Below are 55,962 nucleotides of genomic sequence, written 5' to 3'. Positions count from 1 at the left end.
CGACCGCCACCAGCGGCGCCACGACGGGCTCGTCGTTGAGCTTGCGGATCGGACTGGGGATCTCGTCCGACAGCAGGGTCCGCGACATGTGCCGCCGCGTGGGATCGGCGATCGGCACGGCCGCCATCAGCTTCCTGGTATAGGGATGCTGAGGGTTCTCGAAAATCGCGCGGCGCGGGCCGATCTCGACGATCTGGCCGAGGTACATCACGGCCACCCGGTGGCTGACGCGCTCGACCACCGCCATATCGTGCGAAATGAACAGGAACGCGATGCCCAGGTCGCGCTGCAGGTCGATCAGGAGATTGACGATTTGCGCCTGGATCGACACGTCGAGCGCCGACACGGACTCGTCGGCGATCACCACCTTGGGATTGAGGGCGAGCGCGCGCGCGATGCAGATGCGCTGGCGCTGGCCGCCCGAGAACTCGTGCGGGTAGCGCTGCGCCATCTCGGGCGGCATGCCCACGCGCTCGAGCAGTTCGGCCACGCGGCGCTCGGCCTGCTTGCCGCTGGCCACGCCGTGTACGAGCAGGGGCTCCATGATGGAGAACCCCACCGTGACGCGCGGGTCGAGCGAAGCAAAGGGATCCTGGAACACGAACTGGATATCGCGGCGCAACGTCTGCAGCTCGGCGGTCTTCAGCCTGGTGATGTCGCGTCCGCCGAAATGGATCTGGCCGCCCTGGCTGTCGACCAGCCGCAGCAGCGAACGCCCGGTGGTGGACTTGCCGCAGCCGGACTCGCCCACCAGCGACAGGGTTTCGCCCGGGTAGAGGTCGAAGCTGACTTTCTCGACCGCGTGCACGCGCCGCTGCACACGGCTGAAAATGCCGCCACGCAGGTCGAACCGGGTGACCAGATCGCGCACGCTGAGGATGGGCTGGCGTGCGCCGGCGGCCCCGCTTTCGGCAGGCGCCGGCGCGGCAGGCTCGGCCGGCGTGGCCGGCTGCGCGGGTTCGGCGGCCGCGGCCCCGTCGACGCGCAGCAGCGGAAAACGCGCCGGCTGGTCGGTGCCCTGCATGGCGCCCAGCTTGGGCACCGCCGACAGCAAGGCCTGGGTGTAGCTATGCCGGGGGTGGGCGAAGATGCGCTCGGAAGGCCCCTCCTCCACCTTGTCGCCGCGGTACATCACCAGCACGCGGTCGGCCACTTCGGCGACCACGCCCATGTCGTGGGTGATGAACACCACGCCCATATGCATTTCCTCCTGCAACTGGCGGATCAGCTGCAGGATTTGCGCCTGGATCGTGACGTCCAGCGCCGTGGTCGGTTCGTCGGCAATCAGCAACGCGGGCTTGCAGGCCAGCGCCATGGCGATCATCACGCGCTGGCGCATGCCTCCGGAAAGCTGGTGCGGGTGGCGGTCCATGACGGAGCGCGCCTCCGGGATGCGCACCTGCTCGAGCATGCGCAGCGCCTCGGCGCGCGCGGCCGCGGCGTCCTTGCCCTGGTGCAGCCGGATGGTTTCGGCAATCTGCTCGCCGGCGGTGAACACCGGGTTCAGCGAGGTCATCGGCTCCTGGAAGATCATGGCCATGTCGGCGCCGCGTACGCCGCGCATGGCACGCTGCGACGACGCGCCCAGGTCGACGATGCTGCCGTTGCGGCGGCGCAGCGCAATGCGCCCCTGGGCGATGCGTCCGCCGCCATGCTCGACCAGGCGCATCAGCGCCAGCGAGGTGACCGATTTGCCCGAACCGGACTCGCCCACGATGGCCAGGGTCTCGCCCCGGTCGACGTGAAAGGACAGGTTGCGCACCGCTTCCACGGTGCGTTCGGCGCCGACGAAACGCACCGTCAGGTCCTCGACCTGGACCACGCGGTTATCCGGCATCGCCAGGCTGTTTGCGCGATCAACCATATTTCAATTCCTGTACTGTATTTGCCCAGGCCGCTTGCGCGCGCCTTATCGGTAGATGGCGACCACAGGCGGCTCGCCCACGCGGCCATGGCCGCGGTACATGCCCTCGGTATTGAACGGCAGGGCGACGTTGCCATGGGCGTCGACGGCAACCAGGCCGCCCTTGCCATCGATGACGGGCAGCTTGTCGTGCACCACCCGGTCGGCCGCCTGCTCCAGCGTGGCGCCGCAATACTCCATCTGCGCCGCCACGTCGTACGCGGCGACCATGCGGATGAACATTTCACCGGTTCCCGTGGTGGAGACGGCGCAGGTCCGGTTGCTGGCGTACGTGCCCGCGCCGATCAGCGGGGCGTCGCCCACGCGCCCGACCTGCTTGTTGGTGATGCCCCCGGTGGAGGTCGCCGCGGCCAGGTTGCCGTGCGCGTCCAGCGCCACCGCGCCCACCGTGCCGAATTTCCTGTCGGCATCCAGCGGATCGGCGGGGGCCGGCTGGCCGTGCGTCACCAGGGCCTGGCCGTCGTGGTCCAGCACGGCCGCCCCAGGCGTTTCGCGCTGTACCCGCAACAGTTGCTCGCGCCGCGCCTCGGTGGAGAAGTAGTCCGGATCGACCAGCTCCAGTCCGTGCTCGCGCGCGAAGGCGACCGCCCCCTCGCCGACGAAGAACACATGCTTGCTCTGTTCCATGACCGCGCGCGCGGCCCGCACGGGATTGCGCACGCAGTCCACGTTGGCGATGGCGCCCGAACGCAGCGTGGCCCCGTCCATGATGGCCGCGTCCAGCTCATGGGTGCCGGCGCTGGTGAACACCGCGCCGTGGCCGGCGTTGAACAGCGGGCAGTCCTCCAGCAGGCGCACGGCCTCGGTGACTGCATCGATGGCGCTGCCGCCGCCGGCCAGCACCGCCTGGCCGGCGGCGACGATGCGCGCCAGGGCATCCAGATATTCCTTTTCCTTGTCGGCCGACATTGCCGCGCGCGATATCGCGCCGGCCCCGCCATGAATGGCGATTACGGGCTGCCTCATCGTTTTCCTGCTCCTGCTTCACCATGGATCAGCCAGGGCATGACGGACTGCGCCACGCCGGCAGCGGCTGCTATCGAATTCTTCGAGCGATGCGCCACCGCGGCGGACAGCGCTTCGATCAGGCCCAGCGCGGCGGTTTCCGCGTTGGACGACAACTGGCGCGACACATGGGCATACAAGGCCACGGTGGCGCACGGCGCCAGCGGCGAAGTCGGCTTGTCCGTCAGCACCAGCACCGGCACCCCCGCCTGCTTGGCGGCATTGGCCAGCGTGACCGTATCGGCCAGATAGCGGGGAAAGGCCAGCGCGATCACGAGGTCGCGCGAAGTCATGCGCGACATCTGGCGCGCCGCATGCGACACGCCGCCGGGGCCGGCCAGCGATTCGACCGCGTGCAGATGCATGCACAGGCCGCGCTGCAGCAGGCCGGCCAGGAAACCGCTGGCGCCAAAACCGATGATGAACACCCGCTCGGCGTCGAGGATCGCCTCGACCGCCCGCTCGCAGGCGCCCGCATCCAGCGACTGCAAAGTCATCTGCGCGTTGTGGATGTCTTCCTGCAGCGTCGCGGCGAAGACCTGCGCCGCGCTGGCGGAATGCGCCAGCTCGACGCGCAGCTTCTCGACCGGCTCCAGCGCCGCCTCGAAGCCGCGCGCCAGTTCGGCGCGAAATTGCGGATAGCCGGGCAATTCCAGCACGCGGGCAAAACGGTTCGCCGTAGCCACCGACACCCCGACCGCGACCGCGAACTCGTCGATGGTCATGGTGGCGACCCGGAACTGGTGCGCCAGCACGTACTCGGCCATGCGGTGCTGGGTCCGGCTGAAGGCGGGTTGCGCACGCGCGATGCGTTCTGCGATGGAAGTGGGGGGAAGGGACATGGAGACGGCGGAACCGGAGAAAACGGGACGGATTGCGGCGGGCGGGCGAGCGAATATGTAAATCTGTTTACGCAAGTATTTTATGGAAGAAAAAATCTTTTCAAACCCAGGGAATACCCTTTCCCAGCGCGCCGGACGCCAGCCGCCCCGGCGCGAGCCGGAGCCACAGGCAAAAAAAAGCGCCGGCTTACGCCGGCGCCTTACATACAAGGAAGAATCCGCCTCACTTCACCGCGGACACATCCAGTTTGGCAAGGGTCTTTGCCTTGATTTCATCGGCCGTCACACCCGGCGCCAATTCCAGCAGCTTCAGGCCGTCTTCGGTCACTTTCATGACGCCCAGGTCGGTGATGATCAGGTCGACGACCCCGACGCCGGTCAGCGGCAGCTTGCATTCGGGCAGCAGCTTGATGTCTTCGGTGCCGTCCTTCTTCTTGGCCACGTGCTCCATCAGCACCACGACCTTGCCGACGCCGGCCACCAGGTCCATGGCGCCGCCCATGCCCTTGACCATCTTGCCCGGAATCATCCAGTTGGCCAGGTCGCCCTTCTCGGACACCTGCATGGCCCCCAGGATGGCCAGGTTGATCTTGCCGCCACGGATCATGGCGAACGAATCGGCCGAGGAGAAGATCGACGAGCCGGGCAAGGTGGTAACGGTCTGCTTGCCGGCATTGATCAGGTCGGCGTCGACCTCGTCGTCGGTGGGAAACGGGCCGATGCCAAGCAGGCCGTTCTCGGATTGCAGCCATACTTCCACGCCCTTGGGAACGTGGTTGGCGACCAGGGTCGGCAAGCCGATGCCCAGGTTCACATAAAAGCCGTCTTGCAGTTCGCGCGCCGCGCGCGCCGCCATTTCATCGCGGGACCATGCCATGTCGTATTCTCCTTAGGCCGGGCGAGTGGTGCGTTGCTCGATGCGCTTTTCCGGGGTGGCGTTGACCACGATCCGGTGCACGTAGATGCCGGGCAGATGGACCTGATCGGGATCCAGGGCGCCGGTCTCGACGATCTCCTCGACCTCCACCACCGTCATCTTGCCGGCCATCGCCACGTTCGGATTGAAGTTGCGGGCCGTCTTGCGGAAAACCAGGTTGCCGCTGCGGTCGGCGATATGCGCCTTGACCAGCGAGACATCGGGCACCAGCGCGCGCTCCATCACATACTGATGGCCGTCGAATTCGCGGATTTCCTTGCCGTCGGCCACCACGGTACCCACGCCGGTACGCGTGAAGAAGGCCGGGATGCCGGCGCCGCCGGCGCGCAGCTTCTCGGCCAGCGTGCCCTGCGGGGTGAACTCCAGCTCGAGCTCGCCCGACAGGAACTGGCGTTCGAACTCCTTGTTCTCGCCGACGTACGAGGCGATCATCTTGCTGATCTGCCGCGTGTTGAGCAACTGGCCCAATCCGAAGCCATCGACCCCGGCGTTGTTGCTGATGCAGGTCAGCCCCTTGACGCCGGAATCGCGCAGCGCGGCGATCAGCGCCTCGGGAATCCCGCACAGGCCGAAACCGCCCACGGCAATCATCTGGCCGTCCTTGACGATGCCTGCCAGCGCCTCGGCGGCGCTTGCATAAACCTTGTCCATCGCTCCAGCTCCTAATTGAAATGATCTGGTACAGGCCCGGCCCTGGCGGACCGCGCCTGCGCTGTTTTTTGCTCTGCCGCAAATTGTACCGGCATAGCGCGCGCTTCAGGCCGCCGGCCGCATTTGCGCAGCCATCCGCTCCAGCAGCCGGGGCGGCCAGGGTTCGGCGCGGTTGGTCTGGTAGTTGACCCACACCAGCACATTGCGGCTGCGCGCGTAGGGCTCGCCCTCCTCGCCCACCTTCTCCAGCGTCAGGTCCAGGTCCATGCTGGAGCGACCGATGCGCACCACCGTATGGGTCACCCGCACGTCGCCGGGATAGGTAAGCGGGCGCAGGAAATCGCACGAGGCGTGGGCCAGGATGACGCCGAACTGGCCCGGCAGCTCGTAACCGGCCTCATACAGGATGCGCACCCGCGCTTCCTCCATCATGCGGAAGTAAATCGTGTTGTTGACATGATTGAGGCAATCCGAATCGCCCCAGCGCAGGGGAATATCCACCTGGTGGGCGTCCCCCACCTGCAGCGTGCGCACAGCGTGCTCGTCGCGGTTCACTTACCGTACTCCTGATAATCGACCATGCGCAGCCGGCGCGGCGCCGGCTGCAATACAATCGCCGATAATACTTCCAGCCATATCAGGGTCAACAGAGGGGAACTGTGTAATGTCCGAACGTGAGTCAATGGAATATGACGTGGTCGTGGTCGGCGGCGGGCCGGCAGGGCTGGCCGCGGCCATCCGCCTCAAGCAGCTTGCCGCGGAAAGGAACCACGAAGTCAGCGTCTGTGTCCTGGAGAAAGGCTCGGAGCTGGGCGCGCATATTCTGTCGGGCGCCGTCATGGACCCGCAGGCCCTGACCGAGCTGATCCCCGACTGGAAGGAAAAGGGCGCGCCGCTGAACGTGCCCGTGACGCAGGACAAGTTCCTCTTTCTCAGCGCCACCGGCGCGCGCTCCACGCCCAACTGGCTGCTGCCGGCCTGTTTCCACAACGAAGGCAACTACATCGTGCGCCTGGGCGACGTGGTGAAGTGGCTGGGCGAACAGGCCGAGGCGCTGGGCGTGGACATTTTCCCCGGCTTCGCGGCTGCCGAAGTGCTGTATGACGAGAACGGCGCGGTGCGCGGCGTGGCCACCGGCGACATGGGCGTGGCGCGCGATGGCACGCACACCGACCACTACCAGCCCGGCATGGAACTGCTGGCGCGCTACACGCTGTTTGCCGAAGGATCGCGCGGCCAGCTGGGCCGCCAGCTGATCGGCCGCTACAAGCTGGACGAGGGCCGCAACCCGCAATCGTACGGCATCGGCATCAAGGAAATGTGGGAGGTCGACCCGGCCCAGTCGCGTCCGGGCCTGGTGGTGCACACCGCCGGCTGGCCGCTGGACTCCGACACCTACGGCGGCTCGTTCCTCTATCACCTGGACAACAACGTGGTGGTGGTCGGCCTGATCGTGGGCCTGGACTACGCCAATCCGTGGCTGTCGCCGTTCGAGGAATTCCAGCGCTACAAGACCCATCCCGCCATCCGCGGCACGTTCGAAGGCGGCAAGCGCATCGCCTACGGCGCGCGCGCCATCACCGCGGGCGGACTGCTGTCGCTGCCCAAGCTGGCCTTCCCAGGCGGCGCGCTGATCGGCTGTGAAGCCGGGTTCCTGAATGCGTCGCGCATCAAGGGCAGCCACGCCGCGATCAAGAGCGGCAAGATGGCGGCCGAGGCGGCCTTCGACGCGCTGGCGAGCGATCGCAGCCACGACGAGCTGGCCAGCTACGCCAGCGCCTTCGAGTCTTCGTGGCTGCACGCCGAGCTGAACAAGGCGCGCAACTTCAAGCAATGGTTCAAGAAGGGCCGCACCGTCGGCACCTTCATGACCGGTATCGAACAATGGCTGCTCAAGGGCAAGTTCCCCTGGACCCTGCGCCACAACAAGCCGGACCATGCCTGCCTGCAGCCGGCGTCGCAATGCGCCCGCATCGACTACCCCAAGCCCGACGGCAAGCTGACCTTCGACAAGCTGAGCTCGGTGTTCATCTCCAACACCAATCACGAAGAGAACCAGCCGGTGCACCTGACGCTGAAGGACGACAGCGTGCCGGTGGCGGTCAACCTGGCCAAGTATGGCGGCCCCGAGTCGCGCTACTGCCCGGCCGGCGTGTACGAGTTCATCAAGGACGACCACGGCGCCGACCGCTTGCAGATCAACGCGCAGAACTGCGTGCACTGCAAGACCTGCGACATCAAGGATCCCACCCAGAACATCGTCTGGGTAGCGCCGCAAGGCGGCGAGGGACCGGTCTACAGCGGCATGTAAGCGCGGGCGCGCACGTGGGCGCCGGCAGGATACCAGGCGCCCTCGCGGCGCCTTTTTTCCAGACCGTGAACCCGTCAAACACGGAGGGGAGGCCTCGCATGAGCGAACGAGTGCTGCTGGCCGGCTGCGGCGACCTGGGCGCGCGGGTGGCGCGGCGCCTGCTGGCGCGCGGCGACCAAGTCTGGGCGTTGCGGCGCCAGCCGCCGCCTGCCGAGGAAGGCGGGCCACGCTGGATCGCCGCCGACCTCACCCAACCCGCGACGCTGGCCGGCCTGCCGGGCGGCCTAACGCAGGTCGTGTACCTGCCGGCCCCCGGCGCGCGCGACCCGGCCCGCTACCGCGAGGTTTTCGTCGACGGCCTGCGCCACCTGCGCGGCGCGCTGGACACGACGGCCCTGCGCCGCACGCTGTTCGTCTCGTCCTCGGCCGTCTACGGCGAGCACGACGGGCAGTGGGTGGACGAACATACGCCTGCCGGCCCGCTGGGCTTCAATGGCCGCACCCTGCTCGACGCCGAGCGATCGCTGGACGCCTGGCCCGGCCAGACCGTGGTGCTGCGCCTGGCGGGCCTGTATGGGCCGGGCCGCCTGCAGCTGTTGGAGCGGCTGCGCGCGGGGCAGGCCCGCGCGCCCGTCGACCCGCCCCACTGGGCCAACCGCATCCATATCGACGACGCGGCGGCCGCGATCGCGCACCTGCTGCGCCTGCCCGCCCCGGATCCGCTCTACCTGGGCTGCGACGATACCCCGCTGCCCCTGCACGAACTGTACGCCGCGCTGGCGGCGCTGGCCGGCGCGCCTCCACCGGGCGACGGGCCGGCGCCCCCGCAGGTCGGCAGCAAGCGGCTGTGCAACGCGCGCCTGCGCGCCAGCGGCCTGCGACTGCAATGGCCGGACTCGCGCACGGGCTACGCCGCGCTGCTGGACGGCGCGGCGGCCCCGCACACCACGATTCATACAACAACGAAACGTTCGATCCCGTGATCGCCGATACTGCAAGACAGCATCGAGGAGACAGCATGCAACCCGCCGACCCGCTGGAGGCCGTCGCGCACCCCGACCCCTACCCCTACTACGCCGCCCTGGCGCGCGAACAGCCGTTCTACCACGACGAGCGCCTGGGCCTGTGGGTAGCCGCGGGGCCGCACGCCATCCGCGCGGTACTGACCTGTCCGGCCGCGCGCGTACGCCCGCCCGGGGAACCCGTGCCCGCGGCGCTGGGCGCGGGGCCTGCCGCACAGATGTTCGGCCGCTTCATCCGCATGAACGACGGCGCCGTCCACGAGCGCCTCAAGCCCATGCTGACGGCCTACCTGACCCAGCGCACCGCGGCGGACCTGGCCGAACCCGCCTGGCCGGCGATCGGCAATGATCCGGCCCAGGTGGACCGCTATCTCTACCAGGCGCCTGTCCACGCGCAGGCCTGCCTGATGGGCTTGCCGGACGACGTCGCGGCGTCCTGTGCGCAGGAAATCGAGGCATTCATGGCAGCCTGCCGTCCCGGCGCCGACGCCGCGGCCGTCATCCGCGCCGACCAGGCCGCGCAAGCCCTGCAGGCGCGCATGCTGGCGCATTTGCGCGCCGCCCGCGACGATGCCGCGCTGGGCGTGCTGCGCCGCCTGGCCCTGGCCGGCGGCATCGAGGCGGATGTGCTGGCGGCCAACCTGGCTGGCCTGCTGCTGCAATCGTGCGAGGCCGGCGCCGGGTTGCTGGGCAATGCGCTGGTGCACGCCGGCCGCCTGTCGCCGGCTGCGGCCGCACCGGACCTGCTGCACACCTGCGTGGAAATCGTCACTCACGTGGCGCGCCACGACCCGCCGCTGCACAACACCCGGCGCTTCCTCGCCGCCCCCGCCACCCTGCTGGGCCAGTCCCTGCCCGAAGGCGCCAGCATCCTGGTGGTGCTGGCCGCCGCGCACGCGCTGGCCGAAGGGGCCTGGCCATGGACCTTCGGCGCCGAGCGCCACGCCTGTCCGGGACGCACGCCAGCCCTGCTGCACGCGGCCCAGGCGCTGGCGCATGCATTGCGCCACGGCGTGGACGCGCCGGCGCTGGCGCGGCGCGTGCGCTACCGCCCGCTGCCCAACGCCCGCGTACCGCAGTTCCACTTCCCGTCCGGAGACGCCCCATGATCGCCGTCATTTTCGAAGTGCAGCCTGCCGCCGAAGGCGGGCGCGCCGCTTACCTGGATATCGCCGCCGGCCTGCTGCCCCACCTGCGGGCCATCGACGGCTTCATTTCGGTCGAGCGTTTCGAAAGCCTCAGCACGCCGGGCAAGCTGCTGTCGCTATCGTTCTGGCGCGACGAGGAAGCGGTGCGCAACTGGCGCGCGCTGGCCGAACACCGGCAGGCCCAGTCGGCCGGCCGCAACGGCGTATTCCAGGATTATCGGCTACGGGTCGCGCATGTCCTGCGCGACTACGGCATGCAGGCGCGCGACCAGGCGCCGCCCGACAGCCGCCAGGCCCACGACGGGCCGGCGGGCGGCTGAAACGCGCCGCGCTCAGCGCGCGGCCGCGCAATGCCCGCGTACCGCGTCGATGACGCGATCGATGCCGTCGGCGTCCACGTCCAGATGCGTCACCAGGCGGGTCGGCCCGCCATAGACGGCGCGCATCAGCATGCCCTGCTCGCGCAGCGCCGCGGCCAGCGATTCGCACCGGGCCGGGTCGAACTCGGCAAATACCATGTTGGTGTGCTGCCCCAGCACGCGCACGCCGTCGATGCCGTCCAGGCCCGCGGCCAGCCGCGCCGCGTTGTCGTGGTCCTGCGCCAGGCGCTCGACGTGATGGTGCAGCGCGTGCAGGCAGGCGGCGGCCATTATGCCGGCCTGCCGCATCCCGCCGCCCAGCATCTTGCGCCAACGGTGCGCCTGTTCGATCAGGACGCGGCTGCCGACCAGCACCGATCCGACCGGCGCGCCCAGCCCCTTGGAAAAACAGATCGAGACCGTGTCGAACGGCGCGCACAGCTGGCGCACCGGCACGCCGCTGGCCACGGCCGCATTGAAAACGCGCGCACCGTCCAGATGGGTGGACAGGCCATGCTCGCGGGCCCACGCCGTGGCCTGCGCGACATAGCCGGCGGGAATCACCCGGCCCTGGAAGGTGTTTTCCAGCGCCAGCAGCCGGGTACGGGCGAAATGCGGATCGCCGCCGGGCTTGAGCGCGGCCGCCAGCCTGTCCAGCGGCAGGCTGCCGTCGGCGGCATGGTCGACGGGCTGCGGCTGGATGCTGCCCAGCACCGCGGCGCCGCCGCCCTCGAATTTGTACGTATGGGCCTGCTGCCCCACCAGGTACTCGTCGCCGCGAGCGCAATGCGCCATCAGCGCGGCCAGGTTGCTCTGCGTGCCCGACGGGAAGAACAGCCCGGCTTCCTTGCCCGCCCGCGCGGCGACCTCCTCCTGCAAGCGCCGTACGCTGGGGTCATCGCCCATCACGTCATCGCCGACCGGGGCGGCCGCCATCGCTTGCCGCATGGCGGCGGTGGGACGGGTCACGGTATCGCTGCGCAGATCGATCATGGTTGCTCCACGTAAGGAATTTCAGGACACGGCGCGCGAGGCGGGCCGCGCGGCCCGGCTGACCACCCACAGGCCGAACAGGATCAGGGCCATGCCGGCCATCTCGGTCAGGGTGGGCCGTTCGCCCAGGACCGCCCAGGCCAGCAGCACAGCCACCACCGGCACGCCCAGGCTGGACAGCCCGGCGATCGAGGCCGGCACCCGACGCACCACCAGCAGCCACAGGATCCAGCCCAGCGCCGTGGCCACCAGCACGATGTAGCTCATGCCCAGCCACAGCCGCCATCCATCCCACTGGGCGGGAATCTGCGGCACCAGCCAGGCGAACGGCAGGATGACCACCCCGCCCAGCAGCATCTGCCAGGCGGTGAAGGTCATGATATCCGGCGCATGGCGCTCGAACATGCGCTTGGACAATACCGTGCCCAGGCCCCAGCACAAGCCGCTGCACAGGCCCAGCGCGACCGGCGCGAGATCGCCCAGCCCGGCCCAGGGTTCGAGAAAGCACACCAGGCCGATCGCGGCCAGCGCAATGCCGCCCCAATGGCGCGCGGTCGGCCGCTCGCCCTGCAACGCCCACGCGAACAGCACCACCCAGAAAGGCATGGTGTAGGCCATCAGCGACACCTTGCCCACGCCGCCGCTGATCAGCGCCGTCTGCACGAAACCCTGGAATCCGGTGATCTGCGTCGCGGCGGCAAGCAAGGTCAGCTTCCAGGGCGGCATGCCCAGCGGCCGACCGGTCGCCACCAGTATGCTGAACAGCACCACTGCCCCCGACAGGTAGCGCACCGCGATGAAATCGAACGGCCCGATGTACGGCACGACCAGCTTCATCGCGATCCAGCTGCCCGCCCACACGAAGATGGTGAGCAGCATCAGGCCCAGGCCCACCCGATCGAACGCGGCGCGATTCACTTCCAGTACTCCCGAGAAAACCCATGCGCAGCCGAAAAACGCGCGGGCCGGTCGTGCGACCGGCCCGGCTGGCTACAGACTGACGGCATTATGCGCCTGGCGGCGCATCGTCCGGTGCGGCGTCCGGCGGGCGGACGCCGCACGATCACAACGGCTTGGCCAGTTGCTCGAGGATGGCCGGGTTCTCCAGGGTGGACACGTCCTGGGTGATTTCCTCGCCCTTGGCGACCACGCGCAGCAGGCGGCGCATGATCTTGCCGGAACGGGTCTTGGGCAGGTTGTCGCCGAAGCGGATGTCCTTGGGCTTGGCGATCGGGCCGATTTCCTTGCCCACCCAGTCGCGCAACTGCTTGGCGATGGCCTGGGCCTCCTCGCCCTCGGGCCGGTTGCGCTTGAGCACCACGAAGGCCACCACGGCTTCGCCGGTGGTGTCGTCGGGACGGCCCACCACGGCGGCCTCGGCGACCATTTCATGCGCCACCAGCGCCGATTCCACCTCCATGGTGCCCAGCCGGTGGCCCGACACGTTGAGCACGTCGTCGATGCGCCCCATGATCCAGAAATAGCCATCGGCGTCGCGCTGGGCGCCGTCGCCGGCCAGGTAGTAGCCGTGCAGTTCGGGCGGGAAGTAGCTCTTCTTGAAACGCTCCGGGTCGCCCCAGATGTTGCGGATCATGGCCGGCCAGGGACGCTTGATGACCAGGAAGCCGCCCTTGCCCTGCTCGACATCGCCGCCGGTCTCGTCGACGATGGCCGCGACAATGCCCGGCAGCGGCAGCGTGCACGAACCCGGCTTGAGCGGCGTGGCTCCCGGCAGCGGCGTGAGCATGTGCCCGCCGGTCTCGGTCTGCCACCAGGTGTCGACGATCGGGCAGCGCTCGCGGCCGACGTTCTTGTGGTACCAGATCCAGGCCTCGGGGTTGATGGGCTCGCCCACCGAACCGATGATGCGCAGGCTGTCCAGGTCGTACTGGCGCGGGTGCACGTCCTGGTTGGCCTCGGCGGCCTTGATGAGCGAACGGATCGCGGTCGGCGCGGTATAGAACACCGACACCTTGTGGCGCGCGATCATGTCCCAGAAACGCCCGGCGTTGGGGAACGTGGGCACGCCCTCGAACACCACCTGCGTCACGCCGGCGGCCAGCGGGCCGTAGGTGATGTAGGTGTGGCCGGTCACCCAGCCCACGTCGGCCGTGCACCAGTACACGTCGTCGGCGCGGGCGTCGAAGGTCCACTTCATGGTCAGCAGCGCCCACAGCAGATAGCCCGCGGAAGCATGCTGCACGCCCTTGGGCTTGCCGGTGGAACCCGACGTGTACAGGATGAACAACGGATGCTCGGCATTGACCGCCTGCGGTTCGCAGGTGTCGGCCTGGCCGGCCTCCACGTCGTGCATCCAGACGTCGCGCCCTTCCTGCCAGGCGATCTTGCCGCCGGTGCGGCGATACACCACCACCTTGGAAACGGCCTCGCAGCCGCCCATGGCGAACGCTTCCTCGACCGCGGGCTTGAGCGGGATGGTCTTGCCGCCGCGCACCTGCTCGTCGGCGGTGATCACCAGCGTGGCGCCTACGTCGACGATACGCTCCTGCAGGCTCTTGGCCGAGAAGCCGCCAAACACCACCGAGTGGGTCACGCCAAGGCGGGCGCAGGCCTGCATGGCCACCACCGCCTCGATCGACATGGGCATGTAGATGATGGCGCGATCGCCCTTCTTGTACCCCATGGCCTTCAGGCCATTGGCGAAGCGGCATACGCGCGCCAGCAGGTCGCGGTAGCTGATCTTGTCGACCTTGCCGTCGTCGGCTTCGAAGATGATGGCGGTCTTGTCGGCGTTGCCATTGTGCAGGTGCACGTCCAGGCAGTTGGCCGATACGTTGAGCTCGCCGTCGCCGAACCACCGATAGAACGGCGCCTCGGATTCGTCCAGGACCTGGGTGAAGGGCTTGCTCCACTGCAGGTTCTCGCGCGCCAGGCGCGACCAGAACCCGTTGAAGTCCTTGTCCGCTTCCTCGCACAGGGCCCAATAGGCGTCCATGCCCGAAATCGCGGCGCCTTGCGCGGCGCTCGCCGGCGGCGGGAATACGCGATTCTCGACCAGGACGGATTGAATGGCATTCGACATGGTGTGTCTCCGGTGAATGATTCTGGTGCTGCCGTTTTTCTTGCCGACACGCAACCGTATCGCCACGCTCTTACGGGCACCTTACGGTGACGGAGCGCCGCCGCCAGGCGCGGCAGGCAATCCGCGATCATGGCAGGCGCGCGGCCATCGTGGCCGGACCATAAGCTGCGTGGTGGTCAGACCATAAGGATAGCAGCCGGCATGGGGTCTAGGCAGCGCGGCGCGCGATGCCGCGCGCCATGTCCACGCGAGTAAGCAGGATGAGTCCGCCCACGAAGAACACCCCGGTGACCAGGATGGCCAGCCGATGATTGCCGGCGGTCAGCCAGGTCACCAGTCCGTAGGTCAGCGGCCCCACCACGGCCGCGAGCTGGATGGCGAAGGTCCACAGCGCGAAGAATTCCGCCAGCCGCCCGGCCGGCGCGAGGGCGCCCGTCATGGCGCGTCCGGCGCTCTGGCTGGTGCCCATGCACAGCCCGGCCAGCACTGCCGCCACCCAGAACACCGGGGCCGTCACCGCGGCGTAGGCCACCAGCACCATGGCGATCCAGCCTGCCAGCGTGAGCGCCAGCGCCCGCTTGTGGCCGATGCGGTCCTGCAGGTAGCCGAATCCGAAGGCGCCGGCCGCCGCCGCGATGTTCACGGTGAACACGAGCAGCATGATCTGGGGCATGGTGAAGCCCATGGCCTGCTCCGCATACACCGCGGCCAAGGTGATGACCACCGCGATGCCCGCCTGGTAGCAGGCGCCGCACATCAGCAGCCGGCGGAACTCCGGATAATGGGCGCCGGTGTCCTGCCAGGCGCGCCGCAGCCGGCCCAGCATGTTGGGCGCCTGCAGCGTCACCGCATGCGGCACGGCGCGCTCGCGCAGCAGGAAGAACGACGGCAGCGCGGAAATGGCGAAAATGGCGCTGGTCACCACAATCACCCAGGGCACGTATTGGGACGCGTCCAGGCCGCGCGCCTCGCCCAGCGTCACCACCGCCAGCGACAACCCCAGCGCCAGCATGCCGCCGCAATAGCCGAAGCTCCAGCCCCAGCCCGACACGCGGCCCAGCGCATGCGGACGGGCCAGCTCGGGCAGGAACGCCGCCACCACCGACTCGCCGATGCAATAGCAATAGTTTGACAAGGCCACGGCGGCCAGCGCCAGCCAGACGTCGCCCGGACCGGCCTGTGTCAGCACCAGCGTTGCCGCCACGCAGCCCGCGGTGCTGGTGTAGAGCAGCCGGCGCTTGCCGGCGCGCGCATCGGCGCGCGCGCCCAGCGTCGGCATGGTCAGCATGATGGCCAGGTACGACAGCGACAACGCGGCCGTCCAGGCCAGCGTGGCCCAGTGCGCGCGCCCGCCGACCACACTGACGAAATAAGTGCTGAACACCGTCGTCAGGATGACGGTGGTGTAGCCCGAGTTGGCGAAGTCGTACATCGCCCAGGCCCAGACTTCCCGGCGCGTCACGCCCGGGTTCAGCGCCGCGAGCGCGCCGGCGTCAGCCGCCGCGCCGCCCCCGGGCGGATCGCCGGCGGGCGGCAGCGGATACGTCACAGGCCCAGCGCGGCGATGCCGGCGCGGGCGATCTCGGCGTCCTCGCTGGACTTCACGCCGGACACGCCCACCGCGCCCACGACCTCGCCGTCCACCGTCACGGGCACGCCGCCTTCGAGCATGCCCTCGAGCAGCGGCGCCGACAGGAATGCCTGGCGGCCGTTGTTGATGATTTCCTCGTAGACGCGCGATTCACGGCGGCCCAGCGCGGCCGTGCTGGCCTTGGCCGGCGCGATGCGCGCGGAAATCGGCGCCGCGCCGTCGAGCCGCAATTGACCCAGCAGGTGGCCGCCATCGTCGACGACGGCGATGGTGACAGCCCACTTGTTGGCCAGCGCATGCGCTTCGGCCGCCGCCAGGATTTTCTTCACGTCTTCGGCGACCAGCACGGGTTTGGTTTTCATTGCAGGGATTCCTTGATCTGTTCTAGGGCGGAAGGATCTTCGATGGTGGTCAGATCACCCGGGTCGCGGCCCTCGCACACGGCCACGATCGCGCGACGCAACACCTTGCCGGAACGCGTCTTGGGCAAGGCGCTGACGAAGCGGATGCGCGCCGGCCGCGCCACCGCGCCCAGCTGGTCTTCCACCACGCGCATGATATCGCCTTCCAACGCCAGCGCCCCATCGCGCGTTTCCGCGCCGGCCGGATCCTTCAGCACCGCGAAGGCCATCGCGACCTGCCCCTTCAACGTATCGGCCACGCCAACCACGGCGCACTCGGCCACGCCCGCATGGCTGTTGATCGACTCTTCGATCTCGCGCGTGCCCAGCCGGTGTCCCGCGACGTTGATCACATCGTCGGTGCGCCCCAGGATGAACCAGTAGCCGTCCGGGTCGACGAGCCCCCAATCGAACGTGGAATACACCTGCCGGCCGGGAATCGAGGTGAAGTACGTCTGCACGAAGCGCTCGTCGTCGCCCCAGATGGTGGACATGGCGCCTGGCGGCAGGGGCGGAACGATGGCCACCACGCCTTTCTCGTCGGGCCCCAGGTCCTCGCCCGTGCTTTCGCTGACGATGCGCGCGTCGAACCCGTAGACCGGAAACGAAGGGCTGCCGAAGCGGGTCGGCACGCGCTCCACGCCAGGCTGCGCAGACAGGATGGGCCAGCCGGACTCGGTCTGCCAGTAATTGTCGATGATGGGCTTGCCCAGCCCCTGGGAAATCCACTGCGCGGTCGGCTCGTCCAGGGGCTCGCCGGCCAGGTAAACGGCGCGCAGCGTGGACAGGTCGTGCCGGCGCAGCAGCGCGGCGTCCTGGCGCTTGAGCACGCGTACCGCGGTCGGCGCGGAAAACAGGGTGTTGACCCCGAAGCGCTCGACCAGTTGCCACAGGATGGCGCCGTCCGGCCGCACCGGCGTGCCTTCGTACAGAATGGTCGTCTGGCCGCCGATCAGCGGACCATAGACGATGTACGAGTGGCCCACCACCCAGCCGATGTCGCTGGTGCAGAAATAGGTATCGCCGGGCTTGCCGTCGAACAGGTACTCCATGGACGAGGCCAGCGCCACCGCATAGCCGCCGGTGTCGCGCTGCACGCCCTTGGGCCGGCCGGTGGTGCCGGAGGTATAGAGGATGTAGCTCGGCTCGGACGACTCCAGCCATTGCACCGGCACGCGCGCTCCCTCGTGGCGGGCGCGCAATTCGGCGTAGTCCAGATCCCGGCCAGGCTGCCGCTCGCATGGCGTGAGCCCCCGGTCGAGGATGATCACCGCGCCGGGCGGCTTCTGGCACAGCGCAAGCGCCCGGTCCAGCAGGGGCTTGTACGCCACCACCTTGCCGGCGCGCGAGCCGCCGTCGGTACTCATGACGACCTTGGGCGCGGCGTCGTCGATGCGCTGGGCCAGGTTGACCGAGGCAAACCCGCCGAACACCACCGAATGGATGGCGCCGATGCGCGCGCATGCCAGCATGGCGAACACCGCCTCGGGCACCATGGGCATGTACAGCAGCACCCGGTCGCCCCGCTCCACCCCCTGCTCGCGCAGCATGGCCGCCACCGCGTTGACCTCGTCATGCAACTGCTGGCGGGTGTAGATGCGCTCCTGGTCGACTTCGGTCGATACCCAGATCAGCGCCGGCTGGTCGGCCTGCTGCGGCAGCCAGCGGTCGACGGCGTTGTAACAGAGATTGGTCCTGCCCCCCACGAACCAGCGCGCGAATGGCGGCCGGGAATAGTCAATCACCTGCTCGAAAGGCGTTTCCCAATGAATCCGCCCTGCCTCCCCGCGCCAGAACCCGTCGCGGTCATGTATCGAACGGTAATGGAAATCCCGGGTTTTTTTCATTGGTGTCTCCTGGTATGGTTTGGTAGCTCTTTGGCGCCTCAACCATCTATTGTGGCCGGCAAACCTTGCATCAGGCTTGCCGCGCATCCTGGGGATTCCCCCGATATTCGCCCATTTTTTTCTTACGGACGGTATCGCGCAATCCTCGCGTCACAATAGCTTTGGTAGAATCCCCGAAAATTTCATTACAACCACGGACGCCCCGTTTATCGGGGACGGCCTATTCCGGCGAATGCATCGACACTCCAACCCCGCGCTACCTGAACGCAATATCAGCCTGTCGAGCCGCGGTCTGCGCTTGCTGGCGGTGGTAGCGTGCGCGGTGGGGCTGGCCGGTTGCGCCGGCACCGGTGCCAAGAAAACGTCGTATACCTTCGAAAGCGACCCCGACGACACCGAGTGGGTCGCCAGCGCCGACGATCCCATAGGCATCCTGGTCACCCAGAAACTCAAGCGCGAGCGGCGCGCCGGCGTGTCGCAGGCCAATGGCGAGAACCCGCTGGTCAGCGAAGCGCTGGGCCAGCTGGGCGTGCGCTACCGGTTCGGCGGCATCTCGCCCGATACCGGATTCGATTGCAGCGGCCTGGTGGCCTACACCGCCGAGCGCTCGCTGGGCCTGAAGCTGCCGCGCATCTCGGCAGACATCGCCCGCTGGGGCACCAATATCGACCGCAAGGAATTGCGCCCGGGCGACCTGGTGTTCTTCAACACCCTGGGCCGGCGCTACTCGCATGTCGGCATCTACATGGGCGAAAACCGCTTCATCCACTCGCCCAGTTCCGGCGGCGTGGTGCGCGTCGAAAACATGACCGTGGCCTACTGGGCCAAGCGCTACAACGGCGCGCGCCGTATCGACGACAGCCGCCTTGCCTCGGCGCGCGCATCGAACTGAACATGTCCACAAGACGCCCAAGCAAAAGCGCCCCGATGGGGCGCTTTTGCTTGGGCCTCAACTGGCGCGCCGGCCACGGCTGGCGGCGATGACGGCGGCATGGCGTTACCGCGCGATCATGACCGCGCACACAGGCCGCACTGGAGCAATGCCTGCTGCATGCTGCACACCGAGCGCCGGCACGCCACCACACGGATGCCGCCCCGCTGCGCCGCATGGCGGAACGTCTTCATGACGTTGTGCCCGAGGAAGTCGGTAAGCAGGATGACCAGTTGCGTACCGGACGGTAGTTGCAAGGTTTTCTTCTGATGCGATGGATCGCGCCCGCTGATGTGATGGGTGATCGAAATGTTGTGCCCTTTGAGCAGGTCCGGAATGTTGCCCAGCCGGTCCGCGCCCACCACTACTGCACTGAGTCCTGCCGTCATGATTTACCTCATCGGTCGTTGAGACTGAGGGTAATGATAATGATTCCCATTGGATAGTCAACATAAATGAGACCGATTCTTATTTGATATTATCAATGGCCCGGCCTGTCCGGATAGGCGGCATCCGCGCACGCGCGGCCGGCCGGGGCGGGGCGCCGCCTCCGGCCAAAAGAAAGCGCGCCGAAGGCGCGCCGCGGGTCCTGCATGGGGCCGGAGCCGCTCAGGCCGGCCCGCCCTGCACCGCTTCGCTGACCACCTGGCGCGTCAGGCCAGGCGCCATCATTTCCATGAAGGTGTACACGTAGTCGCGCAGGAACACGCCCGACTTCACCCCTACCCGCGTGGTGTGCGTGCCGAACAGATGGCCCACCGGCAGGCCCACCAGGTTGGCGTCGCGGCGCGGGTCGTACGCGACGCCGGCGATGATGCCGATGCCCAGCCCCACGTCGACATAGGTCTTGATCACGTCGGCGTCGATGGCTTCGAGCACGATGTCCGGGTGTATGCCCTGGTTGGCGAAAATCTCGTCGATCGTGGTGCGGCCGGTAAAGGCCCGGTCGTACGTCACGATGGGATATTCGGCCAGTTGGGCCAGCGTCAGGCGCCGCGCCTGGCTGGAGGTCAGTTCGGTCAGCGGGTGGTCCGGCCGCACCACGACGGTGTGCTCCCAGGTATAGACCGGCAGGGTCGCCAGGCCGGGGGTCAGCGCCAGCGATTCGGTGGCCAGCGCCAGGTCGGCCTGCTCGTGCAGCACCATTTCGGCCAGCTGCGACGGGCTGCCCTCGGCCAACGACAGGTGCACCTTGGGAAACTGCTTGCGAAAGGCCGGAATCACGCGCGGCAGCAGGTAGCGCGCCTGCGTATGGGTGCACGCGATCACCAGCCCGCCCTCGTCGCGGCGGGCGAATTCGTCGCTGACCTTCTTCAGATTGTCGACTTCGCGCATGATGCGGTCGATCACCTGGGAAACAGCCAGCCCGGGCTTGGTCAGCCCCTTGATGCGCTTGCCGTGCCGCTCGAAGATCTTGATGCCGAGTTCGTCCTCGAATTCGATGATCGCCTTCGAGACGCCTGGCTGCGAGGTATAGAGCATCCGGGCGGCTTCGGTAAGGTTGAAGTCGCGCCGGATGGTTTCGCGCACAAAACGGAATTGCTGCAGGTTCATGAATTGGCCCCTGTTAGACGGAGCCAATTATAAGTAATATAGGACGGATTCTATATTACTTTTTACTATAAGTTTACGCGATCCCGCAGCATCGATCCGTCATTTCATCGAGATGGTGGTGTTCACGCCGCGCCCGTGGGCGGACCAGCGCGCCGTCACCGTCTTCGTCTGCGTCCAGAACTGCACCGCCTGCTTGCCGTTGGGGCCGAGGTCGCCCAGCTTGGATCCGCGCGAGCCGGTAAAGCTGAACCAGGCCACCGGCACCGGGATGGGAATGTTGATGCCGACCTGGCCGACGTCGATGTTGTTCTGGAAATAGCGCGCCGCGCCGCCATCCTGCGTGAACAGCGCGACACCGTTGCCGTTGGGGTTGCGATTGATGAACTCGACCGCGTCCTCCAGCGTGTCCACGCCCACCACGCACAGCACCGGCCCGAATACTTCCTCGGTATAGATGGCCATGTTCTCGGTGACGCCATCGAAGATGGTCGGGCCGACGAAGTTGCCTTGCTCGAAGCCGGCCACCTTGAGGCTGCGGCCGTCCAGCAGCAGCTTGGCGCCCTCGTCCACCCCCTTCTGGATCAGGCCCTCGACGCGCTGCTTGGCCGCGGGCGACACCAGCGGACCGAGATCGGCCTCGCGGTCGACGCCATTGTTGACCTTCAGCTTCTTGGCGCGTTCGACGAAATCGGGAAGCCAGTTGCGCGCCTCGCCCACCATCACGGCCACCGAGGTGGCCATGCAGCGCTGGCCGGCTGCGCCGAAGGCCGCGCCCACCAGTTGGTTGAGCGCCACTTCCGGATCGGCGTCGGGCAGGATCACGCAGTGGTTCTTGGCGCCCATCATCGATTGGCAGCGCTTGCCCGCGGCCGAGGCGCGGTTGTAGATCTCGGTGCCCACGCGGGTCGAGCCGATGAACGACACGGCCTTGATGTCCGGGTGCTCGCACAGGCCATTGGCGATGTCCGGGCCGCCGTGCACCACGTTGAGCACGCCCGGCGGCAGGCCGGCTTCCAGCGCCAGCTGGGCCAGGAACAGCGACGACGAGGGATCCTGCTCGGACGGCTTGAGCACGAAGGTATTGCCGCAGGCCACCGCGATCGGGAACATGAAGCACGGCAGCATGACCGGAAAGTTGAACGCGGTGATGCCGGCGCAGACGCCCAGCGGCTGGATCAGCGTGTAGACGTCGATGCCGCCGGCGGCGTTCTCGGCGTACTCGCCCAGCTGCAGGTTGGCGATCGAGCAGGCATGCTCGACCACCTCCAGGCCACGGCCGACCTCGCCCTCGGCGTCGGGCAGTGTCTTGCCATGCTCGCGGGTGATCATCTCGGCCAGCTTGCCGGTGTTCTCGCGCAGCAGCTGCTGCAGCTTCAGCATGACGCGCATGCGCGCGCCCTGCCCGGTATTGCGCCAGGTCTTGAACGCCTCCTTGGCGTCGGCCACGGCCAGGTCCAGCTCTTCGCGGGTGGCGAACGGCACCTGGGCCACGACCTCCTGGGTGGCGGGGTTGATCACGTCGCGCCATTGGGTGGTCTTGGACTGCACGAGCTTGCCGCCGATCAATAGCGGCAAACGGGGAACTTCGCTCATTTCTCTGCTCCTCACACTGCTTGGGATGCGGCCCGGCGGGCCGTATTGGACAGGCGCTGCCGGCGCCGCTCGCGCGGCGCGCGGCACCGGACCGGTTTACTTCTTGACCAGCGGGCAGGTCGACTCGGCCAGCGGCTGGAAGGCCTCGGCGGCCGGAATGGTGGCCACCAGCTTGGAATAGTCCCAGCCGCCCTTGGACTCGGCAGGCTTCTTGACTTCGTACAGATACATGTCGTGGATCACCCGGCCGTCGGGCCGGATGCTCGCGTTGCGCATGATCGGATCCTTGATCGGCAATTCGCGCATTTTGTCGGCCACGACCTTGCCGTCGGTGCTGCCGCTGGCGGCGACCGCGCGCAGGTAGTGCAGCACGCTCGAATAGACGCCGGCCTGGACCATGGTGGGCTTCAGACCGCGAAACGCCTTCTCGAAGCGCGCCGACCACTGGCGCGTCGCGTCGTCGTAGTCCCAGTAGAAGCCGTCCACATAGGACAGGCCCTGGGCGTTGTCCAGCCCCAGCGCGCGCAGGTCGGACAGGAAGACCAGCAGCGAAACCAGCCGCTGGCCGCCTTCGACGATGCCGAACTCGCGCGCCTGCTTGACGGCGTTGACCGTATCCTGGCCGCCGTTGGCCAGCGCCACCACCTGGGCCTTGGAACTTTGCGCCTGCAGCAGGTAAGAGGCGAAATCGGGCGCATTCAAGGGGTGGCGCACGCTGCCGGCCACCGTGCCTCCCAGGGCCTGGACGGCCTTGGCGGTATCGGCCTCCAGCGAATGGCCGAAGGCGTAATCGACGGTGATGAAGTACCAGGACTTGCCGCCCGCCCGCACCGTGGCCTTGGCCCCGCCGGCCGATTGCGAATACGTGTCGAACATCCAGTGAAAGCCCAGCGGCGAGCAGTCCTGGTTGGTCAGCGCCGTGGCGGCCGGACCGGAGAACATCACGACCTTGTTCTTCTCGCGCGCAATGCCCTGCACCGCCAGCGCCACGGCCGAGTTGGTCAGATCGGCGATGGCGGTGACGCCATCGCGGTCGAACCACTCGCGCGCCTTGGCCGCCCCGACGTCGGTCTTGTTCTGGTTGTCGGCCGAAACCAGGTCGATTTTCATGCCCTTGCATTCGGCGGCCAGGCAATCGTCGATCGCCAGTTGCGCCGCCGCGACCGAACCAGGCCCGCCCATGCCGGCATAGGTGCCCGACATATCGGTCAGGATGCCGATCTTCACCGGCGGCTTGTCCGCCGCCATCGCCTGACCCACCAACATGGCGCCCAGGCACAAGCCTGCGGCAAACCCGCGTGCGCGCGATTTCATGAATCTGTCTCCTGTGGTTTTTCTAGGTCTTGCACGGGTGCGCCCACGGCGCCCGCCCGTCCTAGTGTAGATGTGTGAAAATCCACAATCAACGAAACAAATGCACATTCCTTGTGCAAAAATACACAAGAGAGCCGCCATGCTGGATTGGGACAGCCTGCGCTACTTCCTGGAAGTGGCGCGCACGCAGCGAGTCAGCGCCGCCGCGCGCAAGCTGGGCGTGGAACACACGACCGTGGCGCGCCGCGTCCGCGCCCTGGAAGCCGAGCTCGACAGCCTGCTGTTCGAGAAGTCGCGCAGCGCCGGCTACGTGCTGACCGAGGACGGGCAACGCCTGTTCGTCTTCGCCGAACAGATGGAAAGCACCGTGCACACCGCGCGGGAAAACCTCTCCGGTATCGGGCAGGCGCTGTCCGGGCATGTGCGCATCGGCGCCACCGAGGGATTCGGCAGCTATGTGCTGACCCCGCTGGCGGCGGACTTCCAGCGACGCTACCCGCACATCACCCTGGATATCCTGCCGGTGCCCCGCTTCGTCAGCCTGTCCAAGCGCGAGGCGGACCTGGCCATCACCATCGAGCGGCCGCAACGCGGCCCGTATGTCTGCACCAAGCTGTGCGACTACACGCTGATGCTGTATGGCACGCCCGCGTACCTGGCGCGCCATGCGCCGATCCGCGAGCGCGCCGACCTGGCCGGGCACGACTTCATCGGCTATGTGGACGAACTGCTGTTCAGCGAACGGCTGCGCTACCTCGAGGACGTGCTGCCCAACAGCCGGGTGGTGTTGCGCAGCACCAGCGTCATCGCCCAGTACCATGCCACCCTGCAAGGGCAGTCGCTGGCGATCCTGCCCTGCTTCATCGCCGCGCAGGATCCGCGCCTGACCCCCGTGCTGCCGGACGACATCGCCATCACGCGCAGCTTCTGGATGTACTGCCACGAGGACCTGCGCCGCCTCAAGCGCGTCAGCGCGCTGTGGGAGTTCATGCGCCGCTCGGCCATGCGCAATGCGGCGCTGCTGCAGGGCAGCGGCGCCGCATTGCGATACCTGCCGTAGGCGCCCGCGTCAGGCCTTGCGCGGCGCCTTGACCCGCAGGCGGCGCATCAGCAGGTACGCCGCCAGCAGCGCCACCACCGCGTGCACGGCCCATACGCCGATGCTGAAACTGATCTTGCCGCTGCTGATCCAGGCGCGCGACAGGTTGATCATGTTCATGTACAGCAGGCCGACCAGGCCGGCGATCAGCAGGTCGCCCGAACGCCCCAGCCGCGGGTTGACCGCGCCCAGCGGAATCGCCAGCAGCGCCAGGTTCAGGGCCGCCAGCGGCATCGCCACCCGCCACATGATCTGCGACCAGCTGCTATCGGTGTTGTCCTCCACCAGTTGCATCGTCGAGCGCGCCTTGCTGGAGCGCTCGGCCGCGGCGCGCGCCTCGGCCACCGGGTCTTCGCCCGCCTTGCTCTCCAGCCGCACGCCATACTGGTCGAAATTGACCAGCCGGATTTCCGGCGTGCCCGGCTTGAGGTCGTAGCGGTGCCCTTCGCCCAGGACCAGGAAGCGGTCGCCGTTGGGCAGCGTTTCGCTGCGCGCATTGCTGGCGGTCAGCACGCTGAGCCATTCCGGATCGATCGAGCGCGCGAACACGGCGCCCAGTTCATCGCCGGGGCGCACGGGATCCTCGGCGAAGAACACGCGGTCTCCGCGCCCCGACTCGGCGAACTGTCCCGCCGTCACCTTGGAAAGGTCGGAGCGCTGCTCGAAGCGCTCGCGGTACTCGCCGATCTGGCGATAGGCCCAGGGCGACGCGACCAGCGTAAGCGCCGCCACCAGCACCGCAATCGGCACGGCCACCCGCGCCACCGGACGCAGCCAGTCCGCCAGGGACAATCCGCTGGCGAACCACACCACCATCTCGGACTCGCGATAGTTGCGTGTTACCGTGGTCAGTACGGCGATGAACAGCGACACGGCCAGGATGGTCGGCAATGCCGTGATGGTGGAAAAGGCCGCCAGGCCCAGCACCACATCGGCGCCGATGGAGCCGCCGGCGGCTTCGCCCAGCAGGCGCACCAGCAGGACGCTCAGCCAGACCACCACCAACGTGGAAAACACGACGCCAGCGTGACTGGTGATCTCGCTGACGACAGACCGTTTGAATAGAGACATGTGAGAATATGCGGGATAATCGACCGCAACTTACGTGCAATCGGAAAAGCCTCATGGAATTTAGCACACAGACCACTGCCTCCCTGCATCAGATCAAGACTGCGGCCCTGGCCGTCGGCGTCTTCGCCGATGGCGTGCTCAGCGCCGCGGCGGAAGTCATCGACCGCGCCAGCAACGGGGCCGTGGCCGCCGTGGTGAAAAGCGAGTTCCGCGGCCGCACGGGCAGCACGCTGGTGCTGCGCGGCCTGGCCGGCGTCAGCGCCCAGCGCGTGGTGCTGGTGGGCCTGGGCAAGCAGGCCGAATACGGCGCCCGCGCGCACGCCAGCGCCGAACAGGCGTTTGCCGCGGCGTGCGTCGCGGCCCAGGTAGGCGAAGGCGTATCGACCCTGGCCGGCGTGGCCATCGAGGGCGTGCCGGTGCGCGCCCGCGCGCGCAGCGCCGCCATCGCCGCCGGCGCGGCGGCCTACCATTACGATGCGACGTTCGGCAAGGCCAATCGCGATGCCCGCCCCAAGCTGAAGAAAATCGTCCAGGTGGTCGACCGCGCGGCCGGCGCGCAGGCGCAACTGGGCCTGCGCGAAGGCGCGGCCATTGCCCACGGCATGGACCTGACCCGCACGCTGGGCAACCTGCCCGGCAACGTGTGCACGCCCGCCTATCTCGGCAATACCGCCAAGAAGCTGGCGCGCGAATTCAAGAGCCTCAAGGTCGAGGTGCTGGAACGCAAGCAGGTCGAGGCGCTGGGCATGGGTTCGTTCCTCTCGGTCGCGCGCGGCTCGGAAGAACCGCTGCGTTTCATCGTGCTGCGCCATGCCGGCAAGCCCGCCAAGAAGGACAAGGCCGGCCCGGTCGTCCTGGTGGGCAAGGGCATCACCTTCGATGCCGGCGGCATCTCGCTCAAGCCGGCCGCCACGATGGACGAAATGAAGTACGACATGTGCGGCGCGGCCAGCGTGCTGGGCACGTTCCGCGCCCTGGCCGAGCTGGAACTGCCGCTGGACGTGGTGGGCCTGATCGCCGCGTGCGAGAACCTGCCCAGCGGCAAGGCCAACAAGCCCGGCGACGTGGTCACCAGCATGTCGGGCCAGACCATCGAGATCCTCAATACCGACGCCGAAGGCCGCCTGGTGCTGTGCGACGCCCTGACCTACGCCGAGCGCTTCAAGCCGGCCGCCGTCATCGACATCGCCACCCTGACCGGCGCCTGCGTGGTGGCCCTGGGCAACGTCAACAGCGGCCTGTTCTCCAAGGACGACGCGCTGGCCGACGCGCTGCTGGCCGCCAGCCGGCAGTCGCTCGACCCGGCCTGGCGCCTGCCGCTGGACGATGCCTACCAGGACCAGCTCAAGTCCAACTTCGCCGACATCGCCAACATCGGCGGCCCCCCGGCCGGCGCGGTCACGGCGGCCTGCTTCCTGTCGCGCTTCGCCAAGGCTTATCCCTGGGCGCACCTGGACATCGCCGGCACGGCCTGGCGCGGCGGCAAGGACAAGGGCGCCACCGGCCGGCCGGTGCCGCTGCTGATGCAGTACCTGCTGGACCAGGCGGGCTGAACGCGGGGCCGGCCGCCATGACGCGCATCGATTTCGCCTTCGGCGCCCCGGACCGCCTGCGCGCGGCCTGCCGCACCGCGCGCAAGCGCTTCCAGGCAGGCCAGCGGCTGGTGGTCTACTGCGCCGACGGCGGGCGCCTGGCGGCCTTCGACCGCATGCTGTGGGCCCTGGAGGACGTCTCGTTCGTGCCGCATGTGCTGGCCAACGACGCGCTGGCGGCCGACACCCCCGTCCTGCTGACCGCGGGCGACCCGGCCGCCGCCCTGGCGCTGGCCGCCACCGGCGACAGCCGCCCCTGGCTGCTGAACCTGGATGATGGTTGCCCGCCCAACTTCGATGGCTACGAGCGCCTGCTGGAAATCGTCTCCGACGACCCGGCCGACCGCCAGGCGGCGCGCCAGCGCTGGCGCGACTACCAGAATGCCGGCCATGCGCTGCACAGCCATGACCTCAGCCGCTCGGGCGAGACCTGACGGACTCGCCCGCCTTACCGGGAGGCTGCCATGCCCCACCACTACTCCGACTCCAGCATCCCCACCCTGACCGACCGCGTCGAGCCCGGGCTGGGCAGTCCGCGGGCGCCAGCCGCCATACCGCGCCTGCAGGAGCCGGTGCCGGCGGCCCCGGCGTCATACGAATCCGGGCCGGCCAGCGCGCCCGACACACCGTTCCAGCCCGGCGACGCCGTGCTGCGCGCGGTACTGCAAGCCGAGCTGGAGGAAACCCTCACGGCGGCCGTCGACGAGGCCGTGGCAGGCATCCGTGCCCGCCTGGACGCCGAACTGCCCGACATCCTGGCGCGGGTCATGCGCAACGTGCGGCCCGGCTGAACACGGCCCCGATTTCCGATGGATTTTTCAGGGAACTGTCAGGTAGACTTATCGTCTAAGCTCACGAGGCAAGTTTTTTGCCGCACATAGGAGTCGTCAATGAACGAAACCCGTCCGTCCCCCTTTAACCGCTCCGGCGCGTATGCCGGCGCCCCGGGCGAAGTCGTCCGGAACAAGGTGCTGCGCAACACGTACTGGCTGCTCGCGCTGTCCCTGGTGCCAACGGTTCTGGGCGCCGCGGTCGGCCTGTACACCGGCATCAACCAGGTGATGGGCGCCAGCCCCGGCCTGAGCGCCATCGTGTTCCTCGTGGGCGCCTTCGGCCTGATGTTCGCCATCGAGAAGAACAAGAACAACTCGCTGGGCGTGGCCCTGCTGCTGGCCTTCACGTTCTTCATGGGCGTGATGCTGTCGCGCCTGCTGGGGTTCGTGCTCGGCATGGGCAACGGCGCCCAGCTGGTCATGACCGCGTTTGGCGGCACCGCCATCGTGTTCGGCACCATGGCCACGCTGGCCACCACCATCAAGCGTGACCTGTCGGGCATGCAGAAGTGGCTCTTCACCGGCGCGGTGGTGATCCTGGTGGCGGCGCTGGCCAACATCTTCCTGCAGATGCCGGCCCTGATGCTGACCGTCTCCGTGCTGGCCATCGTGATTTTCTCGGCCTTCATGCTGGTGGACCTGCAGCGCGTGATCAACGGCGGCGAAACCAACTACGTGTCGGCGACCCTGGCCATCTATCTGGACGTCTACAACGTCTTCTCCAACCTGCTGATGTTGCTGGGTATTTTTGGCGGCGACCGCGACTAGGCCGTCCCAACTTCGCATCAGAAAAAGGCTTGCCGGCGGCAAGCCTTTTTTTCGCCCCCAGGCCTGCCAAATCCCGGCGAGCATTTGGTTTATCCGAACAACCATTTGATTTAACTAAACAACAGACACCCCTGCCCCTCGCACAATGGCGGCACCATCACCACTACGACAGGGGAATCGCCATGTACCTACGCTATGCCCTGGCCGGCGCGCTGACGCTGGCCTGTTCCGGCGTGCAGGCCGAGGATTTTCCGGCCCGTGCCATCACGATGATCGTTCCCGCCGCGGCGGGCGGCAATGCCGACATCACGGCCCGCCTGGTCGGGCAGGAGATGAGCAAGCAACTGGGCCAGCCCGTGGTCATCGAGAACCGCGTCGGCGCGGGCGGGCGGATCGGCACCCAGGCCGTGGTGCGCGCCGCCGCGGACGGCTACACCATCGGCTACGCCCACGTCGGCACCCTCGTCCTGCACCGCTTCCTGTTCAAGGAACAGATGTACGACATCGACAAGGACCTGACGCCGATCGGGCTGGTGGCCGAAACGCCCAACGTCATCGTGGTCAGCCAGGCTTCGCCCTACCGGACTCTGCAGGACCTGATCCGCGCAAGCAAGGCGCAACCCGACAGGATCACCATGACCTCGGCCGACCCGGGCACCACCAGCGAAGTGGGCGTGAAACTGTTCATCGCGCAGACGGGCGCGGGCGTGCGCCAGATCCCGTACAAGGCAACCGCGGCGCAACTGGCCGACCTGCTTGGCGGGCATGTCGACTCCATGATGGAGAACCTGCCGCCGCTGATCGGCAATCTCAAGGATGGCCGCCTGCGTGCCCTGGCGGTCACCACGCGCAAGCGCGTGGCCTCCAATCCGGACGTGCCGACGGTGGCCGAACAGGGCTACCCCGACTATGAGCAAGGCGCCTGGAGCGCCCTGGTCGCCCCGGCCGGCACGCCGCCCCAGGCGCTGGCGCGGCTCAACCAGGCGCTCAATGCGGCGCTGGCCGCGCCGGCGATATCCGCGGAGCTGCGCAGCCGTTCGCAGGAACCCCTGGGCGGACCGCCCGCCCAGGTGCAGGCGCAGGTCGACAAGGAATTGCCCAAATGGCGCAGCGTGATCCAGGCGGCCAACCCATGAGCCGCGTCAGCCGCGCGGATTTTTCGTGTGCCGCGGCCACCAACCGCTCGGCGTACCGGCGGGTGACGGTGCCGGTACGGCGCATCGAGGCCGGCGCCGGGCCGTCCGTGCTGCTGATGGCCGGCGTGCACGGCGACGAGTGGGAAGGCCAGGCCGCCCTGCTCGAACTGTGGCATGCCCTGCCCGGTCTGCTGCGGCGCGGCACCGTGTACGTGGCGCCGGCGGCCAACGCCGAGGCCAGCCTGGCCGGCACGCGGCTGTCGCCGGCCGACGGCGGCAACCTCAACCGCGCCTTCCTGGGCGCGCCCGCGCGCGGCTACACCGAGGCCGTGGCGCATGCCCTGCAGACGCGCATCCTGCCGCAGGTGCAGTACATGATCGACGTGCACAGCGGCGGCGCCTCGCTGCGCTACCTGCCGGCGACGGTCATCACGCGCTACGGCGACGACCCGTGGGACGAGCGCGTGGCGCGCCTGGCGCGCGGTTTCGGCCTGCCGCGCTGCCTGTTCTTCCGCGGCGTCGAAGCCGGCTCGATGCCGGCGGCCGCCAGCCGGCTGGGCGTGGCGCGCCTGAGCGCGGAAATCGGCGGCGGCGCCGAGACTTCCCGCGAACTGGCGCAGCTGTGCCGCGACGGCATGCTGTCCTGTCTGGCCGGCCTGGACATGGTCGACGCGCACCACGCCATCCCGGGCCCGCTGGAGGTCTTCCATGACGTGGACGCGGCCCAGGCCAACATGCGGGCCGACGCGCCCGGCGTCTTCATCCCGTCGGTCGCGCTGGGACAGCAGGTCGTGGCCGGCCAGCACGTCGGCACGCTGTGCGAGCCGGCCCGGCCCGACCAGCCGCCCGTGACGCTGGCCAGCCCGCAGGATGGCACGGTGGTGTGCCTGCGTCCGCTGGCGCGCAGCGACGACGGCGACTGCCTGCTGCAGATCGCCCCCGCCCGCCCTTTCGAAACTCTCTCCACGCTGTACTGATCCATGCTGATGAACCCCTCGCTGTCCCGCCTGCGCTGCCTGCGCTGCGCCCACGCCATGCCGCCCGGCGACTATCCGGAAGGCTGTCCCCGCTGCCTGGCGGCCGGCTACCCGGCCTCGCTGGCATGCGAATACGAACCGGCCGATACGGCCCCGATGCCCCTGCCGGTTCTTGCGCCGATCACGCTGGGCGAGGGCCGCACGCCCTGCCTCGATGCGCCATCGCTGGCGCATGCGCACGGCGTCGCGCGGGTCTGGCTGAAATGCGAAAGCGGCAACCCGACAGGCAGCCACAAGGACCGCATGGCCGCGCAACTGGTGTCGCGCGCGGTGCTGGCCGGGGCCGACCGGCTGGCGGCCGCCTCCAGCGGCAACGCCGGCGTGGCCCTGGCGGCCTACGGGGCCGCCGCCGGCCTGCGCGTGGACATCGCCATCGCGCCCACCTGCCCGCCGCGGCAACGCGCCGCCATGGAGCAGTTCGGCGCGCGGTTGCACAGCTTTGCCGACAGCCTGGCGCGCTGGCCCTACGTGGCGGCGCTATGCCGCGACGAGGGCGCGTTCGCCGGCACCAACTATCTCAACCCGCCGGTCGGCACCCATCCCTACGGCGTGGAGGGCTACAAGCCGATCGCCGCCGAACTCGCGATGCAGTGCGATGATCTGCCCACGGACATCATCGTGCCCACTGCCCGGGGCGATCTGCTATGGGGCATCTGCCTGGGCTGGCAGGAACTGCTGCGGCGCGGCGCGATCGCGCGGCTGCCGCGCCTGCACGCGGTGGAACCCTATCCCCGCCTGGCGCACGCGTTGGCAGCCGGCGATGCGCGCGGCGTATGGGAGCAACCGACGGCGCAGTACTCCATTGCCGGCGGCACGGTGACCCTGCAATCGATGCAAGCCCTGGCGCGCAGCGGCGGACAGGCGGTGGACGTCGCGGACGAGCAGGCCGCGCGGGCCCGCGCGGCGCTGGGCGCGCTGGGCATTGCCGCCGAGCTGTCGTCGGCCGCGGCGCTTGCCGCCGTGGCGGCCCTCAAGGCCGCCGGCACGCTGGACGCCGAATCGCGCGTGGCGCTGATCCTGACCTCGGACGGGCGGCGCGACTAGGCCTGGGCGCCGACGCCGAATTGTTCCACCAGCGGGGCCAGCGCGGCCCGCAGGCAGGTCGCCCAGTACTTGCCCGCGCTCGACAGCGGCCTGCTGCCATGCAGGATCATGTAGCAGGCGAAATGCACGTCGGCGTCCAGCGGGCGGAATTCCAGGCCGGCCTGCGCCATGCCCACCGCCGTGGCCGGGTTGGCGATGCCCACGCCGTGCCCGGCCAGCGCCAGCTGGCAGACGGTGGACGAGTACGGCGTTTCGATGGCGGCATGCGGCGCGATGCCGCGTTGCGCGAACACCGCATCGAGCCGCTTGCGCGAGCCATCCTCGCGATTGAGCAGCACCAGGGCCGCGTCGGCCAGTTGCGACAGTTCCAGCTGCGTGAAACGCGCCAGCGCATGGCCGCGCGGAAACACCGCCACCGCGCCCAGGCAGGCCAGGCAATGGCCGCGCAGGCCTTGCAGTTCGGACTCATCGGCCACCAGCGCCAGGTCCAGTTCGCCCGCCACCACCATGTCGCGCAAGGTATTGGAATCGCGCACCTGCAGGTACAGCGGCGTATCGGGATAACGGCCGCGAAAGCGCACCAGCGCCTGCTCGATCACCAGGCCGCTGTAGGCATGGATGGTGCCCACGCGCAAGCGCGGCTGGCCCGCGCCCTTGATGGCGCGGATCTTGCGCCCTAGGGTCTCCAGGCCCAGGCTCTGGCGCCGGATTTCCTCGTACAGCAGATCGGCTTCCGGCGTACGCACCATGCGCTGCCGCACGCGCTCGAACAGCCGCATCGCGATCGCCGTCTCCAGCGCCGCCAGCGTGGCGCTCACCGTGGCCGGCGAGACGTCGAGCCGGCGCGCGGCCGCGGTCACGCTTTCGGTTTCGTATACGGTGCGGAACGTCTCGACCTGCCGCAGCGTGAAAGTCATGGCGTAGCTCCGCGCCGCGCTACAGGCGCTGCAGCTCGAGCAGCACCTTGCGCGTGGACAGCGGCCGGCCGGCCAGGTTGGCCTCCAGGCGTTCGCGCAGGTTCCGGCGCAGCGCCGGTTCGATGCCGGGATCGTTGAAATCGGGCTCGGCCTCGTCCAGGCCATAGCCGGTCTCGCGCAGCAGGATCCACTCGAAGCGCCGCAGCGCCCCGGCCGCGCGCGAGCCCGCCGACAGCTGCGTCAGCGCGGTGTCGTAGGCATCGTACAGCACCGGGTGCGCGTCCTCGCGCGGCAACAGGCGCAGCAGCAGCTCGTTCATGTACCAGGCCGACATGAGCGCCGGCCCGCCCAGCGGCCGCACCCCGGCGATCTCGGCGCGCGTCATGGTCTTGACCTCGCCGGCGCCGCTCCAGGACAGGAGCAGCGGCTGGAATGCCGACAGCACCGGGCGCAACACCGAATAGGGACGCTTGGCGCCCTTGGCCACCAGCGCGATGCAGCCGTACTCGCGCGAGAACGCCTGGACGATCAGCGAGGTTTCGCGCCACGCAGTGGCGTGGAGCATATAGCCGGGAATGTCATGGACGCGCTGCGCGCGTTTACTCATAGCCCAGGTCGCGCAGCGCGCCTTCGCGGTCGGACCAGCCCTTGCGCACCTTGATGTAGATTTCCAGGTGCACGGGCATGTCCAGCAGCTTGGCGATGTCCTGGCGCGCCTCCGTGGCGATGCGCTTCATGTGCATGCCGCCCGCGCCCAGCAGGATGGGCCGGTGGCTTTCGCGCTCGACCACCACGCAGGCGGCGATGCGCACTCCCCGCTCGGTTTCTTCCCACTGCTCGATGACCACGGTACAGCCATAGGGCAGCTCGTCGCCGACCAAGCGGAAGATCTTCTCGCGCACCAGCTCGGCCGCGATGAAGCGCACCGGCCGATCGGTCAGGGTGTCCTCCTCGAACATGGGATCGCCTTGCGGCAGGCCGGCGGCGATCTCGTCGAGCAACTGGTCCAGCTGCTGGCCCTTGGTCGCGCTCACCGGCACCACCGCGTCATAGGCATGCAGCGCCATCAGCTTGCTGACGAACGGGAACAGCTCGTCGCGGTTCTTCAGGGCGTCGATCTTGCTGACCACCAGGATGCTGCGACGCGACTTGGGCAGCAGGGGCAGCAGCTTGGCGTCGCCCTCGGACCACTTGCCTGCCTCGACCACGTGCACCACGACGTCGACGTCGGCCAGCGCCTGCGTCACGACGCGGTTCATCATGCGGTTCATGGCGCCGCCGTGGCGGGTCTGGAAGCCCGGCGTATCGACGAACACGAACTGCTCGTGCTCGCGCGTGAGCACGCCATGGATGCGATGGCGGGTCGTCTGGGCCTTGCGCGACACGATCGATATCTTGGTGCCGATCAGCGCGTTGGTCAGGGTGGACTTGCCCACATTGGGGCGGCCGACGATGGCGACAAAGCCGGCGCGAAATTGCGGATTGCTCATTTAACCTCTTGGGCCACTGCCACGGGCAGCGACAATTGCGCGGTCTTGCGGGCCTTGCCCGACTTGCGCGCGGCACGCGCCGCCGGCAGCACGGCCTGGGCCGCCTCCAGGGCGACCTTGGCGGCGGATTGTTCGGCGGCGCGACGGCTGGCGCCCGGCGCCACGACCTTGATCTCCAGCGCCGGGATGGCGCATTCGACCTCGAATTGCTGGCTGTGCGCGGCGCCATGCGTGGCCACCACGGTGTACAGGGGCAGCGCCAGCTTGCGGCCCTGCAGGAATTCCTGCAGCAGCGTCTTGGCGTCCTTGCCCAGCGTCTTGGGATCGACATGCGCCATGACGGGCTGGTACTGGCGCACGATGACCCGGCGCGCGGCCTCGAAGCCGGCATCCAGGAACACCGCGCCGAACAGCGCCTCGACCGTATCGGCCAGGATGGAGGGGCGGCGAAAGCCCCCGCTCTTGAGCTCGCCCTCGCCCAGCCGCAGGTATTGCGACAGGTCCAGCCGCTGGGCGATGTCGGCCAGCGAGGCCTGCTTGACCAGGTTGGCGCGCAGGCGCGACAGGTCGCCTTCGTCCAGCTTGCCGTAGCGCTCGAACAACATCGCCGCGACGACGAAGTTCAGCACCGAGTCGCCGAGAAACTCCAGCCGCTCGTTATGGCGCGCACCGTGGCTGCGGTGCGTGAGCGCCTGCTCGAGCAGTGCCTTGTCACCGAAGCGGTGATCGAGGCGGGTTTCCAGCGTGGCAAGGGACATAGCGGTCAATGGAAGCGGCCAATGCGGCTCAAGTCGCTGAAGTTCATCCAGACAAAAAATGCCTTCCCCACGATATTACCGTCTGGCACGAATCCCCAGTAGCGGCTGTCCGCACTATTGTCGCGGTTGTCGCCCATGGCGAAATAGTGGCCGGGGGGGACGGTACAGCGCACGCCATTGCGGGCGTACTGGCAGTTCTGGATGTTGGGGAATTTCCAGATCGGGCCGAAATCCTGCATTTTTTGCTCATCAAGCAGGATTTTATGCTCCACTTCGCCCAGTTTTTCCTTGTACTGCGCAATATAGGACACCCGATCGGGTTCGAAATAATCCCCGTCGCGCTCATGCGGCACCAATTTTCCATTGATGTACAGCTTCTTGTCCAGGTAGGCCACCTGGTCGCCCGGCAGGCCCACGATGCGCTTGATGTAGTCGACATCCGTATCGACGGGGTAGCGGAACACCACCACGTCGCCGCGCTGCGGCGAGCCCGTCTCGATGATCTTGCGGTCGACGATGGGCAGGCGGATGCCGTAGCTGAACTTGTTCACCAGGATCAGGTCGCCCGATTGCAGCGTCGGCAGCATGGAACCCGACGGGATGCGAAACGGCTCGACCACGAACGAGCGCAGCACGAACACGAACAGGATCACCGGGAAGAAACTGACCGCGTACTCGATCCACCAGGGCGCGCGGCGCGCCGCGTCGATGGCCTCGCGCCGCTCGCGGCCCGCCTGCTCGGCATCGGCGATGCCGGCGGCGTCCACCTGCGCGGCCGCCGCCTGGGCTCGCCGTTCGCGGCGCTTGCGCAACAGCGCCAGATCCAATCCCCAGATAACGCCGGTAATCACCAGCAGAACAAAAAGTATCAGGGCAAAGTTCCAACTCATCGGGTAGGTCGCCTATCTGGTTCTATTTGTCTTCGACTTGCAGGATGGCGAGGAACGCCTCTTGCGGGATTTCCACGCTGCCGACCTGCTTCATGCGCTTCTTGCCGGCCTTCTGCTTTTCCAGCAACTTCTTCTTGCGCGAGATATCGCCGCCATAGCACTTGGCCAGCACGTTCTTGCGCAGCGCCTTGACGTTCTCGCGCGCGATGACCTCCGCGCCGATCGCCGCCTGGATGGCCACGTCGAACATCTGCCGCGGGATCAGGCCGCGCATGCGCGAAACCACCTCGCGCGCCCGGTAGCGCGCATTGTTGCGGTGGGCGATCATGGCCAGCGCGTCGACACGGTCGCCGTTGATCAGCAGGTCCACCTTGACCACGTCGGCCGAACGGTATTCCACGAACTCGTAGTCCATCGAGGCATAGCCGCGCGACACCGATTTCAGTTTGTCGAAGAAATCGAGCACGATCTCGGCCAGCGGGATCTCGTAGGTCAGGTGCACCTGGCGCCCGTGGTAGCTCATGTTGAGCTGGACGCCGCGCTTGTTGTTGCACAGCGTCATCACCGGCCCCACGTATTCCTGGGGCATGAACAGCGTCACCTTGACGATGGGTTCGCGGATATCGGCGATCTTGGCGATTTCCGGCATGCGCGACGGGCTTTCGATGGTCACGACCGTGCCGTCGCGCTGTTCGACCTCATAGACCACCGACGGCGCGGTGGTGATGATGTCCATGTCGAACTCGCGCTCCAGGCGCTCCTGCACGATTTCCATGTGCAGCAGGCCCAGGAAGCCGCAGCGAAAGCCGAAGCCCAGCGCCTGCGACACCTCGGGCTCGAACATCAGCGCGGCGTCGTTGAGCTTCAGCTTCTCGAGCGAATCGCGCAGCTGGTCGTACTCGGAGCTTTCCACCGGGTACAGGCCGGCGAACACCTGCGGCTTGACTTCCTTGAAACCCGGCAGCGGCTCGGCCGCCGGCTTGCCCGCCAGCGTGATGGTGTCGCCCACCTTGGCGTGCTCCAGTTCCTTGATGCCGGCGATGACAAAGCCCACCTCGCCGGCCGACAGCTCCGGCCGCGGCTGCGACTTGGGCGTGAACACGCCGATCTGCTCGCACAGGTGCGTGGCGTGGGACGCCATCAGCAGGATCTTGTCCTTGGGCTTGAGCACGCCGTTGACGATGCGCACCAGCATGACCACGCCCACGTAGTTGTCGAACCACGAGTCGATGATCAGGGCCTGCAGCGGCGCGGAAGGATCGCCCTTGGGCGGCGGCACGCGCGCCACGATGGACTCGAGGATCTCGTCGATGCCCATGCCGGTCTTGGCGCTGGCCAGCACCGCCTCGGACGCGTCGATGCCGATCACGTCCTCGACCTCCTGGCGCGCGGCTTCCGGATCGGCCTGCGGCAGGTCCATCTTGTTGAGCACCGGCAGCACTTCCACGCCCAGTTCGATGGCCGTGTAGCAGTTGGCCACGGTCTGGGCCTCGACGCCCTGCGAGGCGTCGACCACCAGCAAGGCGCCTTCGCAGGCCGATAGCGAACGGCTGACTTCGTACGAGAAATCGACGTGTCCGGGAGTATCGATCAGGTTGAGGTTGTAGACCTTGCCATCCTGCGCCTTGTATTGCAGGGACGCGGTCTGCGCCTTGATCGTGATGCCGCGTTCGCGCTCGATATCCATGGAATCAAGCACTTGCGAGGACATTTCGCGTTCGGCCAGCCCCCCGCAACGGTGGATCAGGCGATCGGCGAGCGTCGATTTACCGTGATCGATATGGGCGATGATGGAGAAGTTGCGGATATGCTGCATAGTGATTAATTAGGGACAGAGCAAACCGGCGTATCGGTCGGACCGCGCCTTACGCGGGCGAGCCAAAAACAAGGGGGCGCCATGCGCCCCCTTGTTGCGGCAACCAGCCATTTTAGCCGGTTATTGAGCGCTATTTGCTGGCCGGCTGCACCGCGACCCATTGGGTCTGGTCGCCGCGCCGCACCAGCAGGCCGGCGGCCTTTTTCTTGTCCAGGCGCGACACCAGCTTGTTGAACTGGGCCGCGTCCGTGACGTCGGTGTCGTTGACCGCCAGCACGATGTCGCCCTCCTGCAGGCCGGCCTGCGCGGCCGCGCCCTCGGCCACGCGCACCTGCGCCCCGCCCTTGATGCGCAGCTTGCGCTGCATATCGGACGGCACGTCGACGACGCCCAGGCCCAGGTGGTTCTCGGCCGTCGGCTCGGCCTGCTTGCCCTCGTCGGCGGTCGCGGCGCTGCGGTCGGACTTCAGCTCGGCCACCTTGACCGACAGGGTCACGTTGCGGCCCTTGCGCCAGACGTCCATCTTGGCGCTGGTGCCCGGCTTGGTCTCGCCCACGATGCGCGGCAGGTCGGACCAGCGCTTGATGGGTTCGCCGTTGAACTTCAGGATCACGTCACCGGGCTGCACGCCGGCCGACTCGGCCGGACCTTCGGTCTCGACGCTGCTGACCAGCGCGCCTTCGGCGCGCGGCAGGCCGATGGCGTCGGCCACGTCCTTGCCGACCTCGCCGATCTGCACGCCGATACGGCCGCGCGTCACCTTGCCGGTGGCCCGCAACTGGTCGACCACGCGCATGGCCTCGTCGATGGGAATGGCCAGCGAAATGCCCATGAAGCCGCCGCTGCGCGAAATGATCTGCGAGTTGATGCCCACCGCCTCGCCCTGCAGGTTCAGCAGCGGCCCGCCCGAGTTGCCCGGGTTGACGGCCACGTCGGTCTGGATGAAGGGCAGGTATTCGCCGGTATCGCGGCCTATGGCGCTGACGATGCCCGAGGTGACGGTGGAGTCGAGGCCGAACGGCGAGCCGATGGCCAGCACCCACTGCCCTTTCTTCAGCGTCTTGGGGTCGCCGATGGTCAGCGGCGTCATGTCCTTGGCGTCGATCTTGATCAGCGCCACGTCGGTGCGATCGTCCGAACCGATCACCTTGGCCTTGAACTCGCGTCCGTCGGTAAGCGTGACGTAGATGTCGGTGGCATCGCTGATCACGTGGTTGTTGGTCAGGATGTAGCCATCGGCCGAGATGAAGAAGCCCGACCCCACGCCGCGCGGGATGGTGCGTTCTTCAGGCTGGGGCTGCGGCTGCTTGCGGCGTTGGCCGGGCGCCGGGCCGGGCGGCTGGAAATCGGGGCCGAAGAACCAGCGGAACAGTTCGTACGGATCGTTGCCGCCGCCCGGGCCGCCGCGCACCGGCACGGTGGCCGTGGTGCGGATGTTGACGACGGCGGGCTCGACTTTCTCGACGATCCCGGTGAAATCGGGTAACGCCACCGCGGGGGGGGCGACCTGCGTCTGCGCCTGGGCTTGCGTGCCCGCGGCGGTTACTGCCATGAACGCGACCAGCGCGGCCGCGCCGAAGCGCCGGAAAAAAAGGTTCGACACTGTAATTGCTTTCATAGAGAGCTCCGAAAAGACCCCAGTACCCTTTGCGGGCTTATTGTTGTTTGGCCGTGTCCACCGGCACATATTCGGTGGTTTCGGCCAGTTGTTCCAGCGTGCCGGCGGGGACTTCGCCCAGCGCCGTCAGCCAGAAATCGGCGATGCGCGTACCGTAGATATTGATCGCGCCGCGCCGGGCCAATCCCTCGGGAGGATGCGCGTGGCGGCGCGAATCGTACGGTTCGATGAATACGGAAATGGCGGCCAGGCCATCGGACAGCACCAATTGGCTGACAGTGGCCGGCCCCATGGAGCGCGCCACCTGCAGGACCGCCGAGAACCCCTTGGGCGCCGTGATGCGCCAGCCCTGCGCGGCCAGGTCGACCGGCTTCATGACCGGCTCGAGCACGCGCCAGTCGCGCGTGCTCCAGCGCGAAGTCAGCATGGCCGGGTCCACGTCGCCGCCCAGGCGGATCGAGGTGAACGATACCTGCTCGACCACCCGGCGCGCGGCATCCAGCGTCTGCGCCTTCAGCAGCAGATTGGTGGCCACGTCGGCGCACAGGCGATAACCGTAGCGCAGCGCATCGCGCGGCTCGACGGTGATCAGCCGGCATTGGCGGTCCGCGACGCGGTGCAGCTGCGATTCGGCCTTGATATGGTAGTTCTCGGCCAGTCCGGCCGGGTCGCCCAGCAGCAGGCCGGGGAAGCGGTCGCCGCGGCGCCGCTCCAGCAACACCGTCTTGCGCTCGGGGATGAGGCACTGCACGTCTTCGTTGTGACGCAGGTATTCGCGCGGCTGTCCGTCGAGGATCTCGAGGCGCTCGCGCTCGCCGGTGCCGTCCAGCACGTGCACCAGGCGCGAGGACTGGATCGACTCGCCCTGCTGGTACATGAACACGCCGGCGTAGTCCTGCTTGCGGGCGGCCTGCTGGATGCTGGAGAGCAGCAATACCGGGTCTTCGGGCACCGCCGGCGCGGCCGCCCGGACCGGCCGTGCGTAAAGGGCCATCAGGCCCATCAGCACCGCCATTGCCGCCAGGCTGGCCGTCTGTCGCTGTCGCCACGTCATGCGCCCCGATGCGGGCCGGCGCATGTAAAGCAACGGTGTCATCAACGTCCTGCTCCGGCGTCGAAGGATACCTGGCGCACGGCGCTGGGGCCCGCCACCTGGCGATGCGCTTCGAGGTAATCGCGCAGGCCCGCGTCATCGCCCGCCGAAGCCGGCGTCGCATCGGCCAGCACCCGCGTTTCACCCGCTGGCGCGCCCGTGATGTAGGGTTGCGCGACCCAGGCCACGGTGGCCACGGCGGCCGCCACGGCCAGCCCGGACAGGCCCAGGCGCAGGGGCGAGCGGCGCCGCGGCGCCGCCACGATGGGCAGCTCGGCCTCCAGCGCACGGGCCAGGCGGGCCTGGAACTGGGCGCTGGGACTGACTGCCAGGTCGGCGTTGCGCAGGGCGTCGCCGATCAGATGATATGTATCCCAAGTCTGGCGCCCATGCGGGTGCGACATCTCGGGGAAAAAGTCCTCGGACCCTTCGCCGTCCATCCAGGCGGAAACCGACTCCTCCCAGGAGGATTCGGCGGTCAGGGACTTGGCTGCGGTTTGCATGACTGCCACTCCTTACCAGCGACGCTCGGCATCGGTGTCCAGCAAAGGGCGCAACCGACTGGCAATGGCCTCGCGCGCTCTGAATATGCGCGAACGAACCGTGCCAATCGGGCAATCCATGCTCTGGGCGATGTCTTCGTAACTCATACCTTCAATCTCACGCAGGACAATGGCGGTGCGCAATTCCTCGGGCAACTCCTCGATGGCCGCGTTCACCGTTTCGGCGATCTCGCGGGTTGCGGCCATGGATTCCGGCGTGCTTATGTCGGTTAGGTTGTCGGTTTCGTTAAAAGTTTCACCATCTTCGGTTTCAATTGCATTGGGCGCGCTCGGACGACGTCCGGACGAGGCCAGCCAATTGCGGGCCGTATTGATGGCAATACGATACAACCAGGTATAGAAGGCGCTGTCCCCGCGAAACTGCGGCAGGGCCCGGTACGCCTTGATAAAGGCTTCCTGCGCGACATCCTCGATTTCGGCCGGATCGCGGATCATGCGCGCCAGCAGGCGGAGGATCTTGCGCTGGTACTTCAGAACCAGCAGATCGAAGGCTTTCTTGTCGCCACGTTGTACGCGCGCGACAAGTTCGGCGTCGACATCGCGTTCGCTCATGACGCCCCCCAACTCGTCGCCGCCTGCGCCTGCGCCGCTGTCGCCAGCAGGCGCAGGCGGCGCCAGTGCCCGGGCGGCAATGCCGGCCGCCAGACGGTGCAGATAATTTTGCTATTTGTAACCCGAGACCCCGCCTCGGCGTCAAGCCCGAGCTCCAGGCGCAGCCACAGCGGCCCCTGGCGGACGGCCAGCAGGCGGGCTTTCATCCAGCCACGCCCGCCCAGCACGCGCCAGCCGCCCGGCGCGGGCGCCGCCCACAGGGCCGGCGCGCCGCCGCGGCCGCCACGCAGCCACAGCAGGCCGCCCAGCGCGCCGGCGGCGACAGCCAGCATGCCCGCGGGCAGCGGCGCCAGCCATTGCAGCTGAACGAGCGCCACCGCGACGCTGCCGGCGGCCGCCAGCATGGCCAGCCCCCCCAGCGCCGTCGCCAGGGCCGGCACCTTCACCGGCAAGCGCAGATGCCAACGGTTATCGAAAATACCGCCGTCCGGGTTCAACTCAAACCCGGCGAACAGCCATCGAACCGTTGGTGCCGCCGAACCCGAACGAATTCGACAGGCCGATCTCGATCTTCATGGGCCGCGCCTCGTTGGCGCAGTAATCCAGGTCGCATTCCGGATCCTGGTTGAAGATGTTGATGGTCGGCGGCGAAATCTGGTGATGGACGGCCAGGGTCGTGAACACGGCTTCGATCCCGCCGGCGGCGCCCAGCAGGTGCCCGGTCATGGATTTGGTCGAGTTCACCACCAGTTTGGAGGCATGGTCGCCGAAGGCCAGTTTCAACGCGTCGGTTTCGTTCTTGTCGCCCAGCGGCGTGGACGTGCCGTGCGCATTGACGTAGGACACCTCGTCGGCATTGATGCCGCCGTTGCGCAGCGCATTGAGAATGCCGCGGCGCGGGCCGTCCTTGTCGGGGGCGGTGATATGGTGCGCGTCGGAACTCATGCCATAGCCGGCCAGTTCGCCGTAGATGCGCGCGCCGCGCTTCCTGGCATGCTCGTACTCTTCGAGCACCAGCACGCCGGCGCCTTCGCCCAGCACGAAACCATCGCGGTCGCGGTCCCAGGGACGCGAGGCGGTGGCCGGATCGTCATTGCGCGTCGACAGCGCGCGCATCGCGGCAAAGCCGCCGATGCCCAGCGGCGAGACGGTCGATTCGGCGCCGCCGGCGAGCATGACGTCGGCATCGCCGTACTCGATCAGGCGCGCGGCATCGCCGATGCAGTGCAGACCGGTGGTGCACGCGGACACGACCGCGTAGCTCGGGCCCTTCATGCCATAGGCAATGGAGAGCTGGCCGGAGATGAGATTGATCAACGACGCGGGCACGAAGAACGGCGAAATGCGGCGCGGTCCCTTGGCCAACATCTCGGTCTGGGTTTCTTCGATGCGCGGCAGGCCACCGATGCCCGACCCGACGATCACGCCAATGCGCTCGGCATTGGTTTCGGTGACCTCAAGGCCGCAATCGCGCCACGCCTGCATACCCGCGGCCAGGCCGTAATGGATGAAGGTATCCATCTGGCGGGCTTCCTTGGCGGGCATGTACTGGGTGACGTCGAAATCCTTGACCTCGCCGGCGATATGCGTCGTCAGCGGGGTAGGGTCGAAACGGGAGATGCGGCTGATGCCGGAACGTCCGTTGACGATATTGTCCCAGGCGCTGGCAATGTCGTTGCCCACGGGGCTAACGATACCCAGGCCGGTGATGACGACTCGTCGCTTCACGGAAGACTCCTCAAACAGACAAAATAAAGGCGGTTTTCGGGAAGCACTGCGCGCGCGGACCGCAAGACCACGGGAAGGCCGTTACTTCCTCCCCGCACGCGGACCGCACGGCATTCCTGAAACCGCCCCGATTCCCTGCGCCGCCCCGAAGCATTCGATCCGGGCGCGCGGGAGGATACAGGCTTTAGCTTACTGCTTACCGTGCGAATTGATGTAGTCAATCGCTTGCTGCACGGTCGTGATCTTTTCGGCCTCTTCGTCGGGGATCTCGGTCTCGAATTCGTCTTCGAGCGCCATGACCAGTTCGACCATGTCGAGCGAATCGGCACCGAGGTCGTCAAGGAAGGAGGACTCGTTCTTGATCTCGGCTTCGTTCACGCCAAGTTGTTCAGCGACGATCTTCTTGACGCGCTGTTCGATGCTTTCCATGCAGATCTCCAATTGGGAAAAATCCCGCGAATTATAGCCAAGCGCAGAGGAATGCAAACGCCAGGCCGTGACAAAAATAACACCGCATCCGTTCCAGCCCCTTCCGGGCCGCTATCCGGACGTGCTCGGCGTTTCCACAGAAACGCGCGGCCGGGCTTGGATGGGCCGCGCCGCGCGCTTCTCACTATTGCATATACATGCCGCCGTTGACGTGCAGCGTGGTACCGGTAATGTAACCCGCCTGCGGCCCGGCCAAAAAGGCGACCGCATGGGCGATGTCGGCCGGCGCGCCCAGGCGGCCCAGCGGAATCTGCTGCAACAGCGCCGCCGTCTGGTCTTCGCCCAGGATACGCGTCATATCGGTATCGATAAAGCCGGGCGCCACGCAGTTGACGGTGATGTTGCGGCTGCCGAGTTCGCGCGCCAGCGCGCGCGACATGCCCGCCACGCCCGCCTTGGCGGCGGCGTAGTTGGCCTGGCCGGCGTTGCCGCTCGCCCCCACCACCGACGTGATATTGATGATCCGGCCCCAACGGGCCTTCATCATGCCGCGCAGCACGGCGCGCGACAAGCGGAAGACCGACGCCAGGTTGGTGTCGATGACGGCCGACCAATCGTCGTCCTTCATGCGCATGGCCAGCGTGTCGCGCGTGATGCCGGCGTTGTTGACGAGGATGTGCGGGCCGCCGCCTTCCTTGCCGAGCTGCTCGATCAGCGCCTCGCAGGCCTGGGCATCGGTCACGTCCAGCACCACGCCCCGTCCGCCATGGGCGGCCAGCGCCTCGGTGATGGCCTGGGCACCCGCCTCGGACGTGGCCGTACCGACCACCGTGGCGCCGCGCGCCGCCAGTTCCTGGGCAATGGCGCGGCCGATGCCGCGCGTCGCGCCGGTCACCAGCGCGATCTTGCCCTGCAGTTCCGTGGAGGTTTTTTCCATATCAGCTCCCGTTTACAGCCGCCAGCGCCGCTTCCAGCGAGGCCGGGTCGGTGATGGCGATGCCCGTCAGGTCGGCATCGATGCGTTTGGTCAGGCCGGTCAGCACCTTGCCCGGACCGCATTCGATCACGTGGGTAACGCCAAGTTCCTTCATGGCGCGCAGCGTCTCGACCCAGCGCACAGGGTGCCATGCCTGGCGCACCAGCGCGTCGCGGATGGCCGCCGGTTCGGCGGGCGTGGCGACGTCGACGTTGTTGATCACCGGCACTTGCGGGGCGGACACCGCCACGCCGGCCAGCGCGCCCTGCAGCACATCGGCGGCAGGCTTGAGCAGGCTGGAGTGAAACGGCGCCGACACCGGCAGCAACAGCGCGCGCTTGGCGCCGGCCGCCTTGGCGGCCTCGCAGGCGCGCTCGACCGCGGCCTTGTGGCCCGCGATGACGACTTGCGCCGGCGCATTGAAGTTGACGGCCTCGACCACCTCGCCCTGGGCCGCCTGCCGGCAGGCCGCACGCACGGCGTCGTCGTCCAGGCCCAGCACCGCCGCCATCGCGCCGGCGCCCACCGGCACCGCTGCCTGCATGGCGTCGGCGCGCACGCGCACCAGGCGCACGGCATCTTCCAGCGCCAGCGCGCCGGCGGCGGTCAGCGCGGCGTATTCGCCCAGGCTGTGGCCGGCCATCACGGCGGGCATGGGCCCGCCCGCCGCGCGCCAGGCGGCAAAGCAGGCCGCGCCGGCGGTCAGCATGGCCGGCTGGGTGTTGGTGGTGAGATTGAGTTGTTCGGCCGGGCCTTGCGCCATCAGGGCGCCCAGGTCCTGGTCCAGCGCGGCGCCGGCACGCGCCACGACGTCGGCCACGGCGGCATTGCCGGCCCATGCATCGAGCATGCCGACAGATTGGGAGCCTTGACCGGGAAAGACAAACGCCAGCTTCATGATTGTCCCTAGACAGAATTCGGTATGGAGGAATGGCGGCGGGCGCGGCCACGCACAGGCGCGCGCGGCGCGCCCTTGCGCCTACATGCGGGCCAGCACGGAGCCCCAGGTGAAGCCGCCGCCCACGCCTTGCATGAGAACCAGCTGGCCCGGCCTGACACGCCCGTCGCGGCGCGCGGCATCGAGCGCCAGCGGCACGCTGGCCGCCGAGGTGTTGGCATGCTGGTCCACGGTGATGACGACCCGTTCGGTCGGCACGCGCAGCTTGCGCGCCAGGAAATTCAGGATGCGCACATTGGCCTGGTGCGGGATCAGCCAATCGATGTCGTCGACCTCGACGCCGGCCTCGGCGCAGACATCGCGCGCCGAACGGTCGAGCACCGTGACCGCCTGCTTGAACACCGCCTGGCCGTCCATGCGCAGGAAGGGGTCGCCGGTGACGTCCCCGTACGCGACGTTGCCCGCGGCGCAGAGAATCTTGGTCTGGCTGCCATCGGCATGCAGGTGCGCGGCCAGGATGCCCGGCTCGTCGGCCGCCTTGAGCACGACCGCGCCGGCGCCATCGCCGAACAGCACGCAGGTGCTGCGGTCGTTCCAGTCGAGGATGCGCGAGAAGACTTCGGCGCCGATCACCAGCGCGCAGCGCACGCGGCCGGCGCGGATGAAGCTGTCGGCGGTGGTCATGGCATAGACGAAGCCGCTGCAGACGGCCTGCACGTCGAACGCCGCGCCGCCCTTGGCGCCCAGGTTGGCCTGCACCAGGCAGGCCGTGCTGGGGAAGACGTAGTCCGGCGTGGACGTGGCGACGATGATCATGTCGATCTCGTCGGCCTGCACCCCGGCATCGGCCATGGCGCGGCGCGCCGCCTCGGTGGCCAGCTGGCTGGTGGTCACGCCACGCTCGGCCAGGTGGCGCTGCCGGATGCCGGTGCGCTCGACGATCCACTCGTCGGAAGTGGAAATCTGCCGCGTCGCCAGCTCGGCGGCCAGATCGTCGTTGGTGACGACGCGTTCGGGAAGGTAGCCGCCCGAACCGGCGATCTTGGCGTATTTCATAGCTTTTTCCATCAAGCGGTGTCCCCGGCCGCGCCGGGCGCGACGGCCTCGCCCGATTGCACGCGCCTGGTTATCTGCGCAACAGTCTGCGCCGTGCGCTCGAGCAGTTTACTCGCCACGGCTTCGCGTGCGCGCTGCAACGCGAAACCGAACGCGTAAGCATCGGCTGAACCGTGGCTCTTGATGACCACGCCGCGCAGGCCAAGCAGGGCCGCGCCATTGTAGCGGCGGTTGTCTACCCGGTTGCGCAGGCGGTTTAGCACCGGCTTGGCGAAGGCGCCAGCCAGCAAGGTGATGAAATTGCGCTTGAACTCTTCGCGGATGACGCTGGACAGCATCTTGGCCAGTCCCTCGACGGACTTCAGCACGACATTGCCGACAAAGCCGTCGCAGACGACCACGTCGACCGTGCCCTTGAAGATATCGTTGCCTTCGACGTTGCCGTAGAAGTTGAGCGGACTGGCGCGCAGCAGCTCGGCGGCCTCCTTGACCACCTCGTTGCCCTTGATGATCTCTTCGCCGATGTTGAGCAGCCCCACCGTGGGCCGGTCGCGATGATCGACCGCCTGGGACAGGGCCGCGCCCATGATGGCGAACTGCAGCAGGTGCTCGGCCGAGCAATCGACGTTGGCGCCCAGGTCGAGCACGGTCGTGGCGCGCCCGGTCTGGTTGGGAATGGACGTGGCAATGGCGGGACGGTCGATGCCGTCCAGTGTCTTGAGCACGTAGCGGGAAATCGCCATCCAGGCGCCGGTATTGCCCGCGGAGATACAGGCATCGGCGCGGCCGTCCTTGACCGCCTGCGCCGCCAGGCGCATGGACGAGTCTTTCTTGCGGCGCAACGCGACCTCGACCGGGTCGTCCATGGAGACGACCTCGGTCGCGGGCACGATGTCCAGGCGATCGCGCGGCGCATCGCGCCGCTCGGCCAGGGCCGCCTCGATCGCGTCGGGGAGCCCGACCAGCAACAGCCGGGTATCCGGGTATTGCCGGGCGAACTCGATCGCGGCCGGAATCGTGACGGGCAGGCCGAAGTCACCGCCCATGCAGTCTATAGCGATGCGTATCACGGGTGCCAGGTCAGCGTTCTGCCCAGGAGGTCCGGTTCGCGAGTTCGGCCGCGGCCTTATTCGTCAGCCTTGGTCTTCAGGACCTTGCGGCCGCGGTAGAAGCCGTTGGGGCTGATATGGTGGCGCAGGTGGGTTTCGCCGGTGTTGGGCTCGATGGCCGTTGCCGGGTTGACCAGAAAATCGTGCGAGCGGTGCATGCCGCGCTTGGACGGGGACTTCTTGTTTTGTTGAACAGCCATGATGACTCCTAGAAACGGGCCGCATTGTACGCGATCCGACCCGAGTTGATCTCAATCCTTGTGCTTCAGTTGCTCAAGCACCGCAAAAGGCGACGGACGCTTGACAGCGGGCTCTTGGGAAGCCTCGCCGGACTCGGCCTGCGCACCCGGACAGACATCATGCCGGGGCACATAGGGGACGCTCAGAATCAGCTCGTCCTCAACCTGGGCCAACAGGTCGAAATTGTGCGAACCCACCACCTTTTCAGGCAGGTCGTCCGCGAAATCTTCATCTTGCGTCTCGCTCAGGTCTTCGTCGAGGTCTTCCTCGGACTTGACCAGTTGCAGCGCCACCGTGTTGTCGACAGGGTAGACGAACGGCTGGTTGCAACGCTGGCACACCAGCATCGGCGCCGCCCGCACCCGCAACCGCAGAAGCGGCTGCCCGGATATCAGGTGGCCGGTGCGGCTGGTGCCCTGGCCCGTCTCGCCCTCGACCGCCCAGCGTGCAAGGCCAGCCTCGCCGCCCGGCTGCTCGGGCAACCCGTCCATGAGGCGCAAAAGCCGCGCCAGGGGAACCGAGCCCTCCAGCCGCTTGGCCTGCCGCGCAAACATGAACGCATCAATGTGGCTTTGTGCATTTTGCGCGTCCGTCCCGCTACCCATAGCCTCACCGTCAGGCGCGCCTTGCGTAGTGCTCATATCGAACTTCCTGCAAAAATGCCGCAAAACATTGGATAATACCGTGGCTTACTGAACATCGTCAAATAACGCATGCCCGCCAACCCTCCCAAGCTGATCCTCGCATCGAGCTCGCGCTACCGCCGCGAGTTGCTGTCCCGCCTGCGCCTGCCGTTTACCGCCGTTTCGCCCGATGTGGACGAAACGCCACGGCCCGGCGAAGCGCCTGCCGACCTGGCGCTGCGCCTGTCGGTCGCCAAGGCGATGGCCGTGGCCACCGCCCATCCGGGCAGCGTGGTGATCGGCTCGGACCAGGTGGCTACCGTCGACGGCGAACCCATCGGCAAGCCCGGCGGGTTCGAGCGCGCCCGCGAACAATTGCGCAGACTCTCCGGGCGCGCCGTGGAATTCCACAGTGCCATGGCCGTCACCGACGGCGCGCACACGGAAACGGCGGATATTGTCACGCTGTGCCGTTTCCGCACGTTGACCGATGCCGCCATCGACGCCTACCTGCGCGCCGAGGAACCCTACGATACCGCAGGCAGCGCCAAGGCCGAAAGCCTGGGCATCGCGCTGATGGACAGCATCCGCAGCGACGACCCCACGGCCATCATCGGCCTGCCGCTGATCGCCCTGACACGCATGCTGGGCCGTTTCGGCCTGGATCCGCTGGCGGGCCGCCCGGCATGAGCGGGGCCCTGCACCTGATCCCGGTCGGCCTGGGCGATGCGCCGCCGGAGCGCTGGCTGCCGGCCGACGTGCGCGCGCTGGCGGGCCGGCTCGATACCTACATCGCCGAAAACGCCAAGACGGCGCGCGCCTTCCTGAAGCTGCTGGGCACCGTGCGGCCGCTGCAGGAAATCACCATCCACACCCTGACCGACGCCGTAGCGGCCGGGCAGATAGAACAATGGCTGGCGCCGCTGCGCGGCGGCGCCGAAATCGGCCTGGTGTCGGACGCCGGCTGCCCCGCCGTGGCCGATCCCGGCGCGAAGGTGGTGGCGGCGGCGCACCGCCTGGGCCTGGCCGTGCGCCCCTGGGTCGGCCCCTCGTCCATCCTGCTCGGGTTGATGGCCAGCGGCCTGGACGGCCAGCGCTTCGCCTTCCACGGCTACGCGCCGGTCGACCCGGCCGAGCGCGCCCGGCAACTGCGCGCCTGGGAGCAGCACTCCGCCCGCCACGACCAGACCCAGATCCTGATCGAAACCCCGTACCGCAACGGCGCCATGTTCGCCACCCTGCTGGCGGCGCTGCGCCCCGACACCCGCCTGTGCATCGCGCGCGCGCTCACCACCCGGGACGAGCTGGTGCAGACCCGCACCATCGCCGACTGGAAGAAGCAGCCGGCGCCCGACCTGGACAAGAAACCCACGCTGTTCCTGTTCCTGGCCCGCTGACATGCCCTGGATCACCCGCGCCGCGCCGATCGCCTGCCTGCTTGCCCTGGCCGGCTGCGCCGCGCGCGGCCCTGCCGGCCTGGACCTGGACACCTCGATCACGGCCGTCAGCCAGAGCAGCCGCGTGCGCGCCGTCGTGCTGCACTACACCAGCACGGGCAACGAGAATTCGCTGAAGATCCTCTCCGAACGCAAGGTCAGCGCGCATTACCTGATTACCGACACGCCGCGCCCGCGCGCCTACCGCCTGGTGGACGAAACCCGCGCCGCCTGGCATGCCGGCATCAGCGCGTGGTACGGCCAATCGGCCATGAACAGCACATCGATCGGGATCGAGCTGGTCAATCCCGGCTGGACCAATGGCGAGGGCGAATGGACGCGCGGCGGCCATGGCGACGCCGACAGCCGGCACTGGGCCCCCTACCCCGACGCGCAGATCGAAGCCCTGATCGTGCTGTTGCGCGACATCGTGGCGCGGCACGGCATTGCGCCGGAGAACATCGTCGGCCACAGCGACATTGCCCCGCAGCGCAAGGTCGACCCCGGCCCCCTGTTTCCATGGCGGCGGCTGGCCCAGGCCGGCCTGGGCCGCTGGTACGACGAAGCCGGCGCGGCCGCCCATCTGGCCCGCCTGCGGATCGAGGGCGTGCCGGACATCGCCTGGTTCCAGGGCCAGCTGGCCCGTCTGGGATACGCCGCGCCGCAATCCGGCGTGCTCGATACGGCCACCCGCAACGTGCTGGCCGCGTTCCAGATGCACTATCGGCCGGCGCGCCACGACGGCCAGCCCGACGCCGAAACCGCCGCCATCATGCTGGCGCTGCGCTAGGACAGGCGGCGGCGCCGCCACCAGGCCGCCACCCGCCATCCCAGCAGCACGGCCAGCGCCGCGCCGTAGAGCAGGGGCTGTTGCAGATCGTTCTTGCCGGCCTTGTGCCACCAGAAGTGCAGGATGGCCAGCAGGCCGATGGCATAGACCGCCCGGTGCAGGGCCTGCCAGCGCCTGCCCAGCTTGCGCATGGCCCACTGGGTCGAGGTGGCCGCCAACGCCGCCATGAGAACGAACGCGGCGAAGCCCACGGTAATGAAGGGCCGTTCGCCCACGTCCTGCAACATGGACACCGGATCCAGGCCGCGGTCCCACCAGACCCAGGCCAGGAAATGCAGGCTGGCATAGAAAAACGCGAACAGCCCGCACATGCGGCGCAGCCGCACCAGCGCCGGCTGGCCGGTCAGCCGCCGCAGCGGCGTGATCGCCAGGGTGACCAGCAGGCACACCAGCGTCCAGGTGCCGGAGGACCGGGTCAGGAATTCGACGGGGTTGGCGGTCAGGCCGTCATTGGCGCCCAGCCAGAACCAGCGCGCGAAAGGCAGCAGGCCGGCGACGAACAGCAGCGGCTTGATGCGCCCGATCGCGCGGGCTGTCAGGGGCGCGGCCGGCGCGGCGGCGCCCGCCTTGATCGCGTCATCGGCCATGGGCGCCTCAGTAATTGGCCCGCAGGTCCAGGCCCTGGTAGAGACTGGCGACCTGATCGGCGTAGCCGTTGAACATCAGGGTTTTGCGCTTGGGACTGAACAGGCCGTCTTCGCCGATGCGCCGCTCGGTCGCCTGGCTCCAGCGCGGATGCGGCACATCCGGATTGACGTTGGCATAGAAGCCGTACTCTTGCGGCGCGGCGTTCATCCAGGAACTGACCGGCTGCTTTTCCACCAACCGGATGGCCACCAGCGACTTGGCCGACTTGAAGCCGTATTTCCAGGGCACGGCCAGGCGCACGGGCGCCCCGTTCTGGTTGGGCAGGACCTTGCCATAGACGCCGAACACCAGCATGGTGAGCGGGTGCAGGGCTTCGTCCAGGCGCAGCGCCTCGACGTACGGCCAGTCGAGCACGCTCGAACGCACGCCCGGCATGGTGTCGCGCTGCAGCGCCGTGACGAATTCGACATACTTGGCGTTGCCGGTGGGCTCGACCCGCTGCAGCAGCGTCGACAGCGAATAGCCCACCCACGGAATCACCATGGACCAGCCCTCGACGCAACGCAACCGGTAGATGCGCTCTTCCATCGGCGCCAGCTTGAGCAGATCGTCGATGGCGTAGACGCCGGGCTTGCCGACCTCGCCTTCGATGGCGATTTCCCACGGACGGGTACGCAAGCGGCCCGCGTGCGCGGCCGGATCGCCCTTGTCGAGGCCGAATTCGTAGTAGTTGTTGTAGGTGGTGACGTCCTTGAAGGATGTAGGCTTGTCCACCACCGCATAGCGGGAATTGGGCGCGCCCGGCAAGGCGGCATCCTGCGCGAAGGCCGCGCGCTGCGCCCAGCCGGACAGGCCCAGCGCCGCGGCGGCCAAGCCGGCGCGCGCCATCCAGTCGCGCCGTTCCTGCCAGACCGTCTCTGGCGTGATCTGCGACGACGGGATATCGGTGGGCTTGCGTATCAGCATGGAAATCTCCGGTGAAGGCGGGCATCTCGCCCGCTCCTACCCAAATAGACGGCGGCGTGCGCCGCGCTATTCCGTCGCCGGGCGACGGCAGCGCGCGCAAGGCCCCGATCCAGGTAAGACAGCGCGCCGCGCCGGCCGTTCCCGTGCGGCCGGATCGCCTACATGCTCTCGATGCGGCCCGGCGAGCGCGCCAGCAGCCATTCGCGCAACACGGCCACGCTGTCGACCACCGCCTGCGGGGCGCACGCCTGCAGCTCGGTCAGGGAATGGGCGCCATAGGCAACCCCCAGTCCGTGCACGCCGGCGTTGGCCGCCATCTGCAGGTCGTGGGAGGTATCCCCGACCATCACCACGGCGTCGGCCTCGTGCCCCAGCTCATGCATGAGTTCCTGCAACATCGCCGGATGGGGCTTGCTGAAGGTTTCATCGGCCGTGCGGGTCGCGTCGAACAGCGGCCCGAGCCCGGTGGCGGCCAGGGCCCGGTTCAGCCCCACCCGGCTCTTGCCGGTGGCGACCGCCAGGCGGACATCCTGGTTGGCCAGGTCGGCCAGCAGTTCGCGCACGCCCTCGAACAGGCGCAGCTCCGGGTCGCGCAGCAGATAGTGGGTCCGGTAGCGCTCGAGAAAGCGCGGCACCATGGCCTGCGTCAATTCGGGCACGGCCCGGCGCAGCGCGCTTTCCAGTGACAGGCCGATCACCCAGCTGGCCGACGACGCCGACGGCACGGGCAGGTCCAGATCGCGGCAGGCCCCCTGTATGGCCGCCACGATGCTGTGAGTGGAATCCATCAAGGTTCCATCCCAATCGAATACCACCAACGAATAACCCATGGTCAGGCCGTCTCCAGTTGTTTCAACAGCTTGAGGCAGGCCGGGGGCAGGTCGGCCGTCAAGCGCAAGGTTTCTCCCGTGAGGGGATGAGGCAGCGTCAGCTGGTGTGCGTGCAGGAACATGCGCCCGAACCCGCGCCGCGCGAACGCGGCCCGGGTTTCATCCGTCCCGTATTTATCATCGCCGACGATGGGAAAGCCGCTGGACGCCAGATGCACGCGGATCTGGTGGGTGCGGCCGGTGCGCAGCTCGGCGTCGACGAGACTGTAACCGCCAAAGCGCTTCCTGAGCGTGACAATGGTGTGGGCGGCCTGTCCCGCCTGGTCGACCCGCACGCGCCGCTCGCCGGACTGGGTGGTCCATTTGGTCAGCGGCAGGCGGATGTGCTGGCGGTCGTTGACCCAGTCGCCCTCCACCAGCGCCAGATAGTGCTTGTCGCCCTTGCCTTCGCGCAGCATGGCGTGCAGCGCCAGCAGGGCGCTGCGCTTCTTGGCGACCATCAGCAGGCCGGAGGTCTCGCGGTCCAGGCGGTGCACCAGCTCCAGGAAGCGGGCCTGCGGACGGGCGGCCCGCAATTGCTCGATGACGCCGAAGGACACGCCGCTGCCGCCATGCACCGCCACGCCGGCCGGCTTGTCGATCACCAGCAAGGCATCGTCTTCATGCACGACGGGGAATTCGGCGCCGGGAACCGGCCTGGCCGCGCCCGGGTCGGGCAGGCGCAGGGGCGGCACCCGTACGACATCTCCCTCGACGAGGCGGTATTCGGCCGAGATGCGTCCCTTGTTTACCCGCACTTCGCCGCCGCGGATGGCCTTGTAGATGTGGCTTTTGGGAACGCCCTTGCACAGCCTGAGCAGGAAATTATCGATGCGCTGCCCATCGTGCTCGGGGCCAATGGCCAGCATGCGGACAGCGGGTGGCGTCGTGCCAGGGGAAGTTTCTTTGCGCATTGCGGAAAGCGACATATAATCGGGACAGCCTGAAGGGGCTGAACAGCCGCCTGGCGTTGAGATGCAATATTCGTTAGCGTCTCCGTCGGACGCGCAGGCCGCATTGTACTGCCTGCTCGTTCAGCTCCGGGGTCTCTTGGTCGCCGGCGCAAGCGCGGCCTGTCGGACGGTGGTGTGGCACGATGCCCGCCTTCCTGGCAGCCCCCTTGCAAGCCGCAAGCGTCTCTGAAGCAACGCAAGAATCGTCGCAGATTTAAATAAAGCACCAGGTGCGTACGGGTACCCAATCCCGCCGCAACTGACGTTCACAGCACTCATCCGTCAACCACTCAGTGAAGCTGACCCTCCTGCTGCCCGAACCCCGTGCCCTACGGCACGACGTGCCCGCCTGACCCGCGGCGGATACGCCTGGGCGGCCGCCCAGGTACGGTCCGCATTCTCTTGCCCGCTTCAGTCCGCAGCCCGAGTGACCCGAGGTCACGCGCCGATATCGGCGCGTCATGACAACGGAGAACACCACTCATGAAGCGCATGCTGTTTAATGCGACGCACCAGGAAGAACTGCGCGTTGCAATCGTCGACGGTCAGAAACTGATCGATCTCGACATCGAGACTGCCGGTCGCGAACAACGCAAAGGCAATATCTACAAAGGCGTCATCACCCGCATCGAACCCGGCCTGGAAGCCTGCTTCGTCAACTACGGCGAAGACCGCCACGGCTTCCTGCCGTTCAAGGAAGTCGCGCGCAGTTTCTTCAAGGAAGGCGTGGACGTGCGCACCGCGCGCATCCAGGACGCCCTGCGCGAAGGCCAGGAGCTGATCGTCCAGGTCGAGAAGGAAGAGCGCGGCAACAAGGGCGCCGCCCTGACCACGTTCATCTCGCTGGCCGGCCGCTACCTCGTCCTGATGCCGAACAACCCGCGCGGCGGCGGCGTGTCGCGCCGCGTCGAAGGCGAGGACCGCCAGGAACTGCGCGACACCATGGAGCAGCTCGATGTCCCCCAGGGCATGAGCATCATCGCGCGCACCGCCGGCATCGGGCGCAACGTCGACGAACTCCAGTGGGACCTGTCGTACCTGCTGCAACTCTGGACGGCCATCGACGGCGCGGCGCGCGACAATGCCGCCCCGATCCTGATCTACCTCGAGTCCAGCCTCGTCATCCGCGCGATCCGCGACTATTTTTCGCCCGAGATCGGCGAGATCCTGATCGACACCGACGAAATCGCCGACCAGGCCACCGCCTTCATGAGCGTGGTCATGCCGGACAACGTCCAGCGCGTCAAACGCTACCGCGACGACATCCCGCTGTTCTCGCGCTTCCAGATCGAACACCAGATCGAAACCGCGTACTCGCGCACCGTGCAGCTGCCTTCGGGCGGCGCCGTGGTCATCGACCATACCGAAGCCCTGGTCGCCGTGGACGTGAACTCCGCCCGCTCCACGCGCGGCGCGGACATCGAGGAAACCGCGCTGCGCACCAACCTGGAAGCCGCCGATGAAGTGGCCCGCCAGTTGCGCCTGCGCGACCTCGGCG

General features: G+C 67.8%; 57 protein-coding genes (2 of these 57 running past the window's edge). 17 read left to right on the top strand and 40 right to left on the bottom strand.

All coding sequences use genetic code 11. The features are described from left to right. The 6 genes from CAL11_RS06425 to CAL11_RS06400 form a co-directional block, all read right to left on the bottom strand. Positions 1-1,864 carry the 5' portion of a dipeptide ABC transporter ATP-binding protein gene (locus tag CAL11_RS06425; RefSeq protein ID WP_086092446.1) on the bottom strand. 47 nt of this gene lie to the left of the window's left edge, so 1,864 of the gene's 1,911 nt are visible here — the first part of the coding sequence; the start codon lies at positions 1,862-1,864; its stop codon lies beyond the left edge, outside the window. Between the two features lie 45 nt (positions 1,865-1,909). Next, positions 1,910-2,890 carry an isoaspartyl peptidase/L-asparaginase family protein gene (locus CAL11_RS06420; RefSeq protein ID WP_086092445.1) on the bottom strand — a complete coding sequence of 327 codons (981 nt, stop codon included), beginning with the start codon at positions 2,888-2,890 and terminating at the stop codon, positions 1,910-1,912. Further along, a complete protein-coding gene (locus CAL11_RS06415; RefSeq protein WP_015065125.1) occupies positions 2,887-3,771 on the bottom strand; it encodes a MurR/RpiR family transcriptional regulator in 885 nt (294 codons plus the stop codon). The genes CAL11_RS06420 and CAL11_RS06415 overlap by 4 nt, the downstream gene beginning before the upstream one ends. Before the next feature lie 223 nt (positions 3,772-3,994). Next, positions 3,995-4,648, bottom strand: a complete 654-nt coding sequence (locus CAL11_RS06410; RefSeq protein WP_033453555.1) for a CoA transferase subunit B — start codon at positions 4,646-4,648, stop codon at positions 3,995-3,997. Positions 4,649-4,660: 12 nt separating this feature from the next. Next, positions 4,661-5,359: a CoA transferase subunit A gene (locus CAL11_RS06405; RefSeq protein ID WP_015065123.1), complete on the bottom strand. Its 699-nt coding sequence runs from the start codon at positions 5,357-5,359 to the stop codon at positions 4,661-4,663. 105 nt (positions 5,360-5,464) lie between these two features. Continuing rightward, positions 5,465-5,914, bottom strand: coding sequence for an acyl-CoA thioesterase (locus CAL11_RS06400; protein WP_033453556.1), 450 nt, complete (start codon positions 5,912-5,914; stop codon positions 5,465-5,467). A 109-nt stretch (positions 5,915-6,023) separates the two neighbouring features. Here CAL11_RS06400 and CAL11_RS06395 point away from each other — a divergent pair, with 109 nt between their 5' ends. From CAL11_RS06395 to CAL11_RS06380, 4 genes are all read left to right on the top strand, one after another. Next, positions 6,024-7,670, top strand: a complete 1,647-nt coding sequence (locus tag CAL11_RS06395) for an electron transfer flavoprotein-ubiquinone oxidoreductase (RefSeq protein ID WP_033457128.1) — start codon at positions 6,024-6,026, stop codon at positions 7,668-7,670. Positions 7,671-7,768: 98 nt separating this feature from the next. Then, a complete protein-coding gene (locus CAL11_RS06390; protein WP_086092444.1) occupies positions 7,769-8,653 on the top strand; it encodes an NAD-dependent epimerase/dehydratase family protein in 885 nt (294 codons plus the stop codon). Further along, a complete protein-coding gene (locus tag CAL11_RS06385; RefSeq protein ID WP_086092443.1) occupies positions 8,650-9,801 on the top strand; it encodes a cytochrome in 1,152 nt (383 codons plus the stop codon). Before CAL11_RS06390 ends, CAL11_RS06385 begins: the two co-directional genes overlap by 4 nt. Next, the gene (locus CAL11_RS06380) at positions 9,798-10,160 is read left to right on the top strand and encodes an antibiotic biosynthesis monooxygenase family protein (RefSeq protein ID WP_003813739.1); all 363 of its coding nucleotides are present in this window, start codon (positions 9,798-9,800) and stop codon (positions 10,158-10,160) included. Before CAL11_RS06385 ends, CAL11_RS06380 begins: the two co-directional genes overlap by 4 nt. A gap of 12 nt (positions 10,161-10,172) precedes the next feature. Here CAL11_RS06380 and ltaE read toward each other — a convergent pair whose 3' ends face one another. The 6 genes from ltaE to CAL11_RS06350 form a co-directional block, all read right to left on the bottom strand. Beyond that, positions 10,173-11,192: a low-specificity L-threonine aldolase gene (gene ltaE / locus CAL11_RS06375; RefSeq protein WP_086092442.1), complete on the bottom strand. Its 1,020-nt coding sequence runs from the start codon at positions 11,190-11,192 to the stop codon at positions 10,173-10,175. A gap of 21 nt (positions 11,193-11,213) precedes the next feature. Continuing rightward, positions 11,214-12,110: a DMT family transporter gene (locus tag CAL11_RS06370; RefSeq protein ID WP_086092441.1), complete on the bottom strand. Its 897-nt coding sequence runs from the start codon at positions 12,108-12,110 to the stop codon at positions 11,214-11,216. A 145-nt stretch (positions 12,111-12,255) separates the two neighbouring features. Next, positions 12,256-14,235: an acetate--CoA ligase gene (acs, locus tag CAL11_RS06365; RefSeq protein ID WP_033463137.1), complete on the bottom strand. Its 1,980-nt coding sequence runs from the start codon at positions 14,233-14,235 to the stop codon at positions 12,256-12,258. 208 nt (positions 14,236-14,443) lie between these two features. Then, positions 14,444-15,784 (bottom strand): MFS transporter, encoded by a 1,341-nt coding sequence (locus CAL11_RS06360; RefSeq protein ID WP_086092440.1) that lies wholly within the window; start codon positions 15,782-15,784, stop codon positions 14,444-14,446. Beyond that, entirely contained in the window at positions 15,781-16,188 is a 408-nt protein-coding gene (locus tag CAL11_RS06355) for a heme-binding protein (RefSeq protein WP_086092439.1), read from the bottom strand. The genes CAL11_RS06360 and CAL11_RS06355 overlap by 4 nt, the downstream gene beginning before the upstream one ends. Next, a complete protein-coding gene (locus CAL11_RS06350) occupies positions 16,185-18,074 on the bottom strand; it encodes a propionate--CoA ligase (protein WP_015065113.1) in 1,890 nt (629 codons plus the stop codon). Before CAL11_RS06350 ends, CAL11_RS06355 begins: the two co-directional genes overlap by 4 nt. A 232-nt stretch (positions 18,075-18,306) precedes the next feature. On the opposite strand from CAL11_RS06350, the gene CAL11_RS06345 reads away from it, so the two are divergent. Then, complete coding sequence (locus tag CAL11_RS06345) at positions 18,307-18,966, top strand: C40 family peptidase (protein WP_086092438.1); 660 nt, start codon at positions 18,307-18,309, stop codon at positions 18,964-18,966. Between the two features lie 116 nt (positions 18,967-19,082). On the opposite strand, the gene CAL11_RS06340 is transcribed toward CAL11_RS06345, so the two are convergent. The 4 genes from CAL11_RS06340 to CAL11_RS06325 form a co-directional block, all read right to left on the bottom strand. Then, on the bottom strand, positions 19,083-19,394 hold the full coding sequence (locus CAL11_RS06340; RefSeq protein WP_015065111.1) for a DUF2325 domain-containing protein: 312 nt from the start codon (positions 19,392-19,394) through the stop codon (positions 19,083-19,085). Positions 19,395-19,614: 220 nt separating this feature from the next. Next, positions 19,615-20,559 (bottom strand): CysB family HTH-type transcriptional regulator, encoded by a 945-nt coding sequence (locus CAL11_RS06335; protein ID WP_003813758.1) that lies wholly within the window; start codon positions 20,557-20,559, stop codon positions 19,615-19,617. A gap of 99 nt (positions 20,560-20,658) precedes the next feature. Further along, positions 20,659-22,152 carry a CoA-acylating methylmalonate-semialdehyde dehydrogenase gene (locus CAL11_RS06330; protein WP_015065110.1) on the bottom strand — a complete coding sequence of 498 codons (1,494 nt, stop codon included), beginning with the start codon at positions 22,150-22,152 and terminating at the stop codon, positions 20,659-20,661. A gap of 96 nt (positions 22,153-22,248) precedes the next feature. Further along, entirely contained in the window at positions 22,249-23,466 is a 1,218-nt protein-coding gene (locus CAL11_RS06325; RefSeq protein ID WP_003821372.1) for an ABC transporter substrate-binding protein, read from the bottom strand. A 139-nt stretch (positions 23,467-23,605) separates the two neighbouring features. Here CAL11_RS06325 and CAL11_RS06320 point away from each other — a divergent pair, with 139 nt between their 5' ends. Further along, complete coding sequence (locus CAL11_RS06320; RefSeq protein WP_033453566.1) at positions 23,606-24,526, top strand: LysR family transcriptional regulator; 921 nt, start codon at positions 23,606-23,608, stop codon at positions 24,524-24,526. A gap of 9 nt (positions 24,527-24,535) precedes the next feature. Here the strand turns inward: CAL11_RS06320 and lptF are convergent, their stop codons facing one another. Then, positions 24,536-25,636 (bottom strand): LPS export ABC transporter permease LptF, encoded by a 1,101-nt coding sequence (lptF, locus tag CAL11_RS06315; protein ID WP_015065108.1) that lies wholly within the window; start codon positions 25,634-25,636, stop codon positions 24,536-24,538. 53 nt (positions 25,637-25,689) lie between these two features. Here lptF and CAL11_RS06310 point away from each other — a divergent pair, with 53 nt between their 5' ends. From CAL11_RS06310 to CAL11_RS06280, 7 genes are all read left to right on the top strand, one after another. Next, complete coding sequence (locus CAL11_RS06310; RefSeq protein WP_015065107.1) at positions 25,690-27,189, top strand: leucyl aminopeptidase; 1,500 nt, start codon at positions 25,690-25,692, stop codon at positions 27,187-27,189. 17 nt (positions 27,190-27,206) lie between these two features. Next, the gene (locus CAL11_RS06305) at positions 27,207-27,662 is read left to right on the top strand and encodes a DNA polymerase III subunit chi (protein ID WP_015065106.1); all 456 of its coding nucleotides are present in this window, start codon (positions 27,207-27,209) and stop codon (positions 27,660-27,662) included. Between the two features lie 30 nt (positions 27,663-27,692). After that, positions 27,693-28,019, top strand: coding sequence for a hypothetical protein (locus CAL11_RS06300; protein WP_086092437.1), 327 nt, complete (start codon positions 27,693-27,695; stop codon positions 28,017-28,019). A 99-nt stretch (positions 28,020-28,118) separates the two neighbouring features. After that, a complete protein-coding gene (locus tag CAL11_RS06295) occupies positions 28,119-28,829 on the top strand; it encodes a Bax inhibitor-1/YccA family protein (protein ID WP_015065104.1) in 711 nt (236 codons plus the stop codon). 182 nt (positions 28,830-29,011) lie between these two features. Continuing rightward, positions 29,012-29,965, top strand: coding sequence for a Bug family tripartite tricarboxylate transporter substrate binding protein (locus CAL11_RS06290; RefSeq protein WP_086092436.1), 954 nt, complete (start codon positions 29,012-29,014; stop codon positions 29,963-29,965). Continuing rightward, entirely contained in the window at positions 29,962-30,942 is a 981-nt protein-coding gene (locus CAL11_RS06285) for a succinylglutamate desuccinylase/aspartoacylase domain-containing protein (protein ID WP_086092435.1), read from the top strand. Before CAL11_RS06290 ends, CAL11_RS06285 begins: the two co-directional genes overlap by 4 nt. A 3-nt stretch (positions 30,943-30,945) precedes the next feature. After that, positions 30,946-32,046, top strand: a complete 1,101-nt coding sequence (locus CAL11_RS06280; RefSeq protein ID WP_015065102.1) for a PLP-dependent lyase/thiolase — start codon at positions 30,946-30,948, stop codon at positions 32,044-32,046. Here the strand turns inward: CAL11_RS06280 and CAL11_RS06275 are convergent. The 19 genes from CAL11_RS06275 to CAL11_RS06185 form a co-directional block, all read right to left on the bottom strand. After that, positions 32,043-32,963 carry a LysR substrate-binding domain-containing protein gene (locus tag CAL11_RS06275; RefSeq protein WP_086092434.1) on the bottom strand — a complete coding sequence of 307 codons (921 nt, stop codon included), beginning with the start codon at positions 32,961-32,963 and terminating at the stop codon, positions 32,043-32,045. The two genes, CAL11_RS06280 and CAL11_RS06275, sit on opposite strands and share 4 nt — an antisense overlap. A gap of 19 nt (positions 32,964-32,982) precedes the next feature. Continuing rightward, positions 32,983-33,570, bottom strand: a complete 588-nt coding sequence (gene recO, locus CAL11_RS06270) for a DNA repair protein RecO (RefSeq protein ID WP_015065100.1) — start codon at positions 33,568-33,570, stop codon at positions 32,983-32,985. Beyond that, positions 33,563-34,453 (bottom strand): GTPase Era, encoded by an 891-nt coding sequence (gene era / locus CAL11_RS06265; protein ID WP_003813784.1) that lies wholly within the window; start codon positions 34,451-34,453, stop codon positions 33,563-33,565. Before era ends, recO begins: the two co-directional genes overlap by 8 nt. After that, on the bottom strand, positions 34,450-35,211 hold the full coding sequence (gene rnc, locus CAL11_RS06260) for a ribonuclease III (RefSeq protein ID WP_033451324.1): 762 nt from the start codon (positions 35,209-35,211) through the stop codon (positions 34,450-34,452). The genes era and rnc overlap by 4 nt, the downstream gene beginning before the upstream one ends. Before the next feature lie 5 nt (positions 35,212-35,216). Beyond that, on the bottom strand, positions 35,217-36,101 hold the full coding sequence (lepB, locus tag CAL11_RS06255; RefSeq protein WP_086092433.1) for a signal peptidase I: 885 nt from the start codon (positions 36,099-36,101) through the stop codon (positions 35,217-35,219). A 22-nt stretch (positions 36,102-36,123) separates the two neighbouring features. Beyond that, positions 36,124-37,917: a translation elongation factor 4 gene (lepA, locus tag CAL11_RS06250; RefSeq protein WP_015065097.1), complete on the bottom strand. Its 1,794-nt coding sequence runs from the start codon at positions 37,915-37,917 to the stop codon at positions 36,124-36,126. A 130-nt stretch (positions 37,918-38,047) separates the two neighbouring features. Beyond that, a complete protein-coding gene (locus CAL11_RS06245) occupies positions 38,048-39,535 on the bottom strand; it encodes a DegQ family serine endoprotease (protein ID WP_086092432.1) in 1,488 nt (495 codons plus the stop codon). A 37-nt stretch (positions 39,536-39,572) separates the two neighbouring features. Next, complete coding sequence (locus CAL11_RS06240) at positions 39,573-40,631, bottom strand: MucB/RseB C-terminal domain-containing protein (RefSeq protein WP_167382454.1); 1,059 nt, start codon at positions 40,629-40,631, stop codon at positions 39,573-39,575. Then, a complete protein-coding gene (locus CAL11_RS06235) occupies positions 40,631-41,131 on the bottom strand; it encodes a sigma-E factor negative regulatory protein (protein WP_086092430.1) in 501 nt (166 codons plus the stop codon). Before CAL11_RS06235 ends, CAL11_RS06240 begins: the two co-directional genes overlap by 1 nt. A 12-nt stretch (positions 41,132-41,143) precedes the next feature. Continuing rightward, a complete protein-coding gene (gene rpoE, locus CAL11_RS06230; protein ID WP_003813797.1) occupies positions 41,144-41,743 on the bottom strand; it encodes an RNA polymerase sigma factor RpoE in 600 nt (199 codons plus the stop codon). Further along, on the bottom strand, positions 41,740-42,240 hold the full coding sequence (locus CAL11_RS06225) for a hypothetical protein (protein ID WP_086092429.1): 501 nt from the start codon (positions 42,238-42,240) through the stop codon (positions 41,740-41,742). The genes rpoE and CAL11_RS06225 overlap by 4 nt, the downstream gene beginning before the upstream one ends. Before the next feature lies 1 nt (position 42,241). Beyond that, on the bottom strand, positions 42,242-43,471 hold the full coding sequence (gene fabF, locus CAL11_RS06220; protein ID WP_086092428.1) for a beta-ketoacyl-ACP synthase II: 1,230 nt from the start codon (positions 43,469-43,471) through the stop codon (positions 42,242-42,244). A 189-nt stretch (positions 43,472-43,660) separates the two neighbouring features. After that, positions 43,661-43,900, bottom strand: a complete 240-nt coding sequence (gene acpP, locus CAL11_RS06215) for an acyl carrier protein (RefSeq protein ID WP_003813816.1) — start codon at positions 43,898-43,900, stop codon at positions 43,661-43,663. A gap of 184 nt (positions 43,901-44,084) precedes the next feature. Continuing rightward, positions 44,085-44,837 (bottom strand): 3-oxoacyl-ACP reductase FabG, encoded by a 753-nt coding sequence (gene fabG, locus CAL11_RS06210; RefSeq protein WP_086092427.1) that lies wholly within the window; start codon positions 44,835-44,837, stop codon positions 44,085-44,087. Between the two features lies 1 nt (position 44,838). Further along, positions 44,839-45,774: an ACP S-malonyltransferase gene (gene fabD / locus CAL11_RS06205; RefSeq protein ID WP_086092426.1), complete on the bottom strand. Its 936-nt coding sequence runs from the start codon at positions 45,772-45,774 to the stop codon at positions 44,839-44,841. A gap of 81 nt (positions 45,775-45,855) precedes the next feature. Next, the gene (locus tag CAL11_RS06200; RefSeq protein ID WP_033451326.1) at positions 45,856-46,842 is read right to left on the bottom strand and encodes a beta-ketoacyl-ACP synthase III; all 987 of its coding nucleotides are present in this window, start codon (positions 46,840-46,842) and stop codon (positions 45,856-45,858) included. Then, entirely contained in the window at positions 46,842-47,900 is a 1,059-nt protein-coding gene (plsX, locus tag CAL11_RS06195; RefSeq protein ID WP_086092425.1) for a phosphate acyltransferase PlsX, read from the bottom strand. The genes CAL11_RS06200 and plsX overlap by 1 nt, the downstream gene beginning before the upstream one ends. A 56-nt stretch (positions 47,901-47,956) precedes the next feature. Further along, a complete protein-coding gene (gene rpmF, locus CAL11_RS06190) occupies positions 47,957-48,139 on the bottom strand; it encodes a 50S ribosomal protein L32 (protein WP_003813827.1) in 183 nt (60 codons plus the stop codon). Between the two features lie 51 nt (positions 48,140-48,190). Then, a complete protein-coding gene (locus tag CAL11_RS06185; protein ID WP_015065088.1) occupies positions 48,191-48,784 on the bottom strand; it encodes a YceD family protein in 594 nt (197 codons plus the stop codon). 108 nt (positions 48,785-48,892) lie between these two features. Between CAL11_RS06185 and CAL11_RS06180 the strand changes: the two genes are divergently transcribed. Genes CAL11_RS06180 through CAL11_RS06170 form a run of 3 tightly spaced genes read left to right on the top strand, consistent with a single transcriptional unit; the run spans position 48,893 to position 51,028 of the window. Beyond that, positions 48,893-49,492 carry a Maf family nucleotide pyrophosphatase gene (locus CAL11_RS06180; RefSeq protein WP_086092424.1) on the top strand — a complete coding sequence of 200 codons (600 nt, stop codon included), beginning with the start codon at positions 48,893-48,895 and terminating at the stop codon, positions 49,490-49,492. Continuing rightward, a complete protein-coding gene (locus tag CAL11_RS06175; protein ID WP_015065086.1) occupies positions 49,489-50,199 on the top strand; it encodes an SAM-dependent methyltransferase in 711 nt (236 codons plus the stop codon). Before CAL11_RS06180 ends, CAL11_RS06175 begins: the two co-directional genes overlap by 4 nt. A gap of 1 nt (position 50,200) precedes the next feature. Beyond that, on the top strand, positions 50,201-51,028 hold the full coding sequence (locus tag CAL11_RS06170) for an N-acetylmuramoyl-L-alanine amidase (RefSeq protein ID WP_015065085.1): 828 nt from the start codon (positions 50,201-50,203) through the stop codon (positions 51,026-51,028). Here the strand turns inward: CAL11_RS06170 and msrQ are convergent. The 4 genes from msrQ to CAL11_RS06150 all read right to left on the bottom strand — a co-directional run bounded on the left by msrQ (position 51,025) and on the right by CAL11_RS06150 (position 54,440). Continuing rightward, a complete protein-coding gene (gene msrQ / locus CAL11_RS06165) occupies positions 51,025-51,675 on the bottom strand; it encodes a protein-methionine-sulfoxide reductase heme-binding subunit MsrQ (RefSeq protein ID WP_086092423.1) in 651 nt (216 codons plus the stop codon). The genes CAL11_RS06170 and msrQ overlap by 4 nt on opposite strands. Before the next feature lie 7 nt (positions 51,676-51,682). Further along, positions 51,683-52,642: a protein-methionine-sulfoxide reductase catalytic subunit MsrP gene (msrP, locus tag CAL11_RS06160; protein ID WP_015065083.1), complete on the bottom strand. Its 960-nt coding sequence runs from the start codon at positions 52,640-52,642 to the stop codon at positions 51,683-51,685. A 158-nt stretch (positions 52,643-52,800) separates the two neighbouring features. Next, positions 52,801-53,472, bottom strand: coding sequence for an HAD family hydrolase (locus CAL11_RS06155; protein WP_033463160.1), 672 nt, complete (start codon positions 53,470-53,472; stop codon positions 52,801-52,803). Positions 53,473-53,474: 2 nt separating this feature from the next. Continuing rightward, complete coding sequence (locus CAL11_RS06150; protein ID WP_033463162.1) at positions 53,475-54,440, bottom strand: RluA family pseudouridine synthase; 966 nt, start codon at positions 54,438-54,440, stop codon at positions 53,475-53,477. Positions 54,441-54,947: 507 nt separating this feature from the next. Here CAL11_RS06150 and CAL11_RS06145 point away from each other — a divergent pair. Beyond that, positions 54,948-55,962, top strand: partial view of an Rne/Rng family ribonuclease gene (locus tag CAL11_RS06145; protein WP_086092422.1) — the start only. It continues 2,171 nt past the right edge of the window; only the first 1,015 of its 3,186 coding nucleotides appear in the window; the start codon lies at positions 54,948-54,950; its stop codon lies off the right edge, out of view.

Source organism: Bordetella genomosp. 6, assembly GCF_002119705.1.
Classification (GTDB): Bacteria; Pseudomonadota; Gammaproteobacteria; order Burkholderiales; family Burkholderiaceae_B; genus Bordetella; species Bordetella bronchiseptica_F.
This window is presented reverse-complemented; position numbering and strand designations above follow the sequence as displayed.

Coding starts and splice junctions, on each gene's coding strand:
- CAL11_RS06420 (WP_086092445.1), bottom strand. CDS start 2,890: ATGAGGCAGCCCGTAATCGCCATTCATGGCGGGGCCGGCGCGATATCG.
- CAL11_RS06415 (WP_015065125.1), bottom strand. CDS start 3,771: ATGTCCCTTCCCCCCACTTCCATCGCAGAACGCATCGCGCGTGCGCAA.
- CAL11_RS06410 (WP_033453555.1), bottom strand. CDS start 4,648: ATGGCATGGTCCCGCGATGAAATGGCGGCGCGCGCGGCGCGCGAACTG.
- CAL11_RS06405 (WP_015065123.1), bottom strand. CDS start 5,359: ATGGACAAGGTTTATGCAAGCGCCGCCGAGGCGCTGGCAGGCATCGTC.
- CAL11_RS06395 (WP_033457128.1), top strand. CDS start 6,024: ATGTCCGAACGTGAGTCAATGGAATATGACGTGGTCGTGGTCGGCGGC.
- CAL11_RS06390 (WP_086092444.1), top strand. CDS start 7,769: ATGAGCGAACGAGTGCTGCTGGCCGGCTGCGGCGACCTGGGCGCGCGG.
- CAL11_RS06380 (WP_003813739.1), top strand. CDS start 9,798: ATGATCGCCGTCATTTTCGAAGTGCAGCCTGCCGCCGAAGGCGGGCGC.
- ltaE (WP_086092442.1), bottom strand. CDS start 11,192: ATGATCGATCTGCGCAGCGATACCGTGACCCGTCCCACCGCCGCCATG.
- acs (WP_033463137.1), bottom strand. CDS start 14,235: ATGTCGAATGCCATTCAATCCGTCCTGGTCGAGAATCGCGTATTCCCG.
- CAL11_RS06355 (WP_086092439.1), bottom strand. CDS start 16,188: ATGAAAACCAAACCCGTGCTGGTCGCCGAAGACGTGAAGAAAATCCTG.
- CAL11_RS06350 (WP_015065113.1), bottom strand. CDS start 18,074: ATGAAAAAAACCCGGGATTTCCATTACCGTTCGATACATGACCGCGAC.
- CAL11_RS06345 (WP_086092438.1), top strand. CDS start 18,307: ATGCATCGACACTCCAACCCCGCGCTACCTGAACGCAATATCAGCCTG.
- CAL11_RS06340 (WP_015065111.1), bottom strand. CDS start 19,394: ATGACGGCAGGACTCAGTGCAGTAGTGGTGGGCGCGGACCGGCTGGGC.
- CAL11_RS06335 (WP_003813758.1), bottom strand. CDS start 20,559: ATGAACCTGCAGCAATTCCGTTTTGTGCGCGAAACCATCCGGCGCGAC.
- CAL11_RS06330 (WP_015065110.1), bottom strand. CDS start 22,152: ATGAGCGAAGTTCCCCGTTTGCCGCTATTGATCGGCGGCAAGCTCGTG.
- CAL11_RS06325 (WP_003821372.1), bottom strand. CDS start 23,466: ATGAAATCGCGCGCACGCGGGTTTGCCGCAGGCTTGTGCCTGGGCGCC.
- CAL11_RS06320 (WP_033453566.1), top strand. CDS start 23,606: ATGCTGGATTGGGACAGCCTGCGCTACTTCCTGGAAGTGGCGCGCACG.
- lptF (WP_015065108.1), bottom strand. CDS start 25,636: ATGTCTCTATTCAAACGGTCTGTCGTCAGCGAGATCACCAGTCACGCT.
- CAL11_RS06310 (WP_015065107.1), top strand. CDS start 25,690: ATGGAATTTAGCACACAGACCACTGCCTCCCTGCATCAGATCAAGACT.
- CAL11_RS06305 (WP_015065106.1), top strand. CDS start 27,207: ATGACGCGCATCGATTTCGCCTTCGGCGCCCCGGACCGCCTGCGCGCG.
- CAL11_RS06300 (WP_086092437.1), top strand. CDS start 27,693: ATGCCCCACCACTACTCCGACTCCAGCATCCCCACCCTGACCGACCGC.
- CAL11_RS06295 (WP_015065104.1), top strand. CDS start 28,119: ATGAACGAAACCCGTCCGTCCCCCTTTAACCGCTCCGGCGCGTATGCC.
- CAL11_RS06290 (WP_086092436.1), top strand. CDS start 29,012: ATGTACCTACGCTATGCCCTGGCCGGCGCGCTGACGCTGGCCTGTTCC.
- CAL11_RS06285 (WP_086092435.1), top strand. CDS start 29,962: ATGAGCCGCGTCAGCCGCGCGGATTTTTCGTGTGCCGCGGCCACCAAC.
- CAL11_RS06280 (WP_015065102.1), top strand. CDS start 30,946: ATGCTGATGAACCCCTCGCTGTCCCGCCTGCGCTGCCTGCGCTGCGCC.
- CAL11_RS06275 (WP_086092434.1), bottom strand. CDS start 32,963: ATGACTTTCACGCTGCGGCAGGTCGAGACGTTCCGCACCGTATACGAA.
- recO (WP_015065100.1), bottom strand. CDS start 33,570: ATGAGTAAACGCGCGCAGCGCGTCCATGACATTCCCGGCTATATGCTC.
- era (WP_003813784.1), bottom strand. CDS start 34,453: ATGAGCAATCCGCAATTTCGCGCCGGCTTTGTCGCCATCGTCGGCCGC.
- rnc (WP_033451324.1), bottom strand. CDS start 35,211: ATGTCCCTTGCCACGCTGGAAACCCGCCTCGATCACCGCTTCGGTGAC.
- lepB (WP_086092433.1), bottom strand. CDS start 36,101: ATGAGTTGGAACTTTGCCCTGATACTTTTTGTTCTGCTGGTGATTACC.
- lepA (WP_015065097.1), bottom strand. CDS start 37,917: ATGCAGCATATCCGCAACTTCTCCATCATCGCCCATATCGATCACGGT.
- CAL11_RS06245 (WP_086092432.1), bottom strand. CDS start 39,535: ATGAAAGCAATTACAGTGTCGAACCTTTTTTTCCGGCGCTTCGGCGCG.
- CAL11_RS06240 (WP_167382454.1), bottom strand. CDS start 40,631: ATGACACCGTTGCTTTACATGCGCCGGCCCGCATCGGGGCGCATGACG.
- CAL11_RS06235 (WP_086092430.1), bottom strand. CDS start 41,131: ATGCAAACCGCAGCCAAGTCCCTGACCGCCGAATCCTCCTGGGAGGAG.
- rpoE (WP_003813797.1), bottom strand. CDS start 41,743: ATGAGCGAACGCGATGTCGACGCCGAACTTGTCGCGCGCGTACAACGT.
- acpP (WP_003813816.1), bottom strand. CDS start 43,900: ATGGAAAGCATCGAACAGCGCGTCAAGAAGATCGTCGCTGAACAACTT.
- fabG (WP_086092427.1), bottom strand. CDS start 44,837: ATGGAAAAAACCTCCACGGAACTGCAGGGCAAGATCGCGCTGGTGACC.
- fabD (WP_086092426.1), bottom strand. CDS start 45,774: ATGAAGCTGGCGTTTGTCTTTCCCGGTCAAGGCTCCCAATCTGTCGGC.
- CAL11_RS06200 (WP_033451326.1), bottom strand. CDS start 46,842: ATGGAAAAAGCTATGAAATACGCCAAGATCGCCGGTTCGGGCGGCTAC.
- rpmF (WP_003813827.1), bottom strand. CDS start 48,139: ATGGCTGTTCAACAAAACAAGAAGTCCCCGTCCAAGCGCGGCATGCAC.
- CAL11_RS06185 (WP_015065088.1), bottom strand. CDS start 48,784: ATGGGTAGCGGGACGGACGCGCAAAATGCACAAAGCCACATTGATGCG.
- CAL11_RS06180 (WP_086092424.1), top strand. CDS start 48,893: ATGCCCGCCAACCCTCCCAAGCTGATCCTCGCATCGAGCTCGCGCTAC.
- CAL11_RS06175 (WP_015065086.1), top strand. CDS start 49,489: ATGAGCGGGGCCCTGCACCTGATCCCGGTCGGCCTGGGCGATGCGCCG.
- CAL11_RS06170 (WP_015065085.1), top strand. CDS start 50,201: ATGCCCTGGATCACCCGCGCCGCGCCGATCGCCTGCCTGCTTGCCCTG.
- msrQ (WP_086092423.1), bottom strand. CDS start 51,675: ATGGCCGATGACGCGATCAAGGCGGGCGCCGCCGCGCCGGCCGCGCCC.
- msrP (WP_015065083.1), bottom strand. CDS start 52,642: ATGCTGATACGCAAGCCCACCGATATCCCGTCGTCGCAGATCACGCCA.
- CAL11_RS06155 (WP_033463160.1), bottom strand. CDS start 53,472: ATGGGTTATTCGTTGGTGGTATTCGATTGGGATGGAACCTTGATGGAT.
- CAL11_RS06150 (WP_033463162.1), bottom strand. CDS start 54,440: ATGTCGCTTTCCGCAATGCGCAAAGAAACTTCCCCTGGCACGACGCCA.